Raw genomic sequence first — 54,390 nt, forward strand, 5'->3', positions numbered from 1 at the left:
GTGACCTTTGCCGAGTCCGGCGAGAAGGACAAGAACGTTTTCTACGGCAAGCAAGAGCCGAAATCCGAAGCCGAATTCAAGCAATGGATCGACTACGCCAAGGCCCAGGGCGCCATCGGCACCGGTCCTTCGGCCAAACTGACCCACGGCGGCGATCAGAGCTATTCGGACCTCGTGCAGCCATGGATGAACAAATACACCCACGACAAGGGCCTGCTGGTGCACGTCTACACCGTCGATGAGCCGGTGGACTACGAGAAAGTCATGGCTGCCGGCGTCGACGGCATCTTCACCAACCGCGCCAGCGAACTGCTGAAGTTCTACAAACGCCCGGCCGCCGCCAGTGTGGATCAGGTGTTGAAGAACAACGGCTTCTGATGCAACCGGACACCCCGTGGACAGGCCGCCTCTGGCTGGGGCACGACCATGGCCTGATCCACGGGATGTCGGGGCGCACTGCGCCCCACTCCCACTATGCGCATCAACTGATTCTTGCGCCTGACCGGCCAGTGACTGTGCTGCTCGAGGGCGAAACCGTCACCGCTTCCCGCCTGCTGATTACGTCCCAGACTCGCCATGCGATTGTCGAGGCGCCGGATCCCGTGTTCACCGTGTATGCCGAACCCTTGCGGTTCGACGCCCAAGTGTTGCGCGATGCGCTGTTCGACAGTGAGCTGTCGTTGTGGGCACTGGATCACGCCATTGGCCAATGTCCACGTCGCCCGTTGAATGACCCGCGAATCGAACGCGCGCTCGCCACTGTCGATGCCTCGCTGTCGAGCAAAGTCGCCGCCAGTGCCGTGGCCGATGCTGCGCACGTGTCCATGAGTCAGTTGCAGCGGTTGTTCGTCAGTCAGGTCGGTTTGCCGGTGCGACGGCTGGTGCTGTGGCGCCGACTACGGCTGGCGATGGCGGCGATTCTGGCCGGCAGCCCGGTGACCGACGCCGCCCACGCCGCCGGGTTTGCCGACTCCGCGCACTTCTCCCGCAGCCTGAAAAAACTCTTCGGCGTCACCGCCCGCCAGGCGTTGCAGCACATCGAATTGCGTCTGCTGGACTGACTCAACGTCGCAAGCCATCCGGCACTTTCGGTTCCTTGCCCAGCGTTGCCGGCTCGAACGGATCGAGCAATTGCGCCACGTAGTCACGCGGAAAATCCGGACGACTGCCGATGCCCAGGTCGCCCTCGCCGATCCGGTAATGCTCCGTATAAAAACCGGTGCCCAGCAACCAGTCCCACAACGTGAAGAACAGCCCGAAATTGACGTCACCGGCGCGCCCGTACTTCATGTGATGGAACCGGTGCAGCGGCGCCCAGGCGAAGATCCAGCGCAGCGGGCCGACGCGCATGTCCACATTCGAATGCTGCAGCAACAACTGGATAGCAATGGCGAACGCCAGCAACACCGCTACCTCGGACGGAATGCCCAGCACCAGCAATGGCAGCAGCCCCGCCGTCGCTTCCAGCAATTGATGCAGTGGATGCTTCATCAAACCGTTGAACCCGTAGAGCCGCTCGACGCTGTGATGAATCGCGTGCAGTCGCCACATCCACGGCACCCGGTGACTGGCGTAATGCATCAGGCTCACGCCCGCATCAGCAATGAAAATCGCCAGGCCGACTTGCAGCCACAACGGCCAGTTCGACGGCCAAGCACCGTCAATCGCCAGCAGCGTCACCAGCCCCGGCAATGCCAACAGGCCGATGGCGTTCAGCGCTTCATTGACCAGCGCGTGGAGCATGTCGCGGCGACGATCACCGGCCGGGCGATTCCAGTCCACTTCATACGGCAGCACCCATTCGGCGGCGAACGACACCGCCAATGCCAAACCAAACAACGGCATCAACCACAGCAGTGAATGCCCCGCCAACCCTATTCCGCCTCCAATAAATCCAAGCCAAAACAACGGCGCGTACAACCACGAAAAAATGCGTTTCATGTCCACCTCCCTTGATCGAAGGCCGAGCATGAAAGTTGCCCGCGAACGGCGATTGAACAAACGACGCAAACACCTGCGGCGCTTTTTAAGGGTGAATTAAGTTGCGGTGACTAACCTGAACTCACTTGAACGAATCACCCAAAGGAATAACCGATGAAAACCCTGACTGCCCTGTTTACCGCTGCTGCCCTGACCCTCACCGCTGGCCTGGCCCAGGCTGACGTTCGCGTTGACCAGATCCCGCAACTGGTCAAGGAAGGCAAGATCAAGTCGCTGGAGTCGATGAACGAACAAGCGCTGAAACTGCACCCGGGCGCGACCATTACCGATACCGATCTGGATAACCACTTCAACGGTTATGAATACGAAGTTGAACTGCGTACTGCTGACGGCAAGGAGTTTGATGTGGACTTCGATGCAACGACCGGCAAGGTGCTGACCAACAAGCAAGACACTTGATAGAACGAAAAAACTGCACGATTGTGAAATCGTGCAGTTTTTTAGGGGTTAGAACGAGGTTGATCTCCACGTCTTTCATTCGACATTTGACTGGCTGAATGAAGATCGGCTGTCGAATACTTCAATTTTGCTGCGCACGACTGCTGACTTCGAAGTGGTTTGATCAATATGAGTTATTTCGTAGAACAGATCCTGTGTGCCCTGCACTTTTTTCAAGGCCTCAGCTTCAGCGGGGATGTGCAGAGGAAAAAAGTCACCTTGGCGGTACTTATGCTCGGCGACCACAATATCTCCAAATTTCACTTGGGCGAGCTCTCCTTCAACAAAATGCTCTCGGGCAGGAAGAACAAATTTCAGCGGTGTCGACTGGTTAACGTCGGCATAAAATGTACTTACAGCCCCTCCAACAACGCTCATACCTTCTAATTCTTCGCGCATATCAGTTCTCCTTTAAAGAAAAAGACACATGCCCAACTCTCCAAGGCATGTATTTAACTATCCAGCGCGAAGCAAAAGCCGTCTACTGTCAGAACTTACAGGTAGCCCACAGACAGAGCGCTGCAAGACGAAGCATCCGATCAACGGCCACGTAGGCTCTTGGTGCCCGGGCAACAGACCGTCAGGCCGATGTACTGACCAACGCCCCCGACGTACTCGAATCAGATTTCTGCAACGCCGCCAACAACGCCGCCGTCGCCGTCTGCAACGAAGCCGACGTCGTCGCGATCTGCGATTGCGCAGCCGCAACGTCCGCCGCCTTCGCATCCTGACTTTCCTGCTTCGCCTGAGCCGCTTGCAGCGCCTGTTGCTGTTCCTGCAATTGCTTTTGCAGTTCGGCGATCTGCTTGCGCAGTTCTTTCACGGTATCCGATTCATCATTGCTGGAGCTGCTGTCACCCGACGGCGCCGCACCACCGCCCGCCGCAACTTTGCTGGTGTCAGCCTTCACACCGGTACTGGCCGCTGCTGTGGTCGATGTATCGTCGCCCGTGTCGGCAATCGATGTTTTGCTGGTAGGTGTGGTGACGGTCTGATTGATCGAAACAGACGTGATGCTGACCATGGGAAATCTCCAATGACGGTTATGAATAACCGGCCATCGGCGATGCACACATGAAATTGAGATCGACTGTGTACCGACTCGGTAACCGGGCCGGTACAGAGTCGCTGGCGGGTCAGACGCTCAGGCGAGCGGTGACGTCGTTGAGTTGCCCGGACAGGCCGTGCAGGTTCTGGCTGGCGCTTTCGGTGCGCTGCACGTTGTCGAGGTTGGTGCTGGCGATCGAAGTGATCTCGGTCAGGTTGCGCGAGATGTCTTCGGCCACCGAGGTCTGCTCTTCAGCCGCCGTGGCGATCTGGCGGTTCATGTCGCGGATCGCTTCCACCGCATGGGTGATGCGCTCGAGCATGGCGCCGGCCTGAGTCACTTGCTCGACGCTTTCATCGCTGCGGGTCTGGCCGCTGTCGATGGCGTGGGCCGCATCCACCGCGCCGGTCTGCACGCTCTGGATGATCTGGTTGATCTCGATGATCGACTCCGCCGTACGCTGCGCCAAGTTACGTACTTCGTCGGCCACCACCGCAAAACCACGCCCGGCTTCACCGGCACGGGCCGCTTCGATGGCCGCGTTGAGCGCCAGCAGGTTGGTCTGCTCGGCGATGCCGCGAATCACTTCCAGCACCTTGCCGATGCGCCCACTGTCGGCTTCCAGACGACGGATCACCGTGGCGGTGTTGGCGATTTCGCCGCGCATCTGGGTGATGCTGTGAATGGTGCTCTGCATGACTTTCTCGCCCTGTTGGGCGGACTGGTCGGCATCGTCGGCAGCACGCGCCGCATCGGCCGCATGACGGGCGACTTCCTGGGCGGTGGCGGACATTTCGTTCATTGCCGTGGCCACCTGATCGGTGCGGTTGAACTGCTCGTTGGTGCCGCCGGCCATCACGGTGGCGATGGCGTTCAACTCGCCGCTGGCGCTGTCCAGATCCTTGGCGCTGCGCTGCAGGTGATTGAAGGTTTCGGCGAGGAAATCGCGCAGGGTGTTGGCCGCGGCGGCCAGATTGCCCAGTTCGTCCTGACGGTCGCTGGCCACACGCTCGACCAGACGGCCCTTGCTCAACTGGGTGACGTAGTCGATGAGTTTGCGGATCGGCTCGACCAGATTGCGGTTGACCAGCCACAGGCTCAGCAGACCGATCAACAGACCGGACGCGAGCATCACCAGAATCCCCAGCATCACTGTGCGATCGGCGCTGGCGCTGATCAGTGCCGACTGCTCGGTGCCCTGCTTGCGCAGCTCGGCCACCAGCTCGCTCATCTGGTCACTGGCGGCGCGGTCAACGCCTTTGACCGCCACGTCGCCCGCCGTCGGATCGGCACCGGCGGCTACGTAGGCATCGCGACCTTTCTGGTACGCGCTGCCGAGCAGGCGATGTTCTTCACGCAGACGTTCGATGCGGGTTTTCAGCGAAGGCTCGAGGCCTTTCTGGTTGGCCAGTTCACCGAGGATGTTCTGCACATCGCGCTGACGGTCTTCGAACTGGCCCCAGTACTTGGCCAGATCTGCCGGTTGCTTGCCGCGCAGCAGGACGTTTTTCCACTCCTGCACCTGCACCTTGAATTGCAGGTTGGCTTCGTCGATCAGTTGCGAGGTGTGCAAGGGACCGGCGATCAACTGGCTGTAGCTTTGCACGCCGTTGGACAGGAAATGAAAGCAGGCCAGCGCGATCAACAGCATCGCCAGCAGGCTGCCGCTCAGCAGGGCGAGAATTTGCGCTCTCAGGGATTTTTGCAGCATCGCAGGTACTCGGGACAGGGATGAGGCACGCCCGACTAGGCGTGAATTGTGGCCGGACATCCGTGTCGGCGGACCTTGGCTCATGGCCGAAGGCGCGCAACCTAACTCATGCGTGATCGGCGTGCCAGAGCACTTCTTGAGAAAATTCCGACCGCCGGTAAGGCATTGATTTTGACGTCATTTCACCGTCACCAAAACGTCACACTGCATTGCAATGATGCGGCTCAGGTGAATCTGCAAATCCCGCAACAGACGCCTTTCTTGCAGCGAGACTTCATGAACCACAGCCTGGATATCAGCCATCGCGATCCTGATCTGTTTGGCCTGCTTTACGGCTTCCGTTTTCGCCCGGGCGAGCGCGGGCGCGAAGTGGATTCGGCGACTGCCCTGCGCTGCCTGCAGGACGACAGCGACAGCGACGAATTCCTCTGGCTGCACCTGAACCTCGCACATGCCGCGTGCGAGCGCTGGATGAAAAGTCATCTGCAATTGCCCCAGGAATTTTTCGAGGCGCTGCACGAGGGTTCGCGCTCGACCCGCATCGAGCATGTCGATTCGGCGTTGCTGGCGGTGGTCAACGACGTGGTGTTCAACCTCAGCAGCATGGTGTCGTCGGACGTGTCGACGCTGTGGGTCTGCGTGCGCAGCAAACTGATCGTCAGTGCGCGTCTGCAACCGCTGCATTCGGTGGACAAACTGCGTTCGTCGGTGAAGGCCGGCGAGTGCTTTCGCTCGCCGTCGGAATTGCTCGTGCACCTGCTGCGCGACCAGGGCGAAGTGCTGACCCAGATCGTGCGCAAGACCAGCATGAGCGTCGATCAGGTCGAGGACGAACTGCTGTCCTCGCGGCTGTCGACCAACCGCGCCGAACTCGGCGCCAACCGCCGGGTGCTGGTGCGTCTGCAACGGCTGCTGGCGCTGGAGCCGGGCTCGCTGCTTCGTCTGCTCAACCGGCCGCCGTCCTGGTTGCAGAAGGAAGACGTCAAGGAGCTGCGCAAATCCACCGAGGAGTTCGCGCTGATCATCAATGACCTTACGGCCCTCGGCGAGCGGATCAAGCTGTTGCAGGAAGAGATCGCCGCCAACCTCAACGAACAGAGCAACCGCACGCTGTTCACCCTGACCGTGGTGACGGTGCTGGCGCTACCGATCAACATCATTGCCGGTTTCTTCGGCATGAACGTCGGTGGCGTGCCGCTGGCTACCGATCCGGAAGGGTTCTGGATTCTGGTGGCACTGGTGGCCACGTTCACCGTGATCGCCGGGCGCTGGGCGTTTCGCAAGCGCGGGGATTATTAGGACCGGCGGCGCGGCTAATCCACCGAACACTGATCTGCCGCAGTCTCTCTGTAATATTTAGCAACGATCATGGGCGACACTCCTTCCCTCGCTCAGGATTGTCCTCCCATGGCTACTCCCTCCCTGACCGCCAGCCCGGCCCCCGCTTCCAGCGGCAGGCCGGCGCTCGACAAAAAAACCGGCCCCTTCACTTACGTGGTGTTCTTCGCCGTGCTGGCCATGGGGATGCTGTTCACCGCCTACAGCCTGATGCACGACATGCACGAACTCGGCACGGTGGTCACCACCTGGACGCCGTTCCTGCTGCTCGGTGTGGCACTGCTGATTGCGCTGGGCTTCGAGTTCGTCAACGGCTTCCATGACACCGCCAACGCCGTGGCCACGGTGATCTACACCCACTCGCTGCCGCCGAATGTGGCCGTGGTGTGGTCGGGTTTCTTTAATTTCCTCGGTGTGTTGCTTTCGAGCGGTGCAGTGGCATTCGGCATCATCGCGCTGTTGCCGGTTGAGCTGATTCTGCAGGTCGGCTCGTCCGCCGGTTTCGCGATGATCTTCGCCCTGCTGATCGCCGCGATCCTGTGGAACCTCGGCACCTGGTGGCTGGGCCTGCCGGCCTCGTCGTCGCACACGCTGATCGGTTCGATCATCGGTGTTGGCGTGGCCAATGCTCTGATGCACGGCCGTGACGGCACCAGTGGTGTGGACTGGGCCCAGGCGACCAAGATCGGTTACGCACTGCTGCTGTCGCCGCTGGTGGGTTTCGGTTGCGCCGCGTTGTTGCTGCTGGCGTTGCGTGCGTTCGTGAAGAACCGTTCGCTGTACAAGGCTCCGGAAGGCAACACCCCGCCGCCGTGGTGGATTCGCGGTCTGCTGATCGCCACCTGCACCGGCGTGTCCTTCGCCCACGGTTCCAACGACGGCCAGAAAGGCATGGGCCTGATCATGCTGATTCTGGTCGGCACCCTGCCGATGGCCTACGCGCTGAACCGCACCATGCCTGCCGATCAGACGTTGCAGTTCGCGGCGGTGGCCGAAGTCACCCAGCAGGCGCTGGTGAAAAGCGCCCCGCTGCCGGCCCCGGCCGATCCGCGTCCGGTGCTCTCGGATTACGTGCGCAGCAAGGAAGCCACGCCGCAACTGATCCCGGCCCTCGCTGCGCTGACCGGGCATATCGGTGAAGAAGTGAAAGGCTACGGCTCGCTGTCGAAAGTTCCGGCCGAGGCCATGGGCAACGTGCGTAACGACATGTACCTGGCCAGCGAAACCATCCGCCTGATGGACAAGAACAAGGTCGGCACCTTCGACGCCGACACCACCGGCAAGCTGCAATTGTTCAAGCAACAGATCGACAACGCCACACGGTTCATTCCGCTGTGGGTGAAGATCGCCGTGGCGATTGCGTTGGGGCTGGGCACCATGGTCGGCTGGAAGCGGATCGTGGTCACGGTCGGCGAGAAAATCGGCAAGACCCACCTGACTTACGCCCAGGGCGCTTCAGCGGAAACCGTGGCGATGCTGACCATCGGTGCCGCCGATATGTTCGGCCTGCCGGTGTCGACCACTCATGTGTTGTCTTCGGGCGTGGCCGGGACCATGGTCGCCAACGGTGGCGGCCTGCAGATGAAGACCATCCGCAATCTGCTGATGGCGTGGGTGCTGACCTTGCCGGCAGCGATTCTGCTGTCGGGCAGCCTGTATTGGCTGTTTACCCAGATTTTCTGATCGACCCGAATCCCTGTGAGAGTCTTGGCTCTCACAGGGATTTGCGGCAGGAATCAGAGCGTCGAACGAATCAAATCCCCCAGCCAGTCCATGAACACCCGCACCCGCAATGGCAGATGCCGCTGCCGGGCGTACAGCAGTGAAATGCCCATCGCCGGCGCGGTGTATTGCGGCAACACTGTGACCACCTCGCCGGTATCCAGATAAGTATTCATCCCAGTGCGCGGCACCTGGATCAGACCGAATCCCCCCAGGCACGCCGACTCATAGGCATCGGTGCTGTTGACCGTCACGCTGCCGGCCATCGGCACGCGGTGGACCTGCCCGTCCTGCTCGTAGACAAACCCTTCCGAACGCGACCCCAGCACACCGACGTAATGCACCAGCCGATGTTGCGCCAGGTCTTCCAGCGTCTGCGGCACGCCGTAGCGCTCGAGATACGCAGGACTGGCGCAGTTGATCATGCTGAAGTCCCCCAGATGCCGGGCGACCACCGATTGGTCGGGCTGCGCACCGATGCGCACCACGCAATCGAAGCCTTCGGCGAGCAGATCGACCCGGCGATCGGTGCTGCTGATTTCCAGTTCCAGGTTCGGATGCCGGGCCATGAATTCCGGCAGCTTAGGCATGATCAGCCGCCGCGACAGAATGTTCGGCATGTCGACCCGGATCCGCCCGGTCAGCGACGCTTCGTCCTGCCGGAACAGGTTTTCGATTTCGTCCATGTGCGACAGCAGATCCTTGCTGCGCTCGTACAGCGCGAGGCCGTCCTGAGTCGCCTGCACCCGGCGCGTGGTGCGTTGCAGCAGGCGCGTGCCGAGCAGGCTTTCCAGTGCCTGCACCTGCTCGGATACCGTCGAACGCGGCAGCCCCAGACTCTCCCCCGCCATCGTGAAACTCGACAATTCGCTGACCCGGACGAAGGTGCGCAGCAGTTCCAGTTTGTTCATGGGCCACCTGTTAATTGTTCGGCATGACCGACCAGTGATTCCGGTTTCAGTCTGTTTATCACCCCACGGCGGATAAATAAACTTTGCTGCATCAACCGTCACTGCTCTCGAGGAAATCCCATGAACCGCAAAATCGCATTGATCACCGGTGCCAGCCGTGGCCTCGGCAAGAACGCCGCCCTGCACCTCGCCGCCCAAGGCGTGGACATCATCGGCACCTACAACAGCCGCGCCGACGAAGCGCAATCGCTGGTCGAGGAGCTGAAAACACTCGGTGCCAACGCCGTGATGTTGCAACTGGATGTCGGCCGCAGCGAAGGTTTTGCCGATTTCGCCGTGCGCGTCGAACAAGCACTGCAACAGCTCGGACAGCCGCGCTTCGATTTCCTGATCAACAACGCCGGGATTGGTGTACATGCCTCCTTCGCCGACACCACGCCGGAGCAGTTCGACCTGCTGATGAACGTGCAGCTGAAAGGGCCGTTCTTCCTCACTCAGCAACTGCTGCCGCTGATCAACGATGGTGGGCGGATCATCAACATTTCCAGCGGCCTGGCCCGTTTCACCCTGCCGGGTTACGCAGCCTACGCGGCGATGAAAGGCGCAATGGAAGTGCTGACCCGTTATCAGGCCAAGGAGCTGGGTGCGCGGCAGATCGCCGTGAATATCCTGGCACCGGGCGCCATCGAAACTGACTTCGGCGGCGGTGCGGTGCGCGACAATTCGGCGCTGAATGCGATGGTCGCCAGCAACACTGCCCTGGGCCGTGCCGGGCAGCCGGATGACATTGGTGGCGCACTGGCGTTGTTGCTGTCGCCGGGGGCGCAGTGGATCAACGGTCAGCGGATTGAAGCGTCGGGCGGGATGTTTCTCTAAGCCCGAACAAAATCCGGACAAAAAAAATCGCAGCTCTCACAGGCTGCGATTTTTTGTTTTCAGCTCTGGCAAGCGTTGCGCATCACCAGCCGCTCGCGCACCACGTCATAACCCCAGTGGTAGATGTAGGTGTACGGCAGGAAGAACAGCAGCACGCCGATGTCGAGCAGGAACGCCTGCCACAGGCTGACCGACAGCCACCAGGCAATCAGCGGCACGCCCATCACGATCAACCCGCCCTCGAACAGCAGCGCATGCGCCACCCGCACCCAGGCGTTACGGGCGATGTTCCAGCGCTTGAGCAGCCGGTCGAAGAAGCCGTTGAACACCACGTTCCAGCCCAGGGCCAGCAACGCGACGGCAATGGTGACGGCGCCCATTTCCACCAGCGGTTTGCCCATGATCCACGCCAGCAACGGCGTACAGATCAGGATCGCCAGCAGTTCGAAACCGATGGCCTGGAAGATACGTTCAGTGATGGATTTGTTGGCAGTCATGGCCGAAGTCCTCTGTGAAGATGGTTGCCATGATCCAGCACCGAACCGATACTTTATAACCAATAACCATCGATCAAGGCGATAGTTCATGGCCTCTCAGGAAGTGTTGCTCGCATTTGTCCAGGCAGCCACTCAAGGTTCTTTTTCAGCGGCGGCACGCAAACTCGGGCGCAGTCAGTCCACCGTCAGTGCGGCGGTGGCCAGTCTGGAAATCGATCTGGACCTGGTGCTGTTCGACCGCAGCAGCCGCAAACCGACCCTGACCCCGGCCGGCCACGTGATGCTGCAACGGGCCGAGGCGATTCTGTCCGCCACCAGCCGACTGGAAATGACCGCCCGGCAATTGGCTCAGGGCGTCGAGCCGAAACTCACGGTGGCGATTTCCGACACTTATCAGTCCGACCGTTTCGAAGCCGCATTGGTGGGCTTCGAGCAGCGCTATCCGGACCTGGAGCTGGAATGCCTGATTGCCGAATGCGATGACCTGATCGAACTGGTGCAGCGCGGTCGCGCGCACCTGGCGTTCGCCGAGATGCAGGACAACTACCCGCCGGATCTGGCGACCGCGACCGTCGCCGAGCGCACTGAAATCGCCTTGTTCGTGGGTCGTGGGCATCCGCTGGCGACGCAGGATTCCATCGATCAAACAGTCCTTGAACAGCATCGCGAGCTGCGTCTGGCCACCATCGTCAATCCCTATGACAGTCGCGGCAAAGGCCGGGTGTGGTCGGCGCCGAGTTATCTGATGCTGCTGGAAATGGCCCAGAAAGGCTTCGGCTGGGCGCCACTGCCGCGCTGGCTGGTGGAGCATTTCGGCAATGACTCTCTGGTGGAACTGAACGTGCGCGGCTGGCCGAAACCAGTGTTCGTCGATGCCCTGTGGTCGCGGCTGTACCCGCCGGGGCCGGCGGGGAGCTGGTTGTTGAGCAAGATGCTTGAGTGAAGACTCAGGCAGCGACAATGGCCGGTGGCCGGTTATGCTGGAAAAACTCATGCAACCCGCGCATCGCCGGCAATTCCAGCGCCTGCGCCGCATAACACAACCCCACCCGCCGGGTCGGCGCGGGCAGGTGCAGCGCTCGCACCACGATTCGCTCATGCCCGCTCACCAGCGACTGCGGCAACATCGCCACGCCGACACCTGCCGCCACCATGTGCAACGCCTGTTGCAGTGAACCGGCATGCCCCGCCACCGCTTCCGGCGAGCGCCCATAAAGCGCCATCAACCGCTGATGCGAAGGATGCTGCGGACAGGTGATCCAGTCCTCGATCGGTGCCCAGCCTACCTGCGCGTTGGCCATCGGGTGATCAAGGGGCAGCGCCATCACATAGGACTCTTCCCACAACGGCAGGAACAGCTCGTCCTCGCAGCACATTTCCTCGACCGCCAATCGACCGTCGCCGTGACAGCCCTCTTCCAGGGTCAGCAACAGATTGGGCAACGCCTGATGAGCCATGCGCACAAAGGCTTCGATGTGGCTGGCGGCAATATCGCCCTCAATGCCGAGGGTCAGCGGCGCGCGGTTTTCGCGGCCGCGAAACATCCGGCTCAACGCCTCGGATTCGGCCACCATCCGCCGCGCCTGCGGGTACAGCAGTCGCGCTTCGTCGCTGACTTCCACACCACGGGGCTGGCGCACGAATAGCGTCGCGCCGAGTTCTTCTTCCAGCTGTTTGATGGTCACCGACAACGTGGGCTGACTGATGAACAGCCGTTGCGCGGCGGCGGTGATGTTGCGTTCCTCGAACACCGCGAGGAAGGCTTTGAGATGGCGGATATCCATAGGAGATTCCGATGGCAGACAGAGAAATAAGGCATTTTTCAGCTTTCAGCGGGCTAAATATACTGCGTCACGAATCTGGTTATTTGTTTTTCTTATCTCAGGAGTCCAACCATGGGCAAGCCATTGATCATCATCACCGGCGCCAGCTCGGGCATCGGCGAAGCCACCGCCCGCCGCTTGAGCGCTGCCGGCCATCCGCTTTTGTTGCTGGCGCGGCGCATCGAACGCCTCGAAGCACTGGCCCTGCCGAACACCCTCAGCCGCCGCGTCGACATCACCGACCGCGCCGCGCTGCTGGCCGCTGTGGCCGAGGCTGAAACGCAGTTCGGCCCGGCCGACGCGCTGATCAACAACGCCGGGGTGATGCTGCTGGGCGAGATGAGCAAACAGGACCCGGCGCAGTGGGACCAGATGCTCGACGTCAACGTGAAAGGCCTGCTCAACGGCGTGCACGCGGTGGTCGCCGGGATGATCGAGCGCAAGCACGGCACCATTATCAACGTCAGCTCGGTGGCCGGGCGCAAGACGTTCCCGAACCATGTGGCGTATGTCGGCACCAAGTTTGCGGTGCACGGGTTGTCGGAAAACCTGCGTGAAGAACTGGCGCCGCATAACGTGCGGGTGACCACGATTGCGCCGGGCGCGGTGGAAACCGAATTGTTGAGCCATACCACGGATGAGGCGATCAAGACCGGGTATCAGGCCTGGAAGCAGGACATGGGTGGGACGGTGTTGAGTGCCGAGGATGTGGCGACGGCGATTGCTTATGCGTATGGGCAGCCGCAGGGGGTTTGTATTCGGGAGATTGTGATGGCTGCTACGCGGCAGCAGGCCTGATCCCATCTTTTCAAGGGCGATTGCTCGGCGCCAGCTCCTGCAATCGTCCTTCGATAAACCTGCGTTCCGGCTCCTGCCGGGTCAGTTCCAAGGCTCGCCGGTAAGCCACCCTCGCCTCCTCAACCCGCCCCAACTGCCGACAAAACTCCGCCCGCGCCGAATGCGCCAGGTGGTAATCCTGCAAGTCCCCGCGCTCCAGAATTCCCTCGATCAAGGTCAACCCGGCCAACGCCCCGTCACGCTTGGCAACCGCCACCGCCCGGTTCAACTCGATCACCGGCGACGGCACCGCCCGCAGTAACACGTCATACAGCCCGACGATCTGTTCCCAGTCGGTCTCCCCCGCCGTCGGCGCCTCGGCATGCACCGCCGCAATCGCCGCTTGCAGACAGTACGGCCCGAAGCGTCCGGTGGTCAGCGCCCGCTCCACCAGATCGCAGCCTTCGGCAATCAGCTCGGCATTCCACAATCCGCGATCCTGATCATCCAGCAGAATCAATTCCCCATCCGCCGATGAACGAGCCGAACGTCGCGACTCATGCAACAGCATCAATGCCAGCAAGCCCATGACTTCCGGGTCGGGCAACAACTCCAGCAGCAGACGCCCCAGACGAATCGCCTCACGGGTCAAATCCTCGCGGGTCACCTGGGCGCCGCCGGACGCCGAGTAGCCTTCGTTGAACACCAGATAAATCACCCGCAACACGCTGTCGAGGCGCTCGGGCAGTTCGTTCAGACCCGGGACTTGATAGGGGATTTTCGCGTCGCGGATCTTCGCCTTGGCGCGCACGATGCGCTGGGCAATCGCCGCCGGGGCCGAGAGAAATGCACGGGCGATTTCTTCGGTGGTGAGGTCGCAGACTTCGCGCAGGGTCAGCGGCACTTGCGCGTCCGCCGCCAGCGCCGGGTGGCAGCAGGTGAAGATCAGGCGCAGGCGATCGTCTTCCACGTCTTCAACGTCCCATTCGGACTGTTCCAGCTCTTCCAGTTGCGCCAGCAGCAACGGCTGCGAGGCCTTGAACCGTGCCCGACGGCGCAACACGTCGATGGCCTTGAAGCGCCCGGTGGACACCAGCCACGCCCGAGGGTTATCGGGCACGCCATCCTGCTGCCAGCGCTCGACCGCGACGAAGAACGCCTCGTGCAAGGCTTCTTCGGCGAGGTCGAAATCGCCGAGCAGACGGATCAGGGTCGCGAGGATCCGCCGCGAGTCTTCGCGGTAGACCTGCGCGACCCGGGCCGCGACCTCAGACATTCAACTGCCGCACGGGACGCACTTCAACACTGCCGACCCGGGCCGCCGGAATGTTGCCGGCGACCTGGATCGCTTCATTGAGGTCCCGCGCGTCGATCAGGTAGAAACCGGCCAACTGCTCCTTGGTCTCGGCGAACGGGCCGTCGGTGATCGACAACTTGCCGTTGCGCATGCGCACCGTGGTGGCGGTCTGCACCGACTCCAGCGCTTCGGCGGCGACCATCCGGCCGCTGCCCTGGATCGACTCGGCGTAGGCCCAGCACTCGGCGTCTTCCGGGCTGTCGGGCGACGAATGCAGCAGGCGCTCATCGCTGTAGACCAGGCATAAATACTTCATGGCGTTCTCCTGAATCGGACGGATCAACTATGGCTGAAGATCAGGGTTTCGCATCGAACAGCGTCGAGCCGGTCATCGGATCGAACGGTGCCGACCAGTGTTCATGGGCAATTTTCCACGCTCCGCCGACCAGCCGATAGCAGGCGGTGGCGCGCATCCAGCAGCTCTGGGTTTCACCCTTGTCATTGGTGCCGCCGCAGTTGGCGACCCAGTGGGCGAAGGCGATGTTGTCCCCGGTCTCGATGGCGATTTCGTGGAACTCGAAAATGTGCGGGCCGGGGCACATTTCCATGCAGGCCACCCAGTGGGCGCGGTAGGCCTCCTTGCCCTTGAATTGCAGGGCCTTGATCGCATCGAACGAGAGGATGTCGTCGGCGTAAAGGGTCATGACCTTTTCCACGTCCTTGGTCATGACGGCCTGACGGTAAGTGTCGATGATGGCTTGAATCTGCGCTTGCGTACTCATGGGTTTTCTCCCTGTTTTTTGTTGTGAAGACACCCTTTGTCGTTCGGCGACTGGCCGGATCGACAGCTGAAACAAAAAAATTCCGAAGAAGACAAAATCGCTAGAATCCGGGACTCATCTTTGTAGGAAAAAGGAAATTCCCGTGTCAGCCCGACTCGTGCCTTACGAAAGCCTGAACGCCACCCAACGCCAGCAGGTCGAGGCCATTGAAATCCACGCCGAGCAGATCAAGTTCTCCGGCGACATCCACGGCGCCCTGCACACGCTGCTGTCGAAACCCGGCCCCGGCGTGAAAGGTTTTGCGCTGCTCGCCGAAGAGGTGCCGGTGGCATTCCTGCTGCTCAAGCGCCCGCCGGTGTTGCCGGAATGGGCCGATGAGCACAGCGCAACCCTGCATGCATTGCAGGTCGATCACCGCGCCCAGGGCAAGGGTTATGGCAAGGCCTGTCTGCTGGCGTTGCCGGACGTTGCGCGTCAGGCCTGGCCGGAGATCAAAGGGCTGGAACTGTCGGTGGACGCCGACAACGACGCCGCGATTGCGCTGTACGCCAGGTACGGTTTCGTCGACAGCGGCGAAGCGTACAAGGGTCGCATCGGTTACGAGCGGCGCATGGGCCTGTTCTTCTAATCGTCGAGGGAGCAACGATGATCGATTCAATCGAAGCGCTGGAAGCCATTTACGGACTGCCCCACGAACGGGCGGTGCGCAAGCAGATCGGCTTTCTCAACGAGGACTATCAGGCGATGGTCCGGGTCTCGCCGCTGGTGATTGTCAGTTCGGTGGGCGCCGATGGCATCGACGGTTCGCCGCGTGGCGACGCGCCGGGGTTTGTGCGAATCATCGACGAACGCACCCTGGCTTTGCCGGACCGTCCGGGCAACAACCGCATCGATACCTTGCGCAACGTGCTGCACGATCCACGGGTGTCGCTGCTGTTCATCATTCCGGGGATTGGCGAGACGTTGCGGGTCAACGGCACCGCAACTATCAGCGCTGATCCGGAGTTGCTGGAAAGCTTCGCGGTCAACGGCAAACCGGCGCGCACGGTGTTGCTGGTGACGGTGGAGGCAGCGTTCTTCCATTGCTCGAAAGCGTTTGTGCGATCGGATGCATGGAATCCGCAAACTCATCTGCCGCGCTCGGCGCTGCCGACGGCGGGCGCGTTTCACAAGCGGCTGAATGATGGGCAGTTTGATGCCGAGGCCTATGATCGCGAGGCCCCGGCACGGGTGCGTGAAACGCTCTACTGAAGTCTTTACAGGGTCAGGATCATCTCGTGCCACGCCATCCCGCCGTGGTCGGACTCGGACGGTTTGATGTAGGCAAAACCGAATCCGGCGTACAGCGGGATGTGCCGTTCCTTGCACATCAGGTGAATCGTCGCCTTGCCCTGGGCGCGCATGCGCTCGATGAACTCGCCCAGCAGGCGCTTGGCCAGACCCAGGCCTTGAAAGTCCGGGTGCACCACCACCGACATGATCACCACGTTCGGCCCCGCCGGATCGTGGCCGATCAGTTCCTTGAACGCCTCGTCGGACATCTGCACGTCAAACGCCGCGCCGGAGTTGATGAACCCCGCCACCTGCCCGTCCACTTCGGCGACGATGAAACCGTCCGGCCAAGTGGCGATGCGCGTGGCGATCTTCTCGCGGGTCGCGGCTTCGTCGCCTTCATAGGCGAGGGTTTCGATGGCGTAGCAGCGATCCAGATCGGCGGCGGTGACGTGGCGGATGACGGTGTTCATGGCGGCTCGAAATCAGTGAAAACAGGGCTGCCAAGGATAAAGGAATAAGGTGTTCATATCGATCCGCACGGGCGGCGTAAAGCCTGCGTATAAGCGCTTTTCTTCGGATTCGGGACGGTCTATTCCTGAGCACTGTCTCTGATCACCCGAAGGGGAAACAGCTTATGAGCAGCGTGGAAATCGGTTTGTTGATGGTGTTGGGCATCAGCTTCTTCGGCTTCATTACCCTGGGCATCGACCTGTTGCGGGCACGACGGATCAAGGGCAAGTAAGGCTTGATCGGCAGCGCGAAGCGGGTTCGCGCTGCCGGTCGTTCATCAGGTTTTCTTTTCGACCGGGACGCAGATTTCCAGCTTGCCGGTATTGGTTTTCGGATTGAAATCGGCGCTGTAGCGTTCCAGCTCCGGGGCGTTGAGGCCCTTGTATTCGGAGGCCGGCAGCCAGGTTTTGTAGATGTACTCGATGGTCTGCGGCAGCAGGTCGAGCGAACCCTTGTGCTCGAACACCGCGTACTGGCGCGGGAGGATTTCGATCCACGGATACTTTTCCTGCGGGAAGTCGTCCAGCTTCCTGATCTCGACCCCGGCCATGTAATCGAAACCGCCGTTGCCGTCGAAATTGCTGCAGACGCCGTAGGTCACTTCACCCTTCTGCCCCGGAATATTTCCGATGTGCGGGATGAGTTTTTCCCACAGCGCAGGGATGTCCTGGACGGTCTCTTTGGTAAAGCGATCGCGAAAACCTGCAATCAGCAGGAAGTGTCCATGTTCGAAGCGAGGTTCAGCCACTTCGACGCGTTTTTGCTCATCCATGACTCGACTCCTTGGAACGAAAAAAGTGGGTTCGGCTGGGAGTATAGAAGCCAAACCCGATTCGCACATTTACAGCGTATGCAGGGCCTCGGCGGCGCCGGAGCCGACGAATTCGTTATAGCCGGATACGATCACGTAGACCGCGAAATAGCAGAAGATCGCTGCAGATGCCATGTAGGAATAGCGCAGCAGCTTGTCGCCCAGCAGTTTGCCGCCATGGCTCGCGGCGAAGCACAGGCCCGCCGACCACAGCAGCCCGGCACACAGAAAACCGCCAAGAAACAGCGCCGAACTCAAAGGACCGCCGCCACCGGATCGGGCGATCAAGGTGCCACCCACGGCGGCGAACCAGAGGATGGCGCTCGGCGACGACATGGCGAGAAATATCCCGCGGAAGAATTCCTTGCGATGGGAGTTTTGGCCGACTTCCGCCGTCGCTGCCAGCTGCGCCTCGTGGTGGATCGCCGAATAGATCATCTTCGCCGCGAAGTAGATCAACAGCGCCGAACCGCCGATCCACAGCACCCAGCGCACGGTTTCGTATTGCAGCAGAACGGTCATTCCGGCCAGGGCCAGCACCGCGTAGATCAGGTCACCGACGCAGGTGCCGAGGCCCAGCGCGAAGCCCTGAAAATAGCCGCGCTGCATGGCCAGGGTGATCATCGCGATGTTGGCCACGCCGATGTCCAGGCACAGCGAAAGGCTCAGCAAGAAGCCGCTGGTGAATTCCATTGACCGTTTTCCTTGGGAAAAAATTGTTGTCGTGCACGCTGGACAGTCTGCCATCGCTGCCCTTATCTTCCGCCACAGGTCACCGCAGTGACCAGCGTCGCTCGGACGGTTCCGGGCGCTTACGTTATCCGAGGCAACAATGGCTGAACAAGGTTCGCCGCGCCGCTTTGCGCGCATAGATCGACTCCCCCCTTACGTTTTCAACATCACTGCCGAGCTGAAGATGGCCGCCCGACGTCGTGGCGAAGACATCATCGACTTGAGCATGGGCAACCCCGACGGCGCCACGCCGCCGCACATCGTTGAAAAACTGGTGCAGGTTGCACAACGCGAAGACACCCACGGTTACTCCACGTCCAAGGGCATTCCGCGCCTGCGCCGGGCGATTTCCAACTGGTACAAGGACCGCTACGAGGTCGACATCGACCCGGAAAGCGAAGCTATCGTCACCATCGGTTCCAAGGAAGGCCTGGCACACCTGATGCTGGCAACCCTGGACCAGGGCGATACCGTGCTGGTGCCGAACCCGAGCTACCCGATTCACATCTACGGTGCCGTGATTGCCGGCGCCCAGGTGCGGTCGGTGCCGCTGGTGCCGGGCGTGGACTTCTTCGATGAGCTGGAACGGGCGATTCGCGGCTCGATCCCGAAGCCGAAGATGATGATCCTCGGCTTCCCGTCCAACCCGACCGCACAGTGCGTGGAGCTGGATTTCTTCGAACGGGTGATCGCCCTCGCCAAACAGTACGACGTGCTGGTGGTGCACGACCTGGCCTACGCCGACATCGTCTACGACGGCTGGAAAGCCCCGTCGATCATGCAGGTGCCGGGCGCCAAGGACATCGCGGTGGAGTTTTTCACCCTGTCCAAGAGCTACAACATGGCGGGCTGGCGCATCGGTTTCATGGTCGGTAACCCGGAGCTGGTCAGCGCCCTGGCGCGGATCAAGAGTTACCACGACTACGGCACTTTCACCCCGCTGCAGGTGGCCGCGATTGCTGCACTGGAAGGCGATCAGCAATGCGTGCGCGACATCGCCGAGCAGTATCGCCAGCGCCGCAACGTGCTGGTCAAGGGCCTGCATGAGCTGGGCTGGATGGTCGAGAACCCGAAAGCTTCGATGTACGTCTGGGCGAAGATTCCCGAAGCCTACGCGCACCTCGGTTCGCTGGAATTCGCCAAGAAGCTGCTGGCCGAGGCCAAGGTCTGCGTCTCGCCGGGTGTCGGTTTCGGTGAGTACGGCGACGATCACGTGCGCTTCGCGCTGATCGAAAACCAGGACCGGATTCGTCAGGCAGTACGCGGGATTCGCGGGATGTTCCGGGCGGATGGCCTGGGCACCAAGTAACTGGCGAATTGCACCCACAAAAAAACCGCATCGCTGCGGTTTTTTTGTGTCTTGCGTTCGAGGTTAAACGAACAGCGACAGCAACAGAATGAAGCCCAGGCCAACCACCGACAGGATGGTTTCCATCGCCGTCCAGGTCTTGAAGGTCTCGGCCACGGTCATGTTGAAGTACTGCTTCACCAGCCAGAAACCGGCGTCGTTGACGTGGGACAGGATCAGGGAACCGGCACCGGTGGCCAGCACCAGCAGCTCACGGTTCACACCCGGGATCATCCCGACCACCGGCACCACGATGCCCGCGCCTGTAATGGTCGCCACGGTGGCCGAACCGGTCGCGATACGGATCACCGCCGCCACCAGCCACGCCAGCAGGATCGGCGAAATCTGCGCGCTGACCGCCATGTGGCCGATCACGTCGCCCACGCCGCTGGTCACCAGCATCTGCTTGAAGCCGCCGCCAGCACCGATGATCAGGATGATCGCGGCGGTGGGCGCCAGGCTCGCATCCAGCCACTTGAGCATCTGTTGGGAACCGATGCCCTGCTTATGGCCGAAGGTGTAAAGCGACAGCAGCAACGCCAGCAGCAGCGCCGAGATCGGGTGACCGATCATGTCCATCCAGGTGCGGAAGAAATGACCGTCCGGTAGCGCCACGTCGGCGAAGGTTTTCAGCAGCATCAGGAACACCGGCAGCAGCACGGTGACCAGGGTGATGCCGAAGCTTGGCAGCTTGGTCGAATCAGTTTCACGGGCCAGTTGATCGACCAGTTCCTGATTCGGCGTGCCCGGAATGTGCTTGGCGATGAACGTACCGAAGATCGGACCGGCAATGATGGCGGTCGGCAGCGCGACGATCAGACCATAGAGAATGGTCTTGCCGATGTCGGCACCGAACACGCCGATGGCCAGCAACGGGCCCGGGTGCGGCGGCACCAGACCGTGCACGGCGGACAGGCCGGCGAGCAGCGGGATACCGATCTTGATGATCGACACACCGGTGCGGCGAGCAACGATGAACACCAGCGGAATCAGCAATACAAAGCCGATTTCGAAGAACAGCGGAATGCCCACCAGGAACGCGGCGAACATCATGGCCCACTGCACGCGCTCTTTGCCGAACGCGCGAATCAGGGTCTGGGCGATCTGATCGGCACCGCCGGATTCGGCCATCATCTTGCCGAGCATGGTGCCCAGCGCGAGGATGATGCCGACGAAACCGAGCACGCCACCGAAGCCGTCCTGGAACGCCTTGATGATGGTGCCGATCGGCATGCCGGACGTCAGGCCGAGGAACGCGGCGGCGATGGTCAGGGCAATGAAGGGGTGAATCTTGAACTTGGTGATCAGGACGATAAGCCCGATCACCGTGACTACTGCATCAAGCAGCAGGTAGGCGTCATGGGACATGCCAAACATTGGGGGTGTCTCCTGGTTTGTTGTTGTTATTAAAGCGGGTTAATCAGAAGTCGAAAGGACAGCGCTGTCTTCACAATCACACTCATACCGCCTGTTTCAGGCCATGGGCCTGCCACCAGACGTGGGCTTGCGACGCGAGTTCTTCAACGCTGTGGATCGAAGCGTTCAGGGCCAGGGTCAACGGCTCGCCTACCGGCGATTCGAGGGTGGCGAACTGGCTTTCGATCAGCGTCGCCGGCATGAAGTGGCCCGGGCGATGGGACACGCGGTCGGCGGCGACTTCAGGCGTCAATTCGAGGAACACGAAGCCCAGGCCCGGCAAGGCGCTGCGCAGACGTTCGCGATAAATGTGCTTGAGGGCCGAGCAGGTCAGCACCGGGCGTTCGCCCAGAGCGTCAACACGACGCAGCTCATCGCACAGGCTGTCGAGCCAGCCGGCACGGTCTTCGTCGTTCAGGGGGATCCCCGCGCTCATCTTTTCGATGTTCGCGGCCGGATGGAAAGTATCGCCTTCAATGGCAGTGGCGCCGCTCAATTGGCACAGGGCCTCGCTGACGCACGTCTTGCCGCAACCGGCAACGCCCATGATGACCAGGGCGGTGATGGGATGATTCATGTAACACCTCAGCGCGCAGACAGCGCTACCTTTGCTAGCTATGACTCTAGTGCACAGGCAGAAGTTGCCGACGCCTTCTTGTCGTTTTTTTGGGTTGCAGCAGGTTTTGTCCCAACGCCAAAAAGCGAGGATCAGGCAGGACCTCGCTCACGCATTTGCAGCTGCATAAGGACAGCGCTACCTTAGTGCCTTGATTTTTGTTTGGCAAGCCGCCCGATGACCACCCCTAAAAACGATAAAAACACCCGCACCACCGGCCGTCCCACCCTCAATGAAGTCGCCCGGCTGGCCGGAGTCAGCCCGATTACGGCTTCTCGTGCCTTACGCGGGGTCAGCACCGTCGCCACCGAACTGGTGGAAAAAGTCCAGAAAGCCGCGCTGGAACTCAACTACGTGGTCAACCCCGCCGCCCGCGCCCTGGCCTCGGCCCAGAGCCATTCGGTGGTGGTGCTGGTGCCTTCGCTGGCCAACCTGTTGTTCATCGACACCCTGGAAGCCATTCATCGGGTGCTCACGCCCAAGGGCTTCGAAGTGCTGATCGGCAACTTCCACTACTCCCGGGATGAAGAAGAAAACCTGCTGCGCAACTACATGGCCTATCAGCCACGGGGTTTGCTGCTGACCGGTTTCGACCGCACCGAAACCTCGCGGCGGATGATCGAGGCCAGCAACATTCCCTGCGTGTACATGATGGAACTGGACAGTGCCGCCGGTGTGAATTGCGTCGGCTTCTCCCAGCTCAGCGCCGGGGAAACCGCCGCCGAACATTTGCTGTCCCGTGGCCGCAAGCGCCTGGCCTACATCGGCGCGCAGCTCGATCAGCGCACCCTGTTGCGCGGTGAAGGCTTCCGTAAAGCATTGCAGAAGGCCGGTCGCTACGACCCGGATCTGGAAGTGCTGACCCCGCGTTCTTCGTCCGTAGGACTGGGCGGCGAGTTGTTCCTGCAACTGCTGGCGGCGCATCCGGACGTCGATGCGATCTTCTTCGGCAACGACGACCTGGCACAGGGCGCCCTGCTCGAGGCGCTGCGCAACGGGATCAGGATCCCCGAGCAAGTGGCGATCCTCGGCTTCAACGACCTGCCGATGTCAGAGCACATGGTGCCGCGCCTGAGCAGCATCAACACCCCGCGTGAGGCCATCGGCCGGCGTGCGGCGGAGCAGATGCTGACACTGATGGCCGGCAACAGCGTGGCGCGACCGGTCGAGGATATGGGCTTCGAACTTAAGATCCGCGAGAGCACCTGATAGGTGCCACCTGTAAGTTCTGACAGTAGACAGCATTCTGAGCGGGGAGAATCATGTGGCTGCCGCGTTGATCAACGACGCGCCCTCCCTTATTCACCAAGGATGTGATCATGAAAAAATCAAACGCTACGGGAACTTTCAACGCGAAAATCCAGGAAAACGGCGGCACAGAGATATCCCTCGACTTCACCACCCTCTATCTCGATTTTGCAACCGGCACGCTGAGCGTTGCCGGGTTCGTACCGGGTTCAACACAACCAGAACAAGGGCTTCAGTGTGATTTGTCAGGCGCTATCAACCCTGGTGTTTTCCCGATTGGTGCCGGCGCGTCCGCTTTTTACAACACAGGAAAACCGGGCGACAGTTCCTGGAATGCGGTATCGGGCAAAATCACTCTAAGCGCAGTAGATATCAAGAAATCGGCAAGCGGTGAAATTGAATTTACCGCCCAAGACGCCGCAAATCCGACGAAGAATGCCTTCATTCGCGCAAAATTCTCTCTCACGAATATCTAGGCTATGTGGACCCGCCGACTTCGTAATTCTCTTCGCAAGTAATCCAGGCAAACGCCCTCTTTCTGTGGGGCGATTGCTCTTGAGAGTCGCTGTAGTCTCCTTGGAATATAGCCACGTATTAGCTACCGAGTAACTCCACAAGAGCCAGCGCCCCCTTCTGCAACGGCTGGCTCTTGAGCCACACCGCATGCACCGGCAGTACCAGGCCGTTTTCGATGTTGCGGAAATTCAGCCGTTTCAATCGTCCGCTATCGAGCCACGGCTGCACCACCGACAGCGGGAAATTGCCCCAGCCCAACCCTGCCTCGACCATCTCCAGCGCCGTCTCCAGGCTGTCGGTGCGCCAGTGGGATTCAGCCACCAGCGGCCGGGTTTCGCTGATCGGCAAATCGCGGCTACCGACCACGATCTGCCGCACATGCACCAGATCTTCGAGAAACAGATCCTGCCCCTGCAACAGCGGACTGTCCGCTGCCAGCGTGGCGATCATCCGTTCACTGCCGACAAACTGAAAGCGCTCCAGCACGTTCACGCTCAACCCGGCGAACGCCAGGCACACGCTGACCCGGCCACTGTGAAGCATCGCCAGCACGTCATCCTGCGGCGCGGTCAGCACTTCGATGTCGAGCAGCGGATGACGCTCGCTGATCTCCTTGATCGCCGCCAACAACCGTCGACGATCGATATCCGTCGCCACGCCAATCGACAACTTGCTCTCCAGCCCCAACGACAGCTGCACCGCATGCACCTGCAATTGCTTGAGCTGATCGGCGATCAGTCGCGCATGGGGCACCAGCGACAGCGCCATCGCCGTGGGTTGCGGTTCGCGGTGACTGCGGTCGAACAGCGGATAGCCGAGTTCGGCCTCCAGATTGCCGATGGCCATGCTCACCGCCGACGGGACTTTGCCCAACGCCCTGGCAGCGGCGGAAAACGAGCCGCGCTCGATCACCGCGAGAAACAGCTCGATGCTTTCGCTGTTGAAATTCATATTTTCTACCTATCAATAAAACTGAAAACTTCTGACTTTTTCTGTCATCGCCATTGAAGCTATCTTTCGTCGCCTTCGCCAGCCCCGTTGGCCACAAACCGCAAGAAAGAGGCAATTCCCCATGCAAGGCGTCAAACGCAAACTGGTCTACGTGTCGCTCTATGAAGTGATCGGCATGACCTTCTCGGCTCTCGGTCTGGCATTGTTGTCCGGCACTTCGCCCGGCAGCACCGGCCCGCTGGCGGTGATCATCACCACCATCGCCGTGACCTGGAACTTCATCTACACCTCGCTGTTCGAGCACTGGGAAAGCCGTCAGGTGTCGCGCACCCGCACAGTCAAACGCCGTATCGCCCACGCGGTCGGCTTTCAGCTGACGCTGATCGTGTTCCTGATTCCGCTGATTGCCTGGTGGATGAACATCAGCCTGGTGCAGGCCTTTCTGCTGGATCTGGCGCTGATCGTGTTCATCCCCTGCTACACCTTCGCCTTCAACTGGCTGTTCGATAAGGTGTTCGGTTTGCCGGCCTCGGCGCTGCCGGATCCGGCACCCGCAGCATGAATCGCTAAGAGGTAAACAGATATTGCAAGAAATCGGCGGTTTTCCCGCGTAAGCCGCCGATATAAGCAATCCTTGATTTCCGATAGCAGGCTAAGCTTTTCCATCATAAAAAAATGGATCGGCCCATGACTGCACACGCCCCCGCCGCCGCGCAACGCGACGGCATCGACCCGATACGCGCCGCACAGATTTCCGCCCGCATCGACCGCCTGCCGGCAGTCGCCACGATCTGGCGGCTGGTGGCGCTGCTGTCGATTGGTGGTTTTTTCGAACTCTATGACCTGTTCCAGACCGCCTACATCAGCCCCGGCCTGATTCGCGACGACATCTTCGCCACCGGCAATCAGGGCGTGTTCGGTTTCTCCGATCAGGCCGCGTTCGCCTCGGCGACGTTCCTCGGGTTGTTTCTCGGTGCCAGCCTGCTCAGCCCTTTGGCGGATCGGTTCGGGCGACGGGCGATCTTCACCTTCGCGCTGGTCTGGTACACCGTGGCCACGGTGCTGATGGGCGTGCAGAGCTCGGCACTGGGGATCATCTGCATGCGCTTTCTGGTGGGCATCGGCCTCGGCATCGAACTGGTGACCATCGACGCCTACCTCTCGGAACTGGTGCCCAAGCGCATGCGCAGTTCGGCGTTTGCCTTCGCGTTTTTCGTGCAGTTTCTTTCAGTACCGGCGGTGGCACTGATGTCCTGGTGGCTGGTGCCGCAGGCGCCGTTCGGGGTGTCCGGCTGGCGCTGGGTGGTGTTGGCGAGTGCGGTGTTTGCGCTGTTCATCTGGTGGCTGCGCAAACGCCTGCCGGAGTCGCCGCGCTGGCTGGCCCAGCATGGCCGTTTCGATGAGGCGAACCGGATTCTCGACGGTATCGAGGCACGCTGCGAGAAAGATCACCGTCAACCACTGGACGCACCGGAAGCGGTAGCCGTGGATGTCGAAGGCAAGGGCCGTTTTGCCGATATCTGGCAACCACCATACCGCCGCCGCGCGCTGATGCTGATCGTCTTCCACATCTTCCAGGCCATCGGCTTCTTCGGCTTCGGCAACTGGCTGCCGGCGCTGCTTTCCGGTCAGGGTGTCAGCGTCACTCACAGCCTGATGTACGCGTTCATCATCACCCTCGCCTACCCGCTCGGGCCGTTGCTGTTCGTCAAATTTGCCAACCGTTTCGAGAACAAGTGGCAGATCGTCGGCTCGGCCCTCGGCGCCATGACTTTCGGCACCTTGTTCGCGTTGCAGACCAGCGCCTTCGGCCTGATCTTCTGCGGGGTGATGATCACCTTCTGCAACGCCTGGCTGAGCTTCAGTTATCACTCCTATCAGAGCGAACTGTTCCCCACCAACATCCGCGCCCGGGCGGTGGGGTTCTGTTATTCGTTCAGTCGTTTGTCGACGGTGTTCAGCAGCCTGTTGATCGGTCTGTTCCTCGAACACTTCGGCACACCGGGCGTGTTGGCGTTCATCGTCGCCAGCATGTTGATCGTGATGCTGACCATCGGCTACTTCGGCCCTCGCACCCGCAACCTGGCGCTGGAAAACATCGCCCATCGCTGACGGACAACGGTCATCTTCTGCCGCCGGACGGCAAAGGATGACCGCTTCTGAAAACTGGAAACTCATTAACCTGCTGAGTTCACGGGACTTATTCTGACGGCACGGTAATTGCTGCTTTACCGCCGACAGCAATTACCACAAGGTCCTCCATCATGTTGGTCAGCTCGAAACAAGCGGATCTGATTCATCTGCCCAAGCGCATCACTGAAGACGCAACCGCCACGGCGGCGGCCGGTCTGCAAGGCGGGCTTCACGGCGCCATGCTGCAAACCCTGCAGAACCAGGCGCAGGCGCAAACCACCGACGCCACCAATCAGGTGCAAAGCTCGGCCACGCAACTCGCCACCCAGCAAGTCAGCGAAGCCACGCGCATCAGCGACAACGTCGACGAGGCGTTCGCCAAGACGCGTGTAAACCTGCAAGCGACCGATGCCACGTCGACCAAGACCGCCGGCACCTCCGCCACGGACGAATTCAAGGACTACATGAGCAAGTCGCCGGAACAGCGCCTGCGCGACAGTATCCTGAAGGAGATGGGTCTGACCGAGGACGACATCAAAGCCATGCCGCCGGAGAAACAACTGGCCATCGGCAAAGAGATCGCCGATCGCCTGCAGGACAAGATGAAGCTGGCCGAAGCCGAGAAGCAGAACAAACAGGACGCCAACTCGGTCAAGCTCAGTGACCAGTCGGCCGACAAGTTCCTCGCTTCGCTCTAACGAACGGCGCAACGAAAAAAGGATCCCTGCGGGGATCCTTTTTTTCAGCCGTAAAGCCGTCAGTTCAACTGCAACGTCTCGTTGAACTGGCTGATCGCATCCACGACGTGCCGCGAGCCCTGCTGAATCTCGCGGATCGCATCCCCCGCCTCGTTCGCCAGTTCCACCCCGAGCCCGGTGCGGCTCAGGCTCGACTGCATGCTCGACACCGCACTCAGTGACAACTCGTGGTTCTTGCGCACCACATCGACGATCTCCAGGGTCGCCTGACTGGTCCGCGCCGCAAGGCTGCGCACCTCATCCGCCACCACCGCAAAACCACGTCCGTGCTCGCCGGCCCGCGCCGCTTCGATGGCCGCGTTGAGTGCCAGCAGGTTGGTCTGGTCGGCAATCCCGCGAATGGTCTGGACGATGGTGCCGATGATGTCCGACTGCTTGCTCACCGCATCGATGCTCAGCGCCGCTTCGTTGAGGTCGCGGGAAATGTCCTGAATGATCTGCACCGTTTGCTGCACGACCTGTGAGCCTTTTTGCGCGCAGGCGTCGTTTTGTACCGAGGTGCTGTGGGCCGATTCCGCAGCGGTCTGCAAAGTGGTCATCTGGTGGGTGATATCGCTGGCGAACTTCACCACTTTGTACAGGCGGCCCTTGGCGTCGAACAGCGGGTTGTACGAGGCTTCGAGGTACACGGTCTGCCCGGACTTGTTCTTGCGTTCGAAGCGGTGCGAGTGATATTCGCCGCGATTGAGCGAAGCCCAGAACGCCTTGTACTGCGCCGACTCGGCTTCGGCACGGTGACAGAACAGACTGTGGTGATGGCCGACAATTTCGTTGAGCGAGTACTGCATGGTCTTGAGGAAATTGTCGTTGGCCGAGATCACATTGCCTTCCGGGGTGAACTCGATCACCGCCATCGAACGGCTGATGGCCGCGAGCATGCTTTCCTCTTCTTTTTCCTTGTTCACTCGCGCGGTAATGTCCGACGCTACTTTGATCACGCTTCGAACCTGTTTGTCCGGGCCGTACACCGGCATGTAACTCGCTTCCAGCCAGATCTCCTGGCCACGCTTGTTCAGGCGCAGGAAGGTCCCGCTGAGCGGTTCGCCACGGGCCAGGTCACGCCACAACTTGGCGTACTCCTCGCTGCGATAGAACTCTTCCTCACAAAAGATCCGGTGATGTTTGCCGCGTACTTCCTCGGCACTGTAGCCCATGGTCTTGCAGAAGTTGTCATTGGCATCCAGCACGATCCCGTCGGGAGTGAATTCGATCATCGCCATCGAACGGCTGATCGCCTCCAGCTTGGCATTGGCTTCGGTCAGGGCACAGCTGAAGCGTTCGATTTCCTGCAGGTCAGCCTTGTGATGTAGGTTGAACATGTCTCTATCACCTTGAGCGCGGTCTTTTGATTTGATGAAAGTTCAGGTCTTTCAGAATCCACCACTACGTTCCACAGAACAGGCACACGCATTCCTCCACGGGAGGAAGTTGTCAGGTGATAAACGATGATTAATCAAAGAGTCCATGCAGCGACGCTCTAATCAAGACATCCTTCTCTTGATAGCCCGCGAACGGGCCATTCCTAACGTGTAGAAGAACTTCCATTTAAAAAACATGCTCCTTGCCGGTTAAGTGTCGGTGCCTTGGATTGCGCACTCTGGCAGCTTTGTTCTCGGCTAACCGATTGCTGTCGAGGCGCTTTGGATGGCGGTCGACATAGTTAGTTACGTGTGAGCATAGACAGCGCAAAGCCTTGCGCAAGGCCACTAGTCGGCCAGTACCACGGGGATTAAGGACAAAAAACGGACAAGAATCGGTTCAGCGGGCGGGATGTTTGTTGCCATTGCGACCGACTCGCAATGGCAACTTTTGAAACGACACCATTATCGGAAAAGAACTACAGACTGCCGCTGACTTTGTTCGCCACTTCACCCGGCACCCACGATTTCCACACTTGTGGTTGATCACGCAGAAACGCTTCGGCGACCTGACGTGGCTGCTGGCGCTTTTCGCTCATCCCGGCCAGGGTCTGGTTCAGCAGATCAATCGGCAAATCGACTTTCTCAAAGAACGTCACCAGTTCCGGATACTGCGCCTTGAACGGTGCCGACACGCCAATCGCCAGGCTCGCCGGCATCGAGCGGGTGCCTTTCGGGTTGGGGTTGTTGGCATCGGCCAGGGTTTTCCAGGCTTCGGCGTCGAACGGCGGCTCCTCCAGCTTCACCAGTTTGAAGCGGCCGAGCAGCGGCGTCGGCGACCAGTAGTAGAACAGCACTGGCTTGCCGCGCTTGATCGACGACGCCACCTCGGCATCCAGCGCCGCGCCGGAACCGGTGCGGAAGTTGACGAAGCTGTCGTTCAGCGCATACGCCTTGAGCTTCTGGCTGTTGACGATTTCCGAGGTCCAGCCGGTCGGGCTGTTGAGGAAGCGCCCGCGACTCGGATCTTCCGGGTCTTTGAATACATCCTTGTAGCGCGGCAGGTCGGCCACCGATTTCAGCTCCGGTGCCAGCGGTTTGATCCCGCGCTCGGGGTCGCCCTTGATCACGTACTCCGGCACCCACCAGCCTTCGGTGGCGCCCTTCACGGTGTCACCGAGGCCGAACACCTTGCCCTCGGCGGCGGCCTTGACCCATGCCGGACTGCGCCCGGCCCACTCTTCACCGATCACTTGAATGTCGTTTTTCGCCAGCGCCGCTTCGAGGCTGACGGTGCTGCCCGGCAGTGTGTCGGTCGGGTAGCCGTAGCCTTTCTCGACGATCAGGCGCAGCACTTCGGTGATGAAACTGCCGCTTTCCCAGGTGATGTCACCGAAGTGGATCGGCGCTTTTGATTCCGCAGCGACAACGTGGCCGGCCATCAGGGTCAGGGCCAGCAGCGAACTGCCGAGCAGGGTTTTGATCGATCTCATGCGGACCTCTTGTTCTGGGAGGAAATCAGGGTTTGGTTGGCGCTGTGGCGGTTGCACAGGGCCTGGGAACGGGTCATGTACATGCTCACCGAACGCTGGGAGATGCCCAGTTCGGCAGCGATTTGCGGGTAGGTCAGGCCGTCGATGCGGGCCAGCAGAAAGGTCGAGCGCACTTTGCCCGGCAGGCGCTGGAGCGTCCGGTCCAGATGCTTGAGGCTTTGCGACAGGTCGGCCAGTTCTTCGGGAGACGGTGCGTGATCGAGGTCACCTTGTTGCAGTAGTTGCAGGTGCCGACGCTCCAGATCACCCCGCCTCCAGCGCTCGTACAGCAAGCGTTGGGCGATAGTGGTGAGCAAGGCGCGGGGTTCGCGGATGGCGGTCAGGCCTGGGGCCTCGAGCAGTTGCGCGAAGGTTTCTGCGGCGATGTCTTCCGCCGTGGCCGCATCATTCGATTGCCGACGCAGGCGTGTGCACAACCATTGGTAATGGTCGCGAAACAACGTGTTCACATGATTGCGATGGGATGAGTCGGCGCCGGACATGGGGGCTCCTTGGTAAAGGGTCGCTGAATGTCCGGTCGTCCGGTGGCGCGATCCTAGCAAGGTGCCTTATGCGTTAAAAATACTTAAAAAGAATTTTTATATTCCATTAGTGAATTTATCGCGGCCGCTAACGTAAGCGGCCGTAACCCAGTTCTTCGGCCTCGCGCTGGTAATCCAGCAGGACGAGATAATCGCTTTCGCTGGCCGGCAGGACTTCGGCCAGGCCAAGGGTGCGGGCCACATCCGGCAAGTCTTGCAGGCTGCGGTTCATGACCCGGCGCAGGTGCTCGATCTGCCGGTCCGTCGTGCCGGCAGCGGTGATGAAGGGCAAGGTCGGGCTGAACGCACTGCGCGCCACCACCCGCAAGCCGCTGACCTCTTCGGGTGCGTGTTGCGCCAGGTACGCAAAGGTCACGCTGTCGATGGCCGCCAGATCGGCAAGGTCTTCGCGCAACCAGCGCAGGCTCTCGCGATGACCGCCACTGAGGCCGACCGAAGCGAAAAACCGCCCGTCCCGCTGCAACGGTGCCAGACGCTGGCGCAACAGGTTCATGCCGCTGTTGGAGTCTTCGCTGTTGATCACCCCGCGACTGTCGAAGAACTCCGCCAGACTGCGGCGCGGATCCTCGGTGCGGGCAAGAATCAGGCTGCAATGATTGCCGGCCGTGGCGTCCGGCAATTCGTAGCGCGGACGGCCGACAAGCCTGACCTGCCCGCGCAACGCGGTCATCAGCGGATAGCCGCAGGTCTGGGTCAGCAGCAACTGCGGCGACAGCCAGAGTTCGGGCAACGACATGCCTGCAGCATTGAGCCGCGAATGGCCCAGGTGATCGAGAATCCGCATCAGCCACTGCTCGTTCGCCGCGCGGATCGGCTCGGGGGCGATGTACATCAACAGCTCTGCGTAACCTGACGACATGCTGACCTCAAATGAATGGATGCTGCGGACTGTCGATCGGCTTGATGCCGTGCCGGCGCCACAATTGCCCATAACCCTGCACCAGAAATCCGCCGCTGCGTTCGATCCATTGCTCCCGGCGCATGCGGTAGGCCTTGGGCAAGTCATACCAAGCCAGCTTCGGCAAATCGTGGTGCACCAGATGGAAATTCAGGTTCAGGAACAGCCAGCGCCACGGCCACCCGGCTTCGTTGAGCACCGTGCGTTGCTCCGGTTGTGTGTGCGGCCGGTGTTCATAGTAAGAGCGGACCATCGCAATCGACAGCGCCGGGATGCTGATCAGCAGCAGGTAATGCCAGACCGGCAACACGCTGTAGCAGGCGATGAACACCAGCATCAGCACAGTCAGGGCACCGTGGGTCAGCCACATCAGCCAGGCCTGGCGCTCGCCGTTTTTCAGGCGTTGCAGTTCTTCACCGGCCAGCGCCAGCAACGCCAGCGGCGCGCCGAGGATGAATCGGCCGAGCACGGTCTTGTTCAACCAGTGCAGGCTGCGTTCGAACAACGAACGGCCCTGCCAGCGTTCGGCGCTCAGGTAACGGCTTTCGGGGTCGACGCCGGGGATCGTCAGGTCTTCATCGCGATGGTGCTGCAAATGGCTGTCGCGATAGAGCGTGTAGGGATACCACACTGCAAACGGCGCGTAGCCGAGGACTTTGTTCACCAGAATCCAGCGGGTCGGATGACCGTGAAGCAACTCGTGCTGCACCGACAGCCACAGCACCAGCAACGGAATCAGCAGCAACGTGCTCCACCAGACGCCCAGCCATCCGCTGCCCAGCACAATCGCGAACCAACCGGCGTACACGCCAATCAGCAACAGCCAGGTCGGCCAGTCGGTGCGGGCGGTGAAGCGTTGGCGCAGGGTTTCGATCTGTTGGCGATGGGCATCGTCGAAATAGTGGGGCATGGCACGGCTCGGAACGAAGGTCTGATCGTTCTGTGCAACACCGGCGGGAAATCTTGCAGATTATTTTTTGCAGAAAAGAAAGGAGCCCGAAAAGCGGGCTCCCGAGGAACGGTATCAATGGCCAAAAATGTCGACTTTCTTCGCCCTTTTCTCATGGCGTTTCTCGATGGCGGTCTTGGCCGGTTTCTTCTTCGCAGCTTTCTTCGCATCCATACCTTTGGACATGACGCGTACTCCTCTGAAGGGGATGTGGGATCAGGTATACACCTATCCCGGCGAGTACGTTGTTTTATAATCCGCGACTTTTGCACCGGTAGTCCGATTCATGACCGACACCCGCTACAGCCAGCTCGACGACCTGTCCTGGCCCTTGATGAACAAGTTCTACCGCCAGCATCAATCGTCGATGAAAGCGGTGCGCGAGGCGCAATTGTGGGTGGCGCGGCGCGAGGAAATCGTGGCTGCGCTGTGCCTGCGGCCGGTGTTCGGCGGGCATTGGCTGACCGGGTTGTTCGTTGATCCGGCCTGTCGCGAACAAGGCATTGCCGCGCATCTGATCAGCGAAGCGGTGAAGGACGTCGAGGCGCCCGTGTGGCTGTTCTGCCACCCGGACTTGCGCGGTTTCTACGAGCGACGCGGCTTCACCTTCGACCCCGCCCTGCCCCAGGCGATGGCCGAGCGCCTGAGCCGTTATGCGCGGAGCAAGCCGATGATTGCCATGGAACTGGCGCCGCGCACTGGCTGATCAGTCGTCAGCGTTGGGATCGAGATCCGGGAACATCACTTCGGTAAAACCGAACTTGCTGAAATCGGTGATGCGCGACGGGTACAGCCGCCCGATCAGGTGATCGCACTCGTGCTGCACCACCCTTGCATGGAACCCCGAGGCCACGCGCACGATCGGTTGCCCTTTGGGGTCGACACCTTCGTAGCGGATCTGCTGATAACGATCCACCGCGCCGAGGAGGCCGGGTACAGACAGGCAGCCTTCGAAGCCCTCTTCCATCAGCGGACTGAGCGGCGTGATCAACGGATTGATCAGGATCGTCTGCGGCACGGCTTCGGCATCCGGGTAACGCTCGCTGTGCTCGAAGCCAAAGATCACCAGTTGCAGGTCGACGCCGATCTGCGGCGCAGCCAGACCGACACCGCCGACGCTTTCCATGGTCTGGAACATGTCATCGATCAGTTGCCACAGCTCCGGGCTGTCGAGCATCTCGGCGGGCACCGGCGGGGCAATGCGCAGCAGGCGCTCGTCGCCCATCTTCAGGATTTCACGGATCATGGTCAGGCTTCGTCTGTGTTCGGCTTGAGCGACTGATCGCGCCCCAGGCCGGAAACGTGTTGTTTGGGATGTTCATCGAGTTCGCCGGGGACTTTCTCGCCCGGGTCCTTGCCCTCGCTGGACATGTGTTCGATCACCGCATTCATCTCCGCCCCCAGCAACAGCACCGCAGCGGAAATGTAGAAATACAGCAACAGCACGATGATTGCACCGATGCTGCCATACATGGCGTTGTAGTTGGCGAACGTCTTGACGTAGAACGCGAACCCCAGGGACGCGACGATCCACACCACCACCGCCAGCACCGAGCCCGGGGTGATGAAACGGAACTCCTGTTTGACGTCGGGCATCACGTAGTAGATCAACGCGACGGCGACCATCATCAGGATCACGATCACCGGCCAGCGGGCGATGGTCCACACTGTGACGATGAAATCTTCCAGCCCGAACTGCCCGGCAATCCAGCCCATCACCTGCGGCCCCAGCACCATCAACGCGGCGGCGGCCAGCAGCATGCCGGCGATGCCGACGGTGTAGAAAATCGACAGCGGGAAGCGCTTCCAGATCGGCCGGCCCTCGACCACGTCGTAGGCGGCGTTCATCGCGCTCATCATCAGGCGCACGCCGGCGGACGCGGTGTACAGGGCGATGACGATACCCACGGAAAGCAGGCCGCCCTTGGATTGCTGCAACTGGTCGATCACCGGGTTGACCTGCTCCAGCGCCTGGGGCGGCAGGACCAGCTCCGATTGCAGGCGCAGCCAGGAAAAGAAGTCCGGCAGGTGCAGGAAACCGATCAGGGCAATCAGGAACAGAATGAACGGGAACAGCGAGAACAGCATCTGGTAGGCCAGTGCCGAGGCATAGGTCGACATCTCGTCTTCCATGAACTCGGTGACGGTACGCACGATGACCCGGTGCAGGGGCAGGCCTTTCATGTCGGGGAAAATCATTCGCGTCTCCTTTCGCCGCAAAACAGGTTGAAGTCGTGGCGACTCAGGGGCCGTTTTCTCTCATCAAAGTAGCCTACTTGGCGACTCTGAAACACTGTGATCCGTGACTGCATGTGAACGACACACAAAAACGGCCATCCTTGGATGGCCGCTTCGGTGTTTCGTTCAAGGCTGGATCAAGCCTTGTCGACGCCTTTCTTGATCGCGTCCTTGGCTTTGCCCACCGCTTGCTGGGCCTCGCCTTTCTTCTCTTGCAGTTTGCCTTCGGCTTGCAGTTTGGTGTTGTCGGTGGCTTTACCGATACCCTGTTTGACGTTGCCGACCGCTTCGTTGGCCATGCCTTTTACTTTATCGCCTGTGCTACTCATGGTGTTTCTCCTTGGTGCATTAAAGGGGAAAAGTCAGTACGTAATGATTGACTGGCCCGGTTTGCGCCAAGTTTCATTTATTTTCAGGGCTTCATTTCGTCGCGGCGTGCAGGTTGCGCTTTATGTTTGCGAGCGTAGCCCCGAGAATGCCCACCATAAGGGCGCCAGGCGCCACAGAACCGATCCCGCAGGAATGTTATGAAACTCGATAAAAAGCAGGCCATCGCCCGTCGCAACCAGGAACTGGGCGGTGCCGTGCTCGGCACCAACAACTGCCACTTCGCCGAACTGAACCGCAACCGCAACATCTGGTGGTTCGACTTGCCGGTGTCGCGCCTGGCCATCGGTCAGTACGAGTGGATTCACCTGTTGATGCACACCCCGGCCACCGACGAACTGCTGCACCTGAAAGTGCCGACCGTGTTTCTGCGCGAGAAACTCGAAGGCCTGGTGATCCGCAACGAAGGCAAGCGCAAGGCAGCTCTGAGCCTGGAACTGAGCGCCGACAAGGACTCGTATCTGCAGGACATGCGCCCGGCGGGCACTAACGTGAACTTCGCGCCGTTCCGCCAGTAAGCGATTCCTGCCTCAACAAAAAGCCCCGCATCTGCGGGGCTTTTTGGTTTTAGGCGGCGCTCTTCGCCTTGATCTTCTTCAGCTCTTCGTCGCGCAGTTCTCGACGCAGGATCTTGCCGACGTTGGTGGTCGGCAGCGCATCGCGGAATTCCACCGAACGCGGCACCTTGTAGCCGGTGACGTTGGCGCGCATGTGCTCCATCACCGTTTCCTTGGTCAGCGTGACGCCTGGCTTGGCGACGATGAAGATCTTGATCGCTTCGCCCGACTTCTCGTCCGGAATACCGATGGCCGCACACTGCAACACGCCCGGCAGGGTCGCCAGCACGTCTTCCAGTTCGTTCGGGTACACGTTGAAACCGGAGACCAGGATCATGTCTTTCTTGCGATCGACAATGCGCATGTAGCCGTCCGGCTGGATCACCGCGATGTCGCCGGTTTTCAGCCAGCCTTCGCTGTCGAGCATCTCGTCGGTGGCTTCCTGACGCTGCCAGTAGCCTTTCATCACTTGCGGGCCCTTGACGCACAGCTCGCCGATTTCGCCCAGCGGCTGCTCGACACCGGCGTCGTCGACGACTTTGCACAGGGTCGACGGCACCGGAATGCCGATGGTGCCGATCTGGATGTTCTGGATCGGGTTGACCGTGGCCACCGGGCTGGTTTCGGTCATGCCGTAGCCTTCGCAGATCGGGCAACCGGTGACCGCTTTCCAGCGCTCGGCGGCGGCCAGTTGCAGAGCCATGCCGCCGGACAGGGTGACTTTCAGCGCCGAGAAATCCAGCTTGCGGAAACCTTCGTTGTTGCACAGGGCCACGAACAGCGTGTTGAGGCCGACGAAACCGCTGAACTTCCACTTCGACAGTTCCTTGACCATCGCCGGCAGGTCGCGCGGGTTGCTGATCAGGATGTTGTGGTTGCCGATCAGCATCATCGCCATGCAATGAAAGGTGAACGCATAGATGTGGTACAGCGGCAGAGGAGTGATCAGGATCTCGCAACCTTCATTCAGGTTGGAGCCCATCAGCGCCTTGCACTGCAGCATGTTGGCGACAAGGTTGCGATGGGTGAGCATCGCGCCCTTGGCCACGCCGGTGGTGCCGCCGGTGTATTGCAGCACCGCGACGTCGCCGCTGTTCGGGTTGGCTTCGGCGACCGGCTGACCCTGGCCCTTGCTCAGCACGTCGTTGAACTTGACGGCTTTGGGCAAATGATAGGCCGGAACCATTTTCTTCACGTACTTGATGACGCTGTTGATCAGCAGGCGCTTGAGCGGCGGCAGCAGGTCGGCAACTTCCGTGACGATGACGTGTTTGACGCCGGTTTTCGGCACCACGGCTTCGGCCAGGTGCGCCATGTTCGCCAGGCACACCAGCGCCTTGGCACCGGAGTCATTGAACTGGTGTTCCATTTCCCGCGCGGTGTACAGCGGGTTGGTATTGACCACGATCAGCCCGGCACGGATGGCACCGAAGACGGCGACCGGGTACTGCAACACGTTGGGCAGTTGCACGGCGATTCGATCACCGGGCTGCAAATCGGTATGCTGTTGCAGATAAGCGGCAAACGCACCGGACAATTCGTACAGTTCACCGTAGGTGATGGTCTTGCCCAGGTTGCTGAACGCCGGTTTGTCGGCGAAGCGTTGGCAGGATTGCTTCAACACTGCCTGAATATTCGGGTACTCGTCTGGATTGATGTCGGCAGCAATTCCAGCGGGGTACTTATCCTTCCAAAAGTCTTCGATCATGGAAGCCCACTCCTCAGCAACGCGAATTCAGCACCGCATTTGATGCGATTATTATTGGTGTTTGTTTATTGGTGAGTCTGGCTTTTTACAAGGCCGAGAAGTCACAAAGCGCGCCGAGAGTAGCAGCTTTGCCAAGGGTCGACTAGAGCCAAAAGCGGCCCCTGCAGTCATTTTCATGACTCAAGAACTACTGGCAGTCATTTTAGAGCAAAAATCCTATAACACCTTGAAAGTCCCGGTTTCCGGGGTCTGTAAACAAAAAATCGCGAGCAGGCTCGCTCCCACAGGATCATCAGCGAACCGGTGGGAGCGAGCCTGCTCGCGATTGCGCGAAGCGCAGTTCTTTTAGGCGATATCGCGTAACTCTCTGCGCAGGATTTTCCCGACAGGCGTCATCGGCAACGACTCACGCAGCACGATGTGCTTCGGCACCTTGTACGCGGTGAAATTTTCTTTGCAGTAGGCCTTCAGCTCTTCCAGGCTGACCCCGGTTTCCCGCGCCACCACAAACAGCTTCACCGCTTCACCGGAACGCTCGTCCGGCACACCGATCACCGCACAGTTGGCGACTTTCGGGTGGGCCATCACCACGTCTTCGATTTCGTTCGGGTACACGTTGAAACCGGAGACGATGATCATGTCCTTTTTGCGGTCGACGATGCGCACAAAACCGTCCGGATCAATCACCGCAATGTCGCCGGACTTGAACCAGCCCTCGGCATCCAGCACTTCGGCGGTGGCCTCGGGTTTCTGCCAGTAGCCCTTCATGATCTGCGGACCCTTGATGCACAGTTCGCCGCGCTCGCCCAAAGGTTGTTCGACGCCGTCGTCATTGATGACTTTCAGCCGGGTGCCCGGCACCGGCAGGCCGACCGTGCCGATCCGCGACAGCTCGCCGTACGGGTTGGTGCAGGCCACCGGCGAGGTTTCGGTCAGGCCGTAGCCTTCGGTGATGCGGCAACCGGTGAGCTGCTCCCAGCGCTCGGCGGTGGCCTTGACCAGCGCAGTGCCGCCGGAGTTGGTGAGTTTGAGCGTGGAGAAATCCTGGGTCTTGAAGTCCGGATGATCCATCAGCGCGACGAACAGGGTGTTGAGCCCCAGCAACGCCGAGAACTTCCAGTTCTTCAGCTCCTTGATAAAGCCGCCGATGTCTCGCGGATTGGTAATCAGCACGTTGTGATTGCCGGACACCATCATGCACATGCAATTCGCGGTGAAAGCATAGATATGGTACAGCGGCAGCGGCGCGATCATCACTTCCTGGCCTTCGCGCAACAACGGCTGACCGTCGCTGCCGAACTGACCAAGACAGGCGCGCACCTGCTGCATGTTCGCCACCAGATTGCCGTGGGTGAGCATCGCGCCCTTGGCCAGGCCGGTGGTGCCGCCGGTGTATTGCAAGACGGCGATGTCGTCCAGGCCGACCTTCAGCGGCTTGATGCCCAGGCCCCGGCCCATGCGCAACGCGCTCTTGAAGGAAATCGCCTGGGGCAGCGAGTACGCCGGGACCATTTTCTTCACTTTGCTGACCACAGTGTTGACCAGCCAGCCCTTGGCGGCGGGCATCAGGTCGCCCATCTTCGCTTCGATCAGGTACTGGATGTCGGTGTCCGGCAGCACTTCCTGGACCTTCTGACCGAACATGTTCAGGTACACCAGCGCCCGGGCACCGGAGTCCTTGAACTGGTGGCGCATCTCCCGTGCGGTGTACAGCGGGTTGGTGTTGACCACGATCAGCCCGGCGCGCAAGGCACCGAACATGGCAATCGGATAATGCAGGACGTTGGGCATCTGCACCGCGATGCGATCCCCCGGCGCCAGATCGGTATGGGCTTGCAGGTAACCGGCGAACGCGGCGCTCTGGCGCTCGAGTTCGGCGTAGGTCAGGGTCACGCCCATGTTGCTGAACGCCGGGCGGTCAGCGAATTTCTTGCAGGAACGCTCGAACACCTCGATCACCGACTTGAATTCATTCGCGTCGATGTCCAGGGGTACGCCCGCCGGGCGTTTGTCATTCCAGAAATCAGGTTGCATTGTTCTTGTCCTCTTTACCTGAGCCGATCCGGGGCCGCTTCGCTGTCATTTCTTTCTATCCCTGAAAAAGCCGAGAGCAAAAAGCGGGGCTTCACGGACACTAGCAGCTATGGTCATTCAGGCAAATATGGGCAGCGTCCTCATTGATCGTGTGAATCTTCCTGCCGTGGCGTGAGCTGATCGGACGCGCTATACAATGCAATCTCTGCAATCCCCTGCAACAAAAGCATGCCGCAAAAGGAATCGCCATGATCCACGACACTTTCTGGCTGGACGCGAGTGACCGCAGCCGCCTCTTCGTCAACCAGTGGCTGCCGAACGCGCCGCTGAAGGCGGTGATTCTGCTGGCCCACGGCATGGCCGAGCACAGCGCCCGGTATGCACGACTGGCCGAATCGTTATGCGCCGAAGGCTACGGTGTGTACGCGCCCGATCAGCGCGGGCATGGCAAAACTGCCGATCATGGGACGCTCGGGCATTTCGCCGACGACGATGGCTGGTGCAAGGTGGTCGGAGATCTGGCGAGCCTCAACCAGCACATCGGCCAGCGCCATCCCGGCGTGCCGATCGTGCTGCTCGGGCACAGCATGGGCAGCTACATCGCCCAGGCTTATTTGCTGCATCACAGTGCCAGCCTGCACGGGGCGATTCTCAGCGGCTCGAATTTCCAGCCGGTGGCGCTGTACCGCGCGGCCCGGCAAATCGCCCGGTTCGAAAAACTGCGTCAGGGCGCCAAGGGTCGCAGCGCGCTGATCGAATGGCTGTCGTTCGGCTCGTTCAACAACAAGTTCAAACCGGCACGCACCGCGTTTGACTGGCTGAGTCGCGATCCGGCCGAAGTCGACAAGTACGCCAGCGATCCGCTGTGCGGCTTTCGCTGCACCAACCAGCTATGGATCGACCTGCTCGGCGGGTTGCAGCAAATCAGCAAAGCGTCCAATCTCGCCCAGATCGACCCGGGCCTGCCGTTGCTTGTGATTGGCGGCGAATGTGATCCGGTGAGCGAAGGCAAGCGTCTGACTGATCTGGCCAATGCCTTGCGCTCGGCCGGCAGTCAGAACCTGCAGCTGAAGATCTACCCGCAAGCGCGGCACGAATTGTTCAATGAGACCAACCGCGACGAAGTGACCGCCGATGTGCTGGCCTGGATCGACCAGGCGCTGAGCCATCCCCGTCCACACCGTAGCGAATAATTTTTTGTGGATTCATTTAATCCGTCACAGGAATCAAGACCGATGACCCAGGTTACCAACATCCCTTACGAAGCCCTCGAAGTCGGCCAGACCGCCAGCTACAGCAAGACCGTCGAGGAGCGCGACATTCAGCTGTTCGCCGCGATGTCCGGCGATCACAACCCGGTGCACCTGGACGCCGAGTTCGCCGCCGCCAGCATGTTCAAGGAACGCATCGCCCACGGCATGTTCAGCGGCGCACTGATCAGCGCGGCAGTGGCGTGCGAGCTGCCTGGGCCGGGCACCATTTATATCGGCCAGCAGATGAGCTTCCAGAAGCCGGTGAAGATCGGCGACACCCTGACCGTGCGCCTGGAAATCCTCGAGAAACTGCCGAAGTTCCGCGTGCGTATTGCCACTCGCGTATTCAACCAGCGCGATGAATTGGTCGTGGACGGTGAAGCCGAGATTCTGGCACCGCGCAAGCAACAGACCGTTACCCTGCCGACCTTGCCGGCGATCAGCATCGGCTGATGGTTCTCGGTTAAATCCGGACACAAAAAAACGCCAGACTAGCTGGCGTTTTTTTGTGGGCGTTGATCGCTTACGAGCGGGCACGCGCCTGATTGCGCAGCGCTTTCACCTGATCATGATTGCGTTGCACGCCGTGGTACTGGCGCTCGACCAGATCGCGAATGCCGACCAGGTTGTGCTTGTTGATCTTCTCGATCGCTTCACGATAGGCCTTCAGGGCGTGGTCTTCGCCGCGCTCGGCTTCGTTGAGTACGGCTTCTTCATCCTTGCCGGTGAACATGGCTTTCACGTCGACCCAGCGACGATGCAGGTCACCGCTGACGCTGGTGGAGGTTTCCGGATCGCCGCCCATCGAACGCACGGTCGCCTGCAACTCGGCAGCGGCGGTAGCGCAGTCGGCGGAGCGTTTCACGAACAGGGTTTTCAGTTCCGGGTGCTTGATGTCTTCAGCGCAGGTCTTGAACCCTTCCTGACCGTCCTTGCTGGTTTCGATCAGGTCGTTGAGGACGGAGATGGCTTCTTTATTCATGTCAGTCATTTTTCAATTCCTTGCGTGGGTGAAAGATGCAAGGAGTGTTGCAGTGGTCGTGCCAGCTTCTTAAAAAGTATTTATTTGTTAATTTTCAATAAGTTACAAACAAAGCAGAAATCTGTATGCCTGTTATTTGCATGATCTGTCATTTGGCCTGCATGCAGAATGCCTGTATTTTCCAGACTGTTACGAACTCAGACGATCCTTGCGATGAACCCCGAAAAACTCGAACTGCTGATCACCCGCGAAATGCCCTTCGGCAAGTACAAGGGACGGATCATCGCCGACCTCCCCGGCCCGTACCTGAACTGGTTCGCCCGGGAAGGCTTCCCCCACGGCGAACTCGGCGGCCTGTTGGCGCTGATGCAGGAAATCGATCACAACGGCCTGTCGGAGCTGCTGGAACCGCTGCGCACCAAACATGGCAAACCCGCCCCGCGCCACTGAGGCGCATCCTGATCCGAGTCGACCATGCCCGATAACACCCGCCGCGCCCGAGACGAAGCCTTCTGGCAAACCTTCGCCGACCGTTACGACCGCCATCCCGGCCCCGTAAACCTGGAAAACGGCTACTTCGGGCGCATGTCGCGCACCGTGGTCGAGGACTACCAGCGCCATATCGAACAGATCAACAACAGCAACTCGATCTACGTGCGCCAACGCTTCGAACAGCACGACAGCCTCGACATCCGCGCGCAACTGGCCGAGATGATCGGCGTCCGTGCACAAAGCATCGCCTTCACCCATAACGCCACTGCCGGCCTGCAGTCGCTGATCCGCAACTACAACCGCCTGGAGCCTGGCGATCAGGTGCTGATCTGCGATCTGGAATACGACACGGTCAAGGGCGCCATGCGCTGGCTGGCCCGCCATCGCTGGGTCGAGGTGATCGAGATCGAACACACGCACCCGGCCAGCTTCGACAGTCTGCTAGCGACTTATCGCGAGGCCTTCATCCGGTATCCGAAGCTCAAGCTGATGGCGCTGACCCACGTCACCCACCGCACCGGACTTGTGATGCCGGTGCAGGCGATCGCCGCGCTGGCCAGGGAACATGGCGTCGATATCATCCTCGACGGCGCCCACGCCCTCGGCCAGATGGAGTTCGATCTGGAAGCGCTGGGCATCGCCTTCGCCGGATACAACCTGCACAAATGGATCGGCTCGCCGCTGACCCTGGGCTTTCTGTATATCGCTCCGCAACGTCTGGCCGACATCGATCCGGACATGGGCGAGATGCATTTCCCGCTCAACGACATTCGCTCACGCACGCCCTACAGCACACCGAACATTCCGGCGCTGATGACCCTGCCGCTGGTGTTCGAGGAACACCGTGCGCTCGGTGGCGCGGCGGCCAAGGGTGCACGGGTGAACTACCTGCGCAACCTGTGGGTCAGCGCCGTGCGCAACCTGCCGGGCATCGAGGTCACCACCCCGGACGACCCGCGTCTGTATTGCGGCATCACCTCGATGCGCTTTACCCGGCATGCCGACCAGCAGGCGATGGTCGAACGCCTGCTCAACGACTACAACCTGTTCACCGTGGTGCGCAACGGCGCAGCCTGCGGGCCATGCATCCGCATTACGCCGTCGCTGACCACCACGGCGGCGGAGATTCAGTCGCTGGTTCTGGCGCTGAATGAACTGCGTTAAACCGTGTACTTGTCGAAATCCTCGGGCTTGATCTGCGACGACACCGCAAAGGTGTCGATGCCGATCGTGAGGTGGCCGAAGTAACCGTCCTCGTGGGAGTCACGACCGATTGGCCACACGCTCAAGGTCGAAGCTTCCCCGCCCATGTTGGCGTAATAGACATCGTCGTTGTTGCACACTGGCGCCGAGCCGCGCCCGCGATAGGCCTTGGCGTTGAGCACCCCGCGAGAAACCACCTCCGGAAAGTACAGCTGCCCGACCCAGGCCACATTGCGCTCGTCCAGGTATTCGTTGCCGGCAACGATGCGCACCGCCACGTGAATGTGCAGGGCACGTCCGGCATAAAACCCCGGATAGATCGTGGTGAAGCGCACCCTGCCCTTGTGATCGCTGAACTGGCCGCCACGCAGGTAAGTGTCATCGTCGGTTCGCGGGATCGAGCCGATGTCTTCAACGTCGACTTCCAGATCCGGGTTGACCCGGCTCCACCCGGAATAAGCACCACGTGCGTTGCAGTGCCAGATATCCACCAAGGCGCCGCTGACCGGTTCGGCGGTCATGGCATCGACGATGGTCAGGCGCAGCAGCAAAGGCAAGCCCTCGGCGCCTTCGCTGATGTTGCGGCGCAGCAGTTTGGGATTGCGAAAATAGGGCCCGGCGGATTGCTCGGGGGCCAGTTGATAAACCGATGGCGCTGAAGGCTGGTTGTCCATGAGGCGTTCTCTCTTCCATAAGATGAACGCAGGTTAACGCCACGAGCGAAGGCAGGTGCGGTAACTATGTATCGCGAGATAACGAAGGTTTTGGCGGGCAAAAAAAAACGGTGCACCGACCAAGCGCACCGTTAAAGCCGTAGAACACACAACGAAGTGTCGGGTGAAGCGATCAGTCCAGCAGCGCCAAAGCCTCGGCGGTGCATTCCTGAATGCGGGCCCAGTCGCCGTTCTTGATCCACTCCGGATCGAGCATCCAGCTACCGCCCACGCACATGACGTTTTTCAGCGCCATGTAGCTCTTGATGTTGGCCGGGCCCACGCCGCCGGTCGGGCAGAATTTCACTTCGCCGAACGGGCCGCCGAGGGCCTTGATGGCTGCGACGCCGCCGCTGACTTCAGCCGGGAACAGTTTGAAACGGCGATAACCCAGGCCATAGCCTTCCATGATGCCGGAGGCGTTGCTGATGCCCGGCAGCAGCGGGATCGGGCTTTCAACGCTGGCTTCCAGCAGGTCACGGGTGATGCCCGGGGTGACGATGAATTGCGAACCGGCCGCTTCGGCCGCAGCCAGCATGTTGCGGTCGAGTACGGTGCCGGCACCGGTCACCAGCTCCGGACGCTGTTCGCGCAGGATCTGGATCGCCTTGAGGCCGAACTGCGAACGCAGGGTCACTTCCAGCGCAGTCAGACCACCGGCGGCCAGGGCGTCGGCCAGCGGCAGCACGTCCTGTTCACGGGCGATGGTGATCACCGGCAGGATCCGCGCCTTGGCGCAGAGGCTGTCGATCAGGGCAACTTTGTCCGCCATGGAAACGGTCGGGGATGGGGTTGTCATAGCGGCTGTTCCTTGGCTCATGGGCACCAGTAAATCTCTAACGTAGGTTGCAGAAACGCGCGAACCGGCATGGCGGCGACGTCGTTGGATGCCAGTGCGGCATTCAGGGTGGTCAGTTTCGACTGACCGGAAATCGACAGAATCTTGTGCTTCGCCGAAGCCAGCAGCGCCCGGCTCATGGTCAGGCGTTGACGCGGCACGCTCGGCGCCAGCATCGGCCAGCAGCGACGGGTACCATCGGCTTGCAGGGCTTCAGCCAGGTTCGGGCTGTCCGGGAACAGCGACGCGGTGTGGCCGTCATCGCCCATGCCCAGCACCAGCACGTCGATGGGCGGCAACTCGGCGAGCAAACGATCGGCCTGCTCCGCCGCCTGCTCGACGTTGGCCGCCGCGCTGTAAAGGCTGAGGAACTGCGCCTTGGCCGCCGGGCCCTTGAGTAGATACTGCTTGAGCAGCCCGGCGTTGCTGTCGGCGTGTTCGACCGGTACCCAGCGTTCGTCGGCCAGTGTCACGACGACCTTCGACCAGTCCAGTTCCTGCTTGGCCAGGTGCTGGAAAAACGCCACCGGGCTGCGACCACCGGACACCACCAGCACCGCGTTGCCGCGCGCCGCCAGTGCGTCGCTCAACTGCTTGGCGACATTCAGCGCCAGGCCTTCGGCGAGCAATACCGGGCTCTTGAATTCACGGGCACTCACGCCCGCGGGCAGTTTCACATCAGATATCGCCATACCACGACCTCCCGTCCCGCGTGATCAATGCAATGGAGCTCATCGGCCCCCACGACCCGGCCGCATACGGCTTGGGCGCGTCACCGGATTTTTTCCACCCGGCGATCAACTGGTCACACCATTTCCACGCGGCTTCGATTTCATCTTTACGGACAAACAGGTTCTGATTGCCGTTCATCACTTCCAGCAACAACCGCTCGTAGGCGTCGGGGATCCGCGCGCTGCGCCAGGTGTCGGAGAAATTCAGTTGCAACGGGCCGCTGCGCAGCTGCATGCCCTTGTCCAGGCCTTGATCCTTGGTCATCACCCGCAGGGAAATGCCTTCGTCCGGTTGCAGGCGGATGATCAGTTTGTTGCTGATCTGCAGGCGCTGCTCCGGGGCGAAGATGTAGTGCGACGGTTCCTTGAAGTGAATGACGATCTGCGACAGTTTCTGCGGCATGCGCTTGCCGGTACGCAGGTAGAAAGGCACGCCGGCCCAGCGCCAGTTGCGGATGTCGGCACGCAGGGCGACGAAGGTTTCGGTGTCGCTCTGGGTGTTGGAGTTCGGCTCTTCCAGGTAGCCCGGTACGGATTTGCCTTCGCTGTGGCCGGCAATGTACTGACCGCGCACTACCTGAGTGGTCAGGCCTTCCGGGCTGATCGGCGCCAGGGCCTTGAGTACCTTTACCTTTTCATCACGGATGCTGTCGGCGGACAGGTCGGCCGGCGGGTCCATGGCGATCAGGCAAAGCAGTTGCAGCAGGTGGTTCTGGATCATGTCGCGCAGCTGGCCGGCCTTGTCGAAATAGCCCCAGCGGCCTTCGATGCCAACCTTCTCGGCCACGGTGATTTCCACGTGGGAGATGTAATGCTGGTTCCACTGGGTTTCGAACAGGCTGTTGGCGAAACGCAGGGCGATCAGGTTCTGTACCGTCTCTTTGCCCAGGTAGTGGTCGATGCGGTAGGTACGGTTCTCCGGGAAGAACTGCGCCACGGCGTCGTTGACCTTGCGCGAGGACTCGAGGTCCGAGCCGATCGGTTTTTCCAGCACCACGCGGGTGTTTTCCGCCAGACCGACTTTCGCCAGGTTCTCGCAGATCGCGCCGTACACCGCCGCCGGGGTGGCGAAGTAGGCAATCATGCGTTGTTTGGTCCCGGCCAGTTCGGCCAGCGCCGCGTAATCTTCAGCCTTGAGGAAGTCGACGTGCAGGTAGGTCAGGCGTGCGAGAAAGCGCTCGGCCACGGCCTCGTCCAGTTCCTTGCCCACATAGCGGCGCAGTTCGGCAGCAATGAATGCCATGTGCTGCTGCTCGGTGCCTTCTTCACGGGCCAGCGCGATAATACGCGTGTCCTCGTGCAGCAGGCCGGCGCCATCCAGGTGATAAAGGGCAGGAAACAGCTTGCGCAGGGCCAGATCGCCCAGAGCGCCGAACAAGGCGAAGGTGCACGGTTCTACCGTAATCGAAGGCATGATGTTTGTTCTTTTATCAAGTTAAGCTACAAATACCTTTTTTCAAGGCATCACTCAAGGGAAAATGTAGTAATAACCACAACATTTTCGCAAAATACAGATTCCGAGTGGTGGTCGGTCGGAGCCATCAGTAGGATAGGCCACCGTCACGGGCCACATCAAAGGCCCAATTTGCATAGCCGCGCGCTTATCGGCGCCGGTGAATCTAGGAATTCTTATGGACCGCGTGCGAAATTTACTGGAACAGATCCAGAGTCGCCTTGAAGAGCTGAACAAGGCCGAACGCAAAGTCGCCGAAGTGATCCTGCTCAACCCGCAGCAGGCCACCCGCTTCAGTATCGCCGCCCTCGCCCAAGCGGCGTCGGTCAGTGAACCGACGGTCAACCGTTTCTGCCGTTCGTTCGGCGTCAGCGGCTACCCCGAACTCAAGTTGCAACTGGCCCAGAGTCTGGCCAGCGGCGCGGCCTATGTCAGCCGCGCAGTGGAGGCCGACGACAATCCCGAGGCTTACACGCAGAAGATTTTCGGCAGTGCGATCGCATCTCTGGACAGCGCTTGCCAGGCACTGGACCCGAACCTGATCAGCCGCGCCGTCGACCTGTTGATCCAGGCCCGGCAGATCCACTTCTTCGGCCTCGGCGCCTCGGCCCCGGTGGCGCTGGATGCCCAGCACAAGTTCTTCCGCTTCAACCTGGCCGTCACCGCCCACGCCGATGTGCTGATGCAACGCATGATTGCTTCAGTGGCGCACACCGGCGAGCTGTTCGTGATCATTTCCTACACCGGCCGCACCCGCGAGCTGGTGGAAGTGGCGCGCATCGCCCGGGAGAACGGCGCTTCGGTACTGGGCCTGACCGCCGAGAACTCGCCACTGGCCAAGGCCAGCACCCTGAGTCTGAATATTCCGCTGCCGGAAGACACCGACATCTATATGCCGATGACTTCGCGGATCATTCAGTTGACGGTGCTGGATGTGCTGGCGACGGGGATGACCTTGCGTCGCGGGGTGGATTTTCAGCCGCATCTGCGCAAGATCAAAGAGAGCTTGAATGCGAGCCGGTATCCGGTGGGTGACGAGTTCAACTAGTTCGCGCTGATTACTCCCACGCTAGCGCGTGGGAGTAATGACTAAGCAGCAGCCCACGCCTGCAAACTCAAATGCGCCTTCTCCCCCGGTGCCAGATGCAGGCTGTCGGTGCCCCCCGCCGCCGCTTCAACACAGACAAATTCCGAGATTTCATCCCAGGTCACGCCCAGCAACGGCCGCGCCCCCGGATGCCAGACCACCGTGTCCGCGCTGTCACCGGTATCGATGCACAGCTCGCGCTGCCAGGCGTGATCCTTGAGCTGTAATTCGCCGTCGTGCTGGAACACGCGCTGACAGCCGCCGTCGACCCGCAACTCGCCTTCCTGCTGACAGACTTCACGGTTCAACTGGTCGTAACCCTGCGCCCCTTCGAGCCCAGACAGCGCTATCTCACTCACATCGCCAATACGCCAGTAAGCGTGCAAAGCCTGGCTCAGCTGGCACGGCATGTCGTCCTGATGCTCGGTGCTCAGGCGTAATTCCATGCGTTCGCCCAGGTGCGCGTGCAGGTCCACCTGCCAGTCGCACAGCTGCAATTGCCAGTGCAGGCGCACGCCGTCATCGGCGGTGCTGCTGTCGAGCAGTTTCCAATCCAGCAGTCGCGCCCAGCCGTGGGACGGCCACGCGTTTTCGCTCGGATGGCGGCCATACCACGGCCAGCAAACCGGCACACCGCCACGGATTGCGCCGACGTGCGGCCACTTCGCCGCGCACCACAGCCACGGTTTTTGCCCGCGCGGTTGAAAGTGCAGCAACTGCGCACCCTGACGACTGAACACCGCCTGACACAGCGGATGGTCGATCACCAGCACATCGCGCATCTGATAGCGCTCCCAGGCGAACACCGGTCGTTCACGCAAGGATTTGAAGAAGCGTTGCAGCGGATGCTCATGCATGGGCCACGGTTCCAGATTCAACTTTCATGGGCTGCGACACCCCTTTCCAAAAAAAAGCGGACAGCCTGGGCTGTCCGCAAATATGCGCACATAGAGAGGAGCTTATCGCAGACGCGTTAGAACGTAGACTGAATTTTCAGGCCAGCGACCAAAGCGTTGTCCACTTGATCCACGCCACCCGGGTGAGTGATGTATTGCAGGTTAGGACGCACGGTCAGCCAGTTGGTAACGTGGAAGCCGTAGTTGATCTCGTAGTTGTATTCGGTCTCGCGAATCGGCGAGAACACCGGATTGTCGTAGTCCGAAACACCGTTGGAGGCGTTCAACAGCTCGGCGTTTTTCTTCACGTCGTCGTTGACGTGGATACGCGCCGCGCCGATGCCGACGTCATCCTTCGGACGGGCGTCGAACGGGCCTTTGTAGACAAACATCACCGACTGGTAGTTGTCGATGAAGTTGGTGTCCTTGTCGTGGAACGTGGCGTTGGCCGCGATGTTCAGACCACGGGAAGCGTCGCCGTTGTGGCTGGTGAGTTGTTGTTGCGCAACGAACCAGTAGCCGTGCTTGCTGCTGTGGGTGCGGTAGGCATTGCCGGTGGTTGCTGCGTCGTTGCCGTTGATGTCTTCACGGACGTCGGCGGCATCAGCCGTGCTCTTGTAGTAACCGACGCGGTATTCGCCCGGCAGGCTGTTGACCTTCGGCGACCAGACCAGCTCGACCGGCAGCACCGTACCGGCGGTGCCGCTGCCGCTGAGCTTGAAGCCGTTGCCGTGTTCCAGCTGCGACGGGTTCTGGTTGTACGCACCGATCTGCGCGTAGAGCTCGTCGTTGATGTTGTACTTCACACGGATCGCGGCCTGGCTGACGGGCCAGTTGTACCAGATGTTGGTCGCCCAGTTACCGACTTGCGAGCCGCAGAACGCCAGGTTCTGGAATTCGCACGGGAAGGTGTTGAAGTCTTCGCCTTCACCGAAGTAACCGGCCTTGACGTCGAGCTTGTTGTCGAAGAACTGGTGCTGAATCCACAGTTGAGTCAGACGCACCATGTGGCCACGACCGTAGACTTCCTGCGAGGAAGACAAGGTGCCGGCACGCGGGTCGCCAACGCGGTCGTTGGAAATGTTCTGACCGTTACGGTTGGTCAGTTGGATCTTGGCCTGAGTGTTGTCCCAGCCCCAGAGTTTTTGCAGGTCCAGCGCCACGCCCAGACCGAACTGGTCGCTGTAGCGGCCGGTCTTGTCGTCGTTGTAGCCGCCATGCAGGTTGGCGCCCATTTCCCCAACGTAGTCGGCCTTGATGTCGATGCCTTGCTCGATCAGCTTGGTCCGCTCGCCACCCCAGTCGCCCGTCATCCACTTGGAATCGGAGCTGAATGCATCGGCGGCCATGGCATTGCCGGCCATGACCAATGCGGCCGCGGCTGACACTTGGCAGATCAACCGGGCATTGACGTGTTTCTTTTTCATCCCTACATCCTCGTCTTTATTGTTATTAACTGTTTTTTTCCAACGCGGTTTACATCCCCTGCAGAAATGAGCCTGTTGCAGGCTCACTCCCACATTGATTTCTTACCGACCTTTGAACTGAGCAACGTTGGCGCTGTGCGCTTCAGTCTTCGGCAGACCGGCAACCCCCAGGCGCTCGCCGCTCTTGGCGTCGAACAGCAGCACTTTCGACGGATCGAATTGCAGGGTCAGGGTTTCGCCCACCTGCGGCGCCACATCCGGCGCCAGACGGCAGCAGACCTTGGTGTCGTTGAGGTTGACGAACACCAGGGTGTCCGGACCGGTCGGCTCGGTGACCTGCACTTCAGCCTTGATGCTCGGCAGGCCGTTGCCCTCGCCGTTCGCCAGAGCGATCTGCTCCGGACGCAGGCCGAGGATCACTTCGCGATCTTCAAGACCGGCGTCCTGCATCGCCATCGGCAGCTCGCAACGGGCCTGGCCGCTGTCGAGCAGCGCCACCAGACGGCCGTCCTTGCGTTGCAGGCGCAGCGGGATGAAGTTCATCGGCGGCGAACCGATGAAGCTCGCGACGAACAGGTTGGCCGGGTCGTTGTAGATCTCTTTCGGCGTACCGAACTGCTGGATGATCCCGTCCTTCATCACCGCCACTTTATCGCCCAGGGTCATCGCTTCGATCTGGTCGTGGGTCACGTAGACCGTGGTGGTTTTCAGGCGCTGGTGCATCAGTTTCATTTCGGTGCGCATCTCGACGCGCAACTTGGCATCGAGGTTGGACAGCGGTTCGTCGAACAGATAGATCTTCGGACGACGCGCCAGGGCACGGCCCATCGCCACGCGCTGTTGCTGGCCACCGGAGAGCTGGCCCGGCTTGCGATTGAGCAGGTGCTCGATCTGCAGCAGCTTGGCCACGCGGGCGACTTCTTCGTCGATGGCCGACTGGCTCATCTTGCGGATCTTCAGACCGAACTCGATGTTCTCGCGCACGCTCATGGTCGGGTACAGCGCGTAGGACTGGAACACCATCGCGATGTCGCGGTCTTTCGGGCTCATGCCGCTGACGTCCTGGTCACCGATCATGATCGCGCCGCCGGTGATGGTTTCCAGGCCGGCGATGCAGTTCATCAGGGTCGACTTGCCGCAGCCCGAAGGCCCGACGAGGATCAGGAACTCACCGTCCTTGATCGACAGTTCGATGTTCTTCAGGGTGTCCGGCAGGCCGGCACCGTAGGTCTTGTTTACATTGCGAAGTTCGAGCGTAGCCATGATTACCCCTTGACTGCGCCGGCCGTCAGCCCGCGCACGAAATACTTGCCTGCGACCACATAGACCAGCAGGGTCGGCAGCCCGGCGATCATCGCCGCCGCCATGTCCACGTTGTATTCCTTGGCCCCGGTGCTGGTGTTGACCAGGTTGTTCAGCGCCACCGTGATCGGTTGCGAATCACCGCTGGAGAACACCACACCGAACAGGAAGTCGTTCCAGATCTGGGTGAACTGCCAGATCAGGCAGACCATGATGATCGGGGTGGACATCGGCAGGATGATCCGGCGGAAGATGGTGAAGAACCCCGCGCCGTCCAGGCGTGCGGCCTTGATCAGCGCATCCGGAATGCTCACGTAGTAGTTACGGAAAAACAGCGTGGTGAACGCCAGGCCGTAGACCACGTGCACGAACACCAGGCCGGTGGTGGTGCTCGCCAGGCCCATCTTGCCGAGGGTGAACGACGCCGGCAGCAACACGGTCTGGAACGGCAGGAAGCAGCCGAACAGCAGCAGACCGAAGAACAGCTGTGACCCTTTGAAGCGCCAGAACGACAGCACATAACCGTTCAACGCACCGATGGCGGTGGAGATGATCACGGCCGGAACGGTGATCTTGATCGAGTTCCAGAAGTAGCCGTCAACAGTGGCCCAGGCTTTCACCCAGCCGATGCCGCTGACCACGGTCGGCCAGCTCAGCAGGTTGCCGGTGGAAATGTCTTCCGGGGTTTTGAAGCTGGTCAGCAGCATGACCACCAGCGGTACCAGATATAGCAGGACCGCGAGGATCAGCACCGCGTAGATCGCGATGCGACTCAGGCTGATGGCCGGTTTGGAGGCGAGACTAGTCATGACGCTTGGTCCTCAGCTCGGAGTACAGGTAAGGCACGATGATCGCTAGGATCGCACCGAGCATAAGAATCGCACTGGCCGAGCCCATGCCCATCTGTCCACGGCTGAACGTGAACGAGTACATGAACATCGCCGGCAAATCGGAGGAATAACCCGGGCCGCCGGCCGTCATGGCCGCCACCAGGTCGAAGCTCTTGATCGCGATGTGCGCGAGGATCATCACCGCACTGAAGAACACCGGACGCAGGCTTGGCAGCACCACTTTCCAGTAGATGCGCGGCATGCTCGCGCCGTCGATCTGTGCGGCACGGATGATCGATTGATCAACGCCACGCAGACCGGCGAGGAACATCGCCATGATGAAGCCCGAAGCTTGCCAGACCGCCGCGATCACCAGGCAATACACCACGCGATCCGGGTCGATCAGCCAGTCGAGACGGAAGCCTTCCCAGCCCCAGTCCCGCAGCAATTTGTCCAGGCCCATGCCCGGGTTGAGCAGCCATTTCCATGCGGTACCGGTGACGATCATCGAGAGCGCCATCGGGTACAGGTAAATGGTGCGGATAAAGCCTTCGCGACGGATTTTCTGGTCGAGGAAAATCGCCAGCGTCACCCCGATCACCAGAGTGATAGCGATGAACATGCCGCCGAACACGGCCAGGTTCTTGCTCGCCACCCACCAGCGGTCGTTGTCGAACAGCCGCGCGTATTGCGCCAGCCCTGCCCACTTGTAGTTCGGCAGGAAGGTCGACGTGGTGAACGACAGGACAAACGTCCAGAGGATATAGCCATAGAAGCCCACCAGAACGATGAACATGCTCGGCGCCAGCACCAGTTTCGGTAGCCAGCGCTGCAATGCGTCGAACGGCGAGGCCTTGCTGAACACAGCAACAGAACTCATGGGAAGATCCAGTAAAAAAGATGAAGGACCGCTGCAAGCTGCCAGCCTCAAGCCGATGCGCGACTTGAAGCTGGCAGCTGCTCTACGCCGGTATTACTTGGCAGCCTTGACGGCGGTGCCGAGTTTCTTCGCAGCATCGGCCGGGTCGGCTTTCGGGTCGTTGATGAAGTTGGTCACGACATCGAAGAACGCACCCTGTACGGCCAGCGTGGTCGCCATGTTGTGCGCCATGCTCGGCTGCAGGCCGCCGGTCTTGGCGTCTGCCAGGAAGTCCTTGGCAGCGGTCTGGGCGCAGGAGTCGAAACCGTACTTGCCCATGTCGGCGAGCATGTCGTTACGCACCGGGATCGAGCCCTTGTTGATGCTGAAGACTTTCTGGAAGTTTTCACCCAGCACGACCTTGGCGATGTCCTGCTGACCGGCCGCGGTGCCCGCGTCCTTCTGCTTGAACACGGCCAGCGAGTCGATGTTGTAGGTGAACGCCTTGTCGGTGCCCGGGAAGGCTACGCACTCGTAGTCCTTGCCGGCGACTTTCTTGGCAGCA

The 54,390-nt window shown here is 60.6% G+C and carries 60 protein-coding genes and 2 pseudogenes (2 of these 62 only partly in view); 23 read left to right on the top strand and 39 right to left on the bottom strand.

The genetic code is table 11. The features are described from left to right. On the top strand, window positions 1–378 hold the 3' portion of the coding sequence (locus tag M5B44_RS10725; RefSeq protein WP_248739147.1) for a glycerophosphodiester phosphodiesterase. It extends 750 nt beyond the left edge of the window; only the last 378 of its 1,128 coding nucleotides appear in the window; its start codon lies off the left edge, out of view; the stop codon is at window positions 376–378. Next, entirely contained in the window at window positions 378–1,061 is a 684-nt protein-coding gene (locus tag M5B44_RS10730) for a helix-turn-helix domain-containing protein (protein ID WP_248739148.1), read from the top strand. The genes M5B44_RS10725 and M5B44_RS10730 overlap by 1 nt, the downstream gene beginning before the upstream one ends. A gap of 1 nt (window position 1,062) precedes the next feature. Here M5B44_RS10730 and M5B44_RS10735 read toward each other — a convergent pair whose 3' ends face one another. Beyond that, a complete protein-coding gene (locus tag M5B44_RS10735; RefSeq protein WP_248739149.1) occupies window positions 1,063–1,941 on the bottom strand; it encodes a sterol desaturase family protein in 879 nt (292 codons plus the stop codon). A 153-nt stretch (window positions 1,942–2,094) separates the two neighbouring features. Between M5B44_RS10735 and M5B44_RS10740 the strand changes: the two genes are divergently transcribed. Next, entirely contained in the window at window positions 2,095–2,400 is a 306-nt protein-coding gene (locus M5B44_RS10740; RefSeq protein ID WP_007951089.1) for a PepSY domain-containing protein, read from the top strand. A 75-nt stretch (window positions 2,401–2,475) separates the two neighbouring features. On the opposite strand, the gene M5B44_RS10745 is transcribed toward M5B44_RS10740, so the two are convergent. The 4 genes and pseudogenes from M5B44_RS10745 to M5B44_RS29005 form a co-directional block, all read right to left on the bottom strand. Continuing rightward, window positions 2,476–2,838 carry a hypothetical protein gene (locus tag M5B44_RS10745; protein WP_248739150.1) on the bottom strand — a complete coding sequence of 121 codons (363 nt, stop codon included), beginning with the start codon at window positions 2,836–2,838 and terminating at the stop codon, window positions 2,476–2,478. 181 nt (window positions 2,839–3,019) lie between these two features. Beyond that, on the bottom strand, window positions 3,020–3,463 hold the full coding sequence (locus M5B44_RS10750) for a hypothetical protein (RefSeq protein ID WP_248739151.1): 444 nt from the start codon (window positions 3,461–3,463) through the stop codon (window positions 3,020–3,022). Window positions 3,464–3,575: 112 nt separating this feature from the next. After that, window positions 3,576–4,343, bottom strand: coding sequence for a methyl-accepting chemotaxis protein (locus M5B44_RS29000; protein ID WP_371859721.1), 768 nt, complete (start codon window positions 4,341–4,343; stop codon window positions 3,576–3,578). A gap of 165 nt (window positions 4,344–4,508) precedes the next feature. Beyond that, window positions 4,509–5,282, bottom strand: a pseudogene (locus M5B44_RS29005) (hypothetical protein); the annotation flags it as partial. 192 nt (window positions 5,283–5,474) lie between these two features. Here M5B44_RS29005 and M5B44_RS10760 point away from each other — a divergent pair. Together M5B44_RS10760 and M5B44_RS10765 are read left to right on the top strand one after the other, a co-directional pair. Further along, window positions 5,475–6,497: a transporter gene (locus tag M5B44_RS10760; RefSeq protein ID WP_085709746.1), complete on the top strand. Its 1,023-nt coding sequence runs from the start codon at window positions 5,475–5,477 to the stop codon at window positions 6,495–6,497. 108 nt (window positions 6,498–6,605) lie between these two features. Beyond that, the gene (locus M5B44_RS10765) at window positions 6,606–8,219 is read left to right on the top strand and encodes an inorganic phosphate transporter (RefSeq protein WP_134827847.1); all 1,614 of its coding nucleotides are present in this window, start codon (window positions 6,606–6,608) and stop codon (window positions 8,217–8,219) included. 53 nt (window positions 8,220–8,272) lie between these two features. Here M5B44_RS10765 and M5B44_RS10770 read toward each other — a convergent pair whose 3' ends face one another. Further along, complete coding sequence (locus tag M5B44_RS10770) at window positions 8,273–9,169, bottom strand: LysR family transcriptional regulator (protein WP_248739152.1); 897 nt, start codon at window positions 9,167–9,169, stop codon at window positions 8,273–8,275. A 120-nt stretch (window positions 9,170–9,289) separates the two neighbouring features. On the opposite strand from M5B44_RS10770, the gene M5B44_RS10775 reads away from it, so the two are divergent. Next, on the top strand, window positions 9,290–10,045 hold the full coding sequence (locus tag M5B44_RS10775) for an SDR family NAD(P)-dependent oxidoreductase (RefSeq protein WP_085709691.1): 756 nt from the start codon (window positions 9,290–9,292) through the stop codon (window positions 10,043–10,045). 59 nt (window positions 10,046–10,104) lie between these two features. On the opposite strand, the gene M5B44_RS10780 is transcribed toward M5B44_RS10775, so the two are convergent. After that, window positions 10,105–10,542 (bottom strand): multidrug/biocide efflux PACE transporter, encoded by a 438-nt coding sequence (locus tag M5B44_RS10780; protein WP_248739153.1) that lies wholly within the window; start codon window positions 10,540–10,542, stop codon window positions 10,105–10,107. 88 nt (window positions 10,543–10,630) lie between these two features. Here M5B44_RS10780 and M5B44_RS10785 point away from each other — a divergent pair, with 88 nt between their 5' ends. Further along, window positions 10,631–11,485: a LysR family transcriptional regulator gene (locus M5B44_RS10785; RefSeq protein ID WP_248739154.1), complete on the top strand. Its 855-nt coding sequence runs from the start codon at window positions 10,631–10,633 to the stop codon at window positions 11,483–11,485. Between the two features lie 4 nt (window positions 11,486–11,489). Here M5B44_RS10785 and M5B44_RS10790 read toward each other — a convergent pair whose 3' ends face one another. Further along, on the bottom strand, window positions 11,490–12,326 hold the full coding sequence (locus M5B44_RS10790) for a LysR family transcriptional regulator (protein ID WP_248739155.1): 837 nt from the start codon (window positions 12,324–12,326) through the stop codon (window positions 11,490–11,492). A 111-nt stretch (window positions 12,327–12,437) separates the two neighbouring features. Here M5B44_RS10790 and M5B44_RS10795 point away from each other — a divergent pair, with 111 nt between their 5' ends. Continuing rightward, on the top strand, window positions 12,438–13,163 hold the full coding sequence (locus tag M5B44_RS10795; protein ID WP_248739156.1) for an SDR family oxidoreductase: 726 nt from the start codon (window positions 12,438–12,440) through the stop codon (window positions 13,161–13,163). Window positions 13,164–13,173: 10 nt separating this feature from the next. On the opposite strand, the gene M5B44_RS10800 is transcribed toward M5B44_RS10795, so the two are convergent. Genes M5B44_RS10800 through M5B44_RS10810 form a run of 3 tightly spaced genes read right to left on the bottom strand, consistent with a single transcriptional unit; the run spans window position 13,174 to window position 15,221 of the window. Further along, window positions 13,174–14,418 (bottom strand): RNA polymerase sigma factor, encoded by a 1,245-nt coding sequence (locus tag M5B44_RS10800; RefSeq protein ID WP_248739157.1) that lies wholly within the window; start codon window positions 14,416–14,418, stop codon window positions 13,174–13,176. After that, complete coding sequence (locus M5B44_RS10805) at window positions 14,411–14,755, bottom strand: YciI family protein (RefSeq protein ID WP_007951101.1); 345 nt, start codon at window positions 14,753–14,755, stop codon at window positions 14,411–14,413. Before M5B44_RS10805 ends, M5B44_RS10800 begins: the two co-directional genes overlap by 8 nt. A gap of 40 nt (window positions 14,756–14,795) precedes the next feature. Further along, the gene (locus tag M5B44_RS10810) at window positions 14,796–15,221 is read right to left on the bottom strand and encodes a YybH family protein (RefSeq protein WP_114884994.1); all 426 of its coding nucleotides are present in this window, start codon (window positions 15,219–15,221) and stop codon (window positions 14,796–14,798) included. A 142-nt stretch (window positions 15,222–15,363) separates the two neighbouring features. On the opposite strand from M5B44_RS10810, the gene M5B44_RS10815 reads away from it, so the two are divergent. Both M5B44_RS10815 and M5B44_RS10820 read left to right on the top strand, forming a co-directional pair. Then, window positions 15,364–15,849 carry a GNAT family N-acetyltransferase gene (locus M5B44_RS10815; protein ID WP_114884996.1) on the top strand — a complete coding sequence of 162 codons (486 nt, stop codon included), beginning with the start codon at window positions 15,364–15,366 and terminating at the stop codon, window positions 15,847–15,849. A gap of 17 nt (window positions 15,850–15,866) precedes the next feature. After that, complete coding sequence (locus tag M5B44_RS10820) at window positions 15,867–16,472, top strand: pyridoxamine 5'-phosphate oxidase family protein (protein WP_248739158.1); 606 nt, start codon at window positions 15,867–15,869, stop codon at window positions 16,470–16,472. A gap of 5 nt (window positions 16,473–16,477) precedes the next feature. Here the strand turns inward: M5B44_RS10820 and M5B44_RS10825 are convergent, their stop codons facing one another. From M5B44_RS10825 to M5B44_RS10835, 3 genes are all read right to left on the bottom strand, one after another. Continuing rightward, window positions 16,478–16,966, bottom strand: coding sequence for a GNAT family N-acetyltransferase (locus M5B44_RS10825; protein ID WP_248739159.1), 489 nt, complete (start codon window positions 16,964–16,966; stop codon window positions 16,478–16,480). A gap of 317 nt (window positions 16,967–17,283) precedes the next feature. Next, a complete protein-coding gene (locus tag M5B44_RS10830) occupies window positions 17,284–17,778 on the bottom strand; it encodes a GyrI-like domain-containing protein (protein WP_096818199.1) in 495 nt (164 codons plus the stop codon). A gap of 69 nt (window positions 17,779–17,847) precedes the next feature. After that, window positions 17,848–18,510, bottom strand: coding sequence for a LysE family translocator (locus M5B44_RS10835; protein ID WP_039766147.1), 663 nt, complete (start codon window positions 18,508–18,510; stop codon window positions 17,848–17,850). Between the two features lie 139 nt (window positions 18,511–18,649). Between M5B44_RS10835 and alaC the strand changes: the two genes are divergently transcribed. Then, complete coding sequence (gene alaC / locus M5B44_RS10840; RefSeq protein ID WP_114885004.1) at window positions 18,650–19,858, top strand: alanine transaminase; 1,209 nt, start codon at window positions 18,650–18,652, stop codon at window positions 19,856–19,858. Window positions 19,859–19,921: 63 nt separating this feature from the next. Here the strand turns inward: alaC and M5B44_RS10845 are convergent, their stop codons facing one another. Continuing rightward, on the bottom strand, window positions 19,922–21,274 hold the full coding sequence (locus M5B44_RS10845) for a GntP family permease (RefSeq protein ID WP_085709678.1): 1,353 nt from the start codon (window positions 21,272–21,274) through the stop codon (window positions 19,922–19,924). An 82-nt stretch (window positions 21,275–21,356) separates the two neighbouring features. Further along, entirely contained in the window at window positions 21,357–21,890 is a 534-nt protein-coding gene (locus M5B44_RS10850) for a gluconokinase (protein WP_085730316.1), read from the bottom strand. 216 nt (window positions 21,891–22,106) lie between these two features. Here M5B44_RS10850 and M5B44_RS10855 point away from each other — a divergent pair, with 216 nt between their 5' ends. Both M5B44_RS10855 and M5B44_RS10860 read left to right on the top strand, forming a co-directional pair. After that, window positions 22,107–23,138, top strand: a complete 1,032-nt coding sequence (locus tag M5B44_RS10855; RefSeq protein WP_065259320.1) for a LacI family DNA-binding transcriptional regulator — start codon at window positions 22,107–22,109, stop codon at window positions 23,136–23,138. A 110-nt stretch (window positions 23,139–23,248) separates the two neighbouring features. Continuing rightward, on the top strand, window positions 23,249–23,653 hold the full coding sequence (locus tag M5B44_RS10860; RefSeq protein WP_248739160.1) for a hypothetical protein: 405 nt from the start codon (window positions 23,249–23,251) through the stop codon (window positions 23,651–23,653). A 118-nt stretch (window positions 23,654–23,771) separates the two neighbouring features. Here M5B44_RS10860 and M5B44_RS10865 read toward each other — a convergent pair whose 3' ends face one another. Next, window positions 23,772–24,644, bottom strand: coding sequence for a LysR family transcriptional regulator (locus M5B44_RS10865; RefSeq protein WP_248739161.1), 873 nt, complete (start codon window positions 24,642–24,644; stop codon window positions 23,772–23,774). Window positions 24,645–24,765: 121 nt separating this feature from the next. On the opposite strand from M5B44_RS10865, the gene M5B44_RS10870 reads away from it, so the two are divergent. The 3 genes from M5B44_RS10870 (at window position 24,766) to M5B44_RS10880 (ending at window position 27,475) form a co-directional block, all read left to right on the top strand. Beyond that, a complete protein-coding gene (locus M5B44_RS10870) occupies window positions 24,766–25,206 on the top strand; it encodes a PACE efflux transporter (protein WP_248739162.1) in 441 nt (146 codons plus the stop codon). Between the two features lie 125 nt (window positions 25,207–25,331). Next, window positions 25,332–26,756, top strand: coding sequence for an MFS transporter (locus M5B44_RS10875; protein WP_248739163.1), 1,425 nt, complete (start codon window positions 25,332–25,334; stop codon window positions 26,754–26,756). A 152-nt stretch (window positions 26,757–26,908) separates the two neighbouring features. Further along, the gene (locus M5B44_RS10880; protein ID WP_248739164.1) at window positions 26,909–27,475 is read left to right on the top strand and encodes a hypothetical protein; all 567 of its coding nucleotides are present in this window, start codon (window positions 26,909–26,911) and stop codon (window positions 27,473–27,475) included. Window positions 27,476–27,534: 59 nt separating this feature from the next. Here the strand turns inward: M5B44_RS10880 and M5B44_RS29010 are convergent, their stop codons facing one another. The 6 genes and pseudogenes from M5B44_RS29010 to M5B44_RS10905 all read right to left on the bottom strand — a co-directional run bounded on the left by M5B44_RS29010 (window position 27,535) and on the right by M5B44_RS10905 (window position 32,796). Continuing rightward, entirely contained in the window at window positions 27,535–28,074 is a 540-nt protein-coding gene (locus tag M5B44_RS29010) for a methyl-accepting chemotaxis protein (protein WP_371320920.1), read from the bottom strand. 9 nt (window positions 28,075–28,083) lie between these two features. Continuing rightward, window positions 28,084–28,854 (bottom strand): annotated as a pseudogene (locus M5B44_RS29015) (PAS domain-containing protein); the annotation flags it as partial. Window positions 28,855–29,372: 518 nt separating this feature from the next. Continuing rightward, window positions 29,373–30,386, bottom strand: coding sequence for an ABC transporter substrate-binding protein (locus M5B44_RS10890; protein WP_248739165.1), 1,014 nt, complete (start codon window positions 30,384–30,386; stop codon window positions 29,373–29,375). Further along, window positions 30,383–30,928, bottom strand: a complete 546-nt coding sequence (locus tag M5B44_RS10895) for a sigma-70 family RNA polymerase sigma factor (protein WP_248739166.1) — start codon at window positions 30,926–30,928, stop codon at window positions 30,383–30,385. Before M5B44_RS10895 ends, M5B44_RS10890 begins: the two co-directional genes overlap by 4 nt. 127 nt (window positions 30,929–31,055) lie before the next feature. Further along, window positions 31,056–31,847: a phosphate/phosphite/phosphonate ABC transporter substrate-binding protein gene (locus tag M5B44_RS10900; RefSeq protein WP_248739167.1), complete on the bottom strand. Its 792-nt coding sequence runs from the start codon at window positions 31,845–31,847 to the stop codon at window positions 31,056–31,058. Between the two features lie 7 nt (window positions 31,848–31,854). After that, window positions 31,855–32,796, bottom strand: a complete 942-nt coding sequence (locus M5B44_RS10905) for a fatty acid desaturase (RefSeq protein ID WP_248739168.1) — start codon at window positions 32,794–32,796, stop codon at window positions 31,855–31,857. Between the two features lie 325 nt (window positions 32,797–33,121). Here M5B44_RS10905 and M5B44_RS10910 point away from each other — a divergent pair, with 325 nt between their 5' ends. Beyond that, window positions 33,122–33,541 carry a GNAT family N-acetyltransferase gene (locus M5B44_RS10910; protein WP_248739169.1) on the top strand — a complete coding sequence of 140 codons (420 nt, stop codon included), beginning with the start codon at window positions 33,122–33,124 and terminating at the stop codon, window positions 33,539–33,541. Here the strand turns inward: M5B44_RS10910 and def are convergent, their stop codons facing one another. From def to M5B44_RS10925, 3 genes are all read right to left on the bottom strand, one after another. Continuing rightward, window positions 33,542–34,081, bottom strand: a complete 540-nt coding sequence (gene def, locus M5B44_RS10915) for a peptide deformylase (protein ID WP_248739170.1) — start codon at window positions 34,079–34,081, stop codon at window positions 33,542–33,544. 2 nt (window positions 34,082–34,083) lie between these two features. Beyond that, window positions 34,084–35,034, bottom strand: coding sequence for a YihY/virulence factor BrkB family protein (locus M5B44_RS10920; protein WP_085709666.1), 951 nt, complete (start codon window positions 35,032–35,034; stop codon window positions 34,084–34,086). 176 nt (window positions 35,035–35,210) lie between these two features. Then, a complete protein-coding gene (locus M5B44_RS10925) occupies window positions 35,211–35,402 on the bottom strand; it encodes a CsbD family protein (protein ID WP_114885023.1) in 192 nt (63 codons plus the stop codon). A 198-nt stretch (window positions 35,403–35,600) separates the two neighbouring features. Between M5B44_RS10925 and M5B44_RS10930 the strand changes: the two genes are divergently transcribed. Continuing rightward, window positions 35,601–35,978 (top strand): hypothetical protein, encoded by a 378-nt coding sequence (locus tag M5B44_RS10930; protein WP_007951149.1) that lies wholly within the window; start codon window positions 35,601–35,603, stop codon window positions 35,976–35,978. Between the two features lie 49 nt (window positions 35,979–36,027). Here M5B44_RS10930 and fadD1 read toward each other — a convergent pair whose 3' ends face one another. Then, entirely contained in the window at window positions 36,028–37,725 is a 1,698-nt protein-coding gene (gene fadD1, locus M5B44_RS10935; RefSeq protein ID WP_085709665.1) for a long-chain-fatty-acid--CoA ligase FadD1, read from the bottom strand. 345 nt (window positions 37,726–38,070) lie between these two features. Further along, a complete protein-coding gene (fadD2, locus tag M5B44_RS10940; RefSeq protein ID WP_248739171.1) occupies window positions 38,071–39,759 on the bottom strand; it encodes a long-chain-fatty-acid--CoA ligase FadD2 in 1,689 nt (562 codons plus the stop codon). A gap of 248 nt (window positions 39,760–40,007) precedes the next feature. On the opposite strand from fadD2, the gene M5B44_RS10945 reads away from it, so the two are divergent. Continuing rightward, on the top strand, window positions 40,008–40,952 hold the full coding sequence (locus M5B44_RS10945) for an alpha/beta hydrolase (protein ID WP_248739172.1): 945 nt from the start codon (window positions 40,008–40,010) through the stop codon (window positions 40,950–40,952). Between the two features lie 42 nt (window positions 40,953–40,994). Continuing rightward, window positions 40,995–41,465: a MaoC family dehydratase gene (locus tag M5B44_RS10950; RefSeq protein WP_003227420.1), complete on the top strand. Its 471-nt coding sequence runs from the start codon at window positions 40,995–40,997 to the stop codon at window positions 41,463–41,465. A gap of 70 nt (window positions 41,466–41,535) precedes the next feature. Here the strand turns inward: M5B44_RS10950 and M5B44_RS10955 are convergent, their stop codons facing one another. Further along, window positions 41,536–42,003: a ferritin-like domain-containing protein gene (locus M5B44_RS10955; protein ID WP_085709662.1), complete on the bottom strand. Its 468-nt coding sequence runs from the start codon at window positions 42,001–42,003 to the stop codon at window positions 41,536–41,538. Window positions 42,004–42,207: 204 nt separating this feature from the next. On the opposite strand from M5B44_RS10955, the gene M5B44_RS10960 reads away from it, so the two are divergent. Further along, window positions 42,208–42,444: a DUF3820 family protein gene (locus M5B44_RS10960; protein WP_032891009.1), complete on the top strand. Its 237-nt coding sequence runs from the start codon at window positions 42,208–42,210 to the stop codon at window positions 42,442–42,444. Window positions 42,445–42,468: 24 nt separating this feature from the next. Further along, a complete protein-coding gene (locus tag M5B44_RS10965; RefSeq protein ID WP_248739173.1) occupies window positions 42,469–43,650 on the top strand; it encodes an aminotransferase class V-fold PLP-dependent enzyme in 1,182 nt (393 codons plus the stop codon). On the opposite strand, the gene M5B44_RS10970 is transcribed toward M5B44_RS10965, so the two are convergent. From M5B44_RS10970 to zwf, 4 genes are all read right to left on the bottom strand, one after another. Then, entirely contained in the window at window positions 43,647–44,363 is a 717-nt protein-coding gene (locus M5B44_RS10970; protein ID WP_248739174.1) for an intradiol ring-cleavage dioxygenase, read from the bottom strand. The genes M5B44_RS10965 and M5B44_RS10970 overlap by 4 nt on opposite strands. 172 nt (window positions 44,364–44,535) lie before the next feature. Next, window positions 44,536–45,201, bottom strand: coding sequence for a bifunctional 4-hydroxy-2-oxoglutarate aldolase/2-dehydro-3-deoxy-phosphogluconate aldolase (locus M5B44_RS10975; RefSeq protein WP_011335602.1), 666 nt, complete (start codon window positions 45,199–45,201; stop codon window positions 44,536–44,538). A gap of 17 nt (window positions 45,202–45,218) precedes the next feature. Then, window positions 45,219–45,932, bottom strand: a complete 714-nt coding sequence (gene pgl / locus M5B44_RS10980) for a 6-phosphogluconolactonase (protein WP_248739175.1) — start codon at window positions 45,930–45,932, stop codon at window positions 45,219–45,221. Further along, window positions 45,919–47,385 (bottom strand): glucose-6-phosphate dehydrogenase, encoded by a 1,467-nt coding sequence (zwf, locus tag M5B44_RS10985; RefSeq protein ID WP_085709658.1) that lies wholly within the window; start codon window positions 47,383–47,385, stop codon window positions 45,919–45,921. Before zwf ends, pgl begins: the two co-directional genes overlap by 14 nt. A 226-nt stretch (window positions 47,386–47,611) precedes the next feature. On the opposite strand from zwf, the gene M5B44_RS10990 reads away from it, so the two are divergent. Then, window positions 47,612–48,472, top strand: a complete 861-nt coding sequence (locus M5B44_RS10990; protein WP_169842436.1) for a MurR/RpiR family transcriptional regulator — start codon at window positions 47,612–47,614, stop codon at window positions 48,470–48,472. A gap of 41 nt (window positions 48,473–48,513) precedes the next feature. Here the strand turns inward: M5B44_RS10990 and M5B44_RS10995 are convergent, their stop codons facing one another. From M5B44_RS10995 to M5B44_RS11020, 6 genes are all read right to left on the bottom strand, one after another. Next, on the bottom strand, window positions 48,514–49,368 hold the full coding sequence (locus M5B44_RS10995; RefSeq protein ID WP_119427879.1) for a D-hexose-6-phosphate mutarotase: 855 nt from the start codon (window positions 49,366–49,368) through the stop codon (window positions 48,514–48,516). Between the two features lie 116 nt (window positions 49,369–49,484). Then, the gene (locus tag M5B44_RS11000; protein ID WP_085709656.1) at window positions 49,485–50,834 is read right to left on the bottom strand and encodes a carbohydrate porin; all 1,350 of its coding nucleotides are present in this window, start codon (window positions 50,832–50,834) and stop codon (window positions 49,485–49,487) included. Between the two features lie 102 nt (window positions 50,835–50,936). Continuing rightward, window positions 50,937–52,097: an ABC transporter ATP-binding protein gene (locus M5B44_RS11005; RefSeq protein WP_085709655.1), complete on the bottom strand. Its 1,161-nt coding sequence runs from the start codon at window positions 52,095–52,097 to the stop codon at window positions 50,937–50,939. A 2-nt stretch (window positions 52,098–52,099) separates the two neighbouring features. Beyond that, window positions 52,100–52,945: a carbohydrate ABC transporter permease gene (locus tag M5B44_RS11010; protein ID WP_085709654.1), complete on the bottom strand. Its 846-nt coding sequence runs from the start codon at window positions 52,943–52,945 to the stop codon at window positions 52,100–52,102. Continuing rightward, on the bottom strand, window positions 52,938–53,846 hold the full coding sequence (locus tag M5B44_RS11015; RefSeq protein WP_085709653.1) for a carbohydrate ABC transporter permease: 909 nt from the start codon (window positions 53,844–53,846) through the stop codon (window positions 52,938–52,940). The genes M5B44_RS11010 and M5B44_RS11015 overlap by 8 nt, the downstream gene beginning before the upstream one ends. Window positions 53,847–53,939: 93 nt before the next feature. After that, a protein-coding gene (locus M5B44_RS11020; protein ID WP_085709652.1) for an ABC transporter substrate-binding protein crosses the window boundary here: on the bottom strand, window positions 53,940–54,390 show its final stretch. The gene runs 851 nt beyond the window's last position; 451 of the gene's 1,302 nt are visible here — the last part of the coding sequence; the start codon falls outside the window, past its right edge — the gene reads right to left on this strand; the stop codon is at window positions 53,940–53,942.

Origin of the sequence: Pseudomonas sp. MWU12-2029 (assembly GCF_023242425.1) — a bacterium.
Classification (GTDB): domain Bacteria; phylum Pseudomonadota; class Gammaproteobacteria; order Pseudomonadales; family Pseudomonadaceae; genus Aquipseudomonas; species Aquipseudomonas kribbensis.

Bases quoted from the DNA above. Each gene is read 5' to 3' on its own strand.
- M5B44_RS10955 (WP_085709662.1), bottom strand. From the start codon at position 42,003: ATGACTGACATGAATAAAGAAGCCATCTCCGTCCTCAACGACCTGATC.
- zwf (WP_085709658.1), bottom strand. From the start codon at position 47,385: ATGCCTTCGATTACGGTAGAACCGTGCACCTTCGCCTTGTTCGGCGCT.
- M5B44_RS10775 (WP_085709691.1), top strand. From the start codon at position 9,290: ATGAACCGCAAAATCGCATTGATCACCGGTGCCAGCCGTGGCCTCGGC.
- alaC (WP_114885004.1), top strand. From the start codon at position 18,650: ATGGCTGAACAAGGTTCGCCGCGCCGCTTTGCGCGCATAGATCGACTC.
- M5B44_RS10910 (WP_248739169.1), top strand. From the start codon at position 33,122: ATGACCGACACCCGCTACAGCCAGCTCGACGACCTGTCCTGGCCCTTG.
- M5B44_RS10845 (WP_085709678.1), bottom strand. From the start codon at position 21,274: ATGTTTGGCATGTCCCATGACGCCTACCTGCTGCTTGATGCAGTAGTC.
- M5B44_RS10975 (WP_011335602.1), bottom strand. From the start codon at position 45,201: ATGACAACCCCATCCCCGACCGTTTCCATGGCGGACAAAGTTGCCCTG.
- M5B44_RS10735 (WP_248739149.1), bottom strand. From the start codon at position 1,941: ATGAAACGCATTTTTTCGTGGTTGTACGCGCCGTTGTTTTGGCTTGGA.
- M5B44_RS10795 (WP_248739156.1), top strand. From the start codon at position 12,438: ATGGGCAAGCCATTGATCATCATCACCGGCGCCAGCTCGGGCATCGGC.
- M5B44_RS11005 (WP_085709655.1), bottom strand. From the start codon at position 52,097: ATGGCTACGCTCGAACTTCGCAATGTAAACAAGACCTACGGTGCCGGC.
- M5B44_RS10805 (WP_007951101.1), bottom strand. From the start codon at position 14,755: ATGAAGTATTTATGCCTGGTCTACAGCGATGAGCGCCTGCTGCATTCG.
- M5B44_RS10860 (WP_248739160.1), top strand. From the start codon at position 23,249: ATGAAAAAATCAAACGCTACGGGAACTTTCAACGCGAAAATCCAGGAA.
- M5B44_RS10930 (WP_007951149.1), top strand. From the start codon at position 35,601: ATGAAACTCGATAAAAAGCAGGCCATCGCCCGTCGCAACCAGGAACTG.
- M5B44_RS10850 (WP_085730316.1), bottom strand. From the start codon at position 21,890: ATGAATCATCCCATCACCGCCCTGGTCATCATGGGCGTTGCCGGTTGC.
- M5B44_RS10960 (WP_032891009.1), top strand. From the start codon at position 42,208: ATGAACCCCGAAAAACTCGAACTGCTGATCACCCGCGAAATGCCCTTC.
- M5B44_RS10760 (WP_085709746.1), top strand. From the start codon at position 5,475: ATGAACCACAGCCTGGATATCAGCCATCGCGATCCTGATCTGTTTGGC.
- def (WP_248739170.1), bottom strand. From the start codon at position 34,081: ATGATCCGTGAAATCCTGAAGATGGGCGACGAGCGCCTGCTGCGCATT.
- M5B44_RS10740 (WP_007951089.1), top strand. From the start codon at position 2,095: ATGAAAACCCTGACTGCCCTGTTTACCGCTGCTGCCCTGACCCTCACC.
- pgl (WP_248739175.1), bottom strand. From the start codon at position 45,932: ATGGCGATATCTGATGTGAAACTGCCCGCGGGCGTGAGTGCCCGTGAA.
- fadD2 (WP_248739171.1), bottom strand. From the start codon at position 39,759: ATGCAACCTGATTTCTGGAATGACAAACGCCCGGCGGGCGTACCCCTG.
- M5B44_RS10870 (WP_248739162.1), top strand. From the start codon at position 24,766: ATGCAAGGCGTCAAACGCAAACTGGTCTACGTGTCGCTCTATGAAGTG.
- M5B44_RS10945 (WP_248739172.1), top strand. From the start codon at position 40,008: ATGATCCACGACACTTTCTGGCTGGACGCGAGTGACCGCAGCCGCCTC.
- M5B44_RS10835 (WP_039766147.1), bottom strand. From the start codon at position 18,510: ATGGAATTCACCAGCGGCTTCTTGCTGAGCCTTTCGCTGTGCCTGGAC.
- M5B44_RS10855 (WP_065259320.1), top strand. From the start codon at position 22,107: ATGACCACCCCTAAAAACGATAAAAACACCCGCACCACCGGCCGTCCC.
- M5B44_RS10810 (WP_114884994.1), bottom strand. From the start codon at position 15,221: ATGAGTACGCAAGCGCAGATTCAAGCCATCATCGACACTTACCGTCAG.
- M5B44_RS10820 (WP_248739158.1), top strand. From the start codon at position 15,867: ATGATCGATTCAATCGAAGCGCTGGAAGCCATTTACGGACTGCCCCAC.
- M5B44_RS10765 (WP_134827847.1), top strand. From the start codon at position 6,606: ATGGCTACTCCCTCCCTGACCGCCAGCCCGGCCCCCGCTTCCAGCGGC.
- M5B44_RS10895 (WP_248739166.1), bottom strand. From the start codon at position 30,928: ATGTCCGGCGCCGACTCATCCCATCGCAATCATGTGAACACGTTGTTT.
- M5B44_RS10825 (WP_248739159.1), bottom strand. From the start codon at position 16,966: ATGAACACCGTCATCCGCCACGTCACCGCCGCCGATCTGGATCGCTGC.
- M5B44_RS10865 (WP_248739161.1), bottom strand. From the start codon at position 24,644: ATGAATTTCAACAGCGAAAGCATCGAGCTGTTTCTCGCGGTGATCGAG.
- M5B44_RS10970 (WP_248739174.1), bottom strand. From the start codon at position 44,363: ATGGACAACCAGCCTTCAGCGCCATCGGTTTATCAACTGGCCCCCGAG.
- M5B44_RS10790 (WP_248739155.1), bottom strand. From the start codon at position 12,326: ATGGATATCCGCCATCTCAAAGCCTTCCTCGCGGTGTTCGAGGAACGC.
- M5B44_RS10770 (WP_248739152.1), bottom strand. From the start codon at position 9,169: ATGAACAAACTGGAACTGCTGCGCACCTTCGTCCGGGTCAGCGAATTG.
- M5B44_RS10800 (WP_248739157.1), bottom strand. From the start codon at position 14,418: ATGTCTGAGGTCGCGGCCCGGGTCGCGCAGGTCTACCGCGAAGACTCG.
- M5B44_RS10785 (WP_248739154.1), top strand. From the start codon at position 10,631: ATGGCCTCTCAGGAAGTGTTGCTCGCATTTGTCCAGGCAGCCACTCAA.
- M5B44_RS29010 (WP_371320920.1), bottom strand. From the start codon at position 28,074: ATGACCACTTTGCAGACCGCTGCGGAATCGGCCCACAGCACCTCGGTA.
- M5B44_RS10950 (WP_003227420.1), top strand. From the start codon at position 40,995: ATGACCCAGGTTACCAACATCCCTTACGAAGCCCTCGAAGTCGGCCAG.
- M5B44_RS10995 (WP_119427879.1), bottom strand. From the start codon at position 49,368: ATGCATGAGCATCCGCTGCAACGCTTCTTCAAATCCTTGCGTGAACGA.
- M5B44_RS10920 (WP_085709666.1), bottom strand. From the start codon at position 35,034: ATGATTTTCCCCGACATGAAAGGCCTGCCCCTGCACCGGGTCATCGTG.
- M5B44_RS10925 (WP_114885023.1), bottom strand. From the start codon at position 35,402: ATGAGTAGCACAGGCGATAAAGTAAAAGGCATGGCCAACGAAGCGGTC.
- M5B44_RS10830 (WP_096818199.1), bottom strand. From the start codon at position 17,778: ATGGATGAGCAAAAACGCGTCGAAGTGGCTGAACCTCGCTTCGAACAT.
- M5B44_RS10875 (WP_248739163.1), top strand. From the start codon at position 25,332: ATGACTGCACACGCCCCCGCCGCCGCGCAACGCGACGGCATCGACCCG.
- fadD1 (WP_085709665.1), bottom strand. From the start codon at position 37,725: ATGATCGAAGACTTTTGGAAGGATAAGTACCCCGCTGGAATTGCTGCC.
- M5B44_RS10965 (WP_248739173.1), top strand. From the start codon at position 42,469: ATGCCCGATAACACCCGCCGCGCCCGAGACGAAGCCTTCTGGCAAACC.
- M5B44_RS10730 (WP_248739148.1), top strand. From the start codon at position 378: ATGCAACCGGACACCCCGTGGACAGGCCGCCTCTGGCTGGGGCACGAC.
- M5B44_RS11010 (WP_085709654.1), bottom strand. From the start codon at position 52,945: ATGACTAGTCTCGCCTCCAAACCGGCCATCAGCCTGAGTCGCATCGCG.
- M5B44_RS10880 (WP_248739164.1), top strand. From the start codon at position 26,909: ATGTTGGTCAGCTCGAAACAAGCGGATCTGATTCATCTGCCCAAGCGC.
- M5B44_RS10750 (WP_248739151.1), bottom strand. From the start codon at position 3,463: ATGGTCAGCATCACGTCTGTTTCGATCAATCAGACCGTCACCACACCT.
- M5B44_RS29000 (WP_371859721.1), bottom strand. From the start codon at position 4,343: ATGGCCGGCGGCACCAACGAGCAGTTCAACCGCACCGATCAGGTGGCC.
- M5B44_RS11000 (WP_085709656.1), bottom strand. From the start codon at position 50,834: ATGAAAAAGAAACACGTCAATGCCCGGTTGATCTGCCAAGTGTCAGCC.
- M5B44_RS10900 (WP_248739167.1), bottom strand. From the start codon at position 31,847: ATGTCGTCAGGTTACGCAGAGCTGTTGATGTACATCGCCCCCGAGCCG.
- M5B44_RS10890 (WP_248739165.1), bottom strand. From the start codon at position 30,386: ATGAGATCGATCAAAACCCTGCTCGGCAGTTCGCTGCTGGCCCTGACC.
- M5B44_RS10905 (WP_248739168.1), bottom strand. From the start codon at position 32,796: ATGCCCCACTATTTCGACGATGCCCATCGCCAACAGATCGAAACCCTG.
- M5B44_RS10745 (WP_248739150.1), bottom strand. From the start codon at position 2,838: ATGCGCGAAGAATTAGAAGGTATGAGCGTTGTTGGAGGGGCTGTAAGT.
- M5B44_RS11015 (WP_085709653.1), bottom strand. From the start codon at position 53,846: ATGAGTTCTGTTGCTGTGTTCAGCAAGGCCTCGCCGTTCGACGCATTG.
- M5B44_RS10780 (WP_248739153.1), bottom strand. From the start codon at position 10,542: ATGACTGCCAACAAATCCATCACTGAACGTATCTTCCAGGCCATCGGT.